Origin of the sequence: Huijunlia imazamoxiresistens (genome assembly GCF_037132455.1) — a bacterium.
In the GTDB taxonomy this organism is placed as follows: domain Bacteria; phylum Bacteroidota; class Bacteroidia; order Chitinophagales; family Chitinophagaceae; genus Flavisolibacter; species Flavisolibacter imazamoxiresistens.
On the sequence record NZ_JBBBEI010000002.1, the window covers coordinates 1 to 57671 of the forward strand.

General features: G+C 59.6%; 32 protein-coding genes (1 of these 32 running past the window's edge). 23 read left to right on the plus strand and 9 right to left on the minus strand.

The window, feature by feature from the left end; translation table 11 throughout:
- The 12 genes from V9K67_RS01955 to V9K67_RS02010 form a co-directional block, all read left to right on the plus strand.
- A partial coding sequence (locus V9K67_RS01955; protein ID WP_336719695.1) for a sodium:solute symporter family transporter occupies positions 1-1137 on the plus strand: 1137 nt, incomplete at its 5' end.
- A gap of 351 nt (positions 1138-1488) precedes the next feature.
- Positions 1489-4761: a SusC/RagA family TonB-linked outer membrane protein gene (locus V9K67_RS01960; RefSeq protein ID WP_336719697.1), complete on the plus strand. Its 3273-nt coding sequence runs from the start codon at positions 1489-1491 to the stop codon at positions 4759-4761.
- A gap of 18 nt (positions 4762-4779) precedes the next feature.
- Entirely contained in the window at positions 4780-6666 is a 1887-nt protein-coding gene (locus V9K67_RS01965) for a RagB/SusD family nutrient uptake outer membrane protein (RefSeq protein ID WP_336719699.1), read from the plus strand.
- A gap of 43 nt (positions 6667-6709) precedes the next feature.
- Complete coding sequence (locus tag V9K67_RS01970) at positions 6710-8392, plus strand: DUF4957 domain-containing protein (RefSeq protein ID WP_336719700.1); 1683 nt, start codon at positions 6710-6712, stop codon at positions 8390-8392.
- A 434-nt stretch (positions 8393-8826) separates the two neighbouring features.
- Positions 8827-9645, plus strand: coding sequence for an alpha/beta hydrolase (locus V9K67_RS01975; protein ID WP_336719701.1), 819 nt, complete (start codon positions 8827-8829; stop codon positions 9643-9645).
- Positions 9646-9691: 46 nt separating this feature from the next.
- On the plus strand, positions 9692-12208 hold the full coding sequence (locus V9K67_RS01980; protein WP_336719702.1) for a glycoside hydrolase family 95 protein: 2517 nt from the start codon (positions 9692-9694) through the stop codon (positions 12206-12208).
- A gap of 15 nt (positions 12209-12223) precedes the next feature.
- Positions 12224-13873, plus strand: a complete 1650-nt coding sequence (locus V9K67_RS01985; protein WP_336719703.1) for a glycoside hydrolase family 28 protein — start codon at positions 12224-12226, stop codon at positions 13871-13873.
- Positions 13874-13892: 19 nt separating this feature from the next.
- On the plus strand, positions 13893-14657 hold the full coding sequence (locus tag V9K67_RS01990) for a rhamnogalacturonan acetylesterase (RefSeq protein WP_336719705.1): 765 nt from the start codon (positions 13893-13895) through the stop codon (positions 14655-14657).
- An 11-nt stretch (positions 14658-14668) separates the two neighbouring features.
- Positions 14669-15433, plus strand: coding sequence for a rhamnogalacturonan acetylesterase (locus V9K67_RS01995; protein ID WP_336719706.1), 765 nt, complete (start codon positions 14669-14671; stop codon positions 15431-15433).
- Positions 15434-15471: 38 nt separating this feature from the next.
- Positions 15472-16485: a pectinesterase family protein gene (locus tag V9K67_RS02000; RefSeq protein WP_336719707.1), complete on the plus strand. Its 1014-nt coding sequence runs from the start codon at positions 15472-15474 to the stop codon at positions 16483-16485.
- Between the two features lie 24 nt (positions 16486-16509).
- Entirely contained in the window at positions 16510-17472 is a 963-nt protein-coding gene (locus tag V9K67_RS02005) for an alpha/beta hydrolase fold domain-containing protein (protein WP_336719709.1), read from the plus strand.
- A gap of 220 nt (positions 17473-17692) precedes the next feature.
- Complete coding sequence (locus V9K67_RS02010; RefSeq protein ID WP_336719711.1) at positions 17693-18718, plus strand: FecR family protein; 1026 nt, start codon at positions 17693-17695, stop codon at positions 18716-18718.
- 38 nt (positions 18719-18756) lie between these two features.
- On the opposite strand, the gene V9K67_RS02015 is transcribed toward V9K67_RS02010, so the two are convergent.
- On the minus strand, positions 18757-19929 hold the full coding sequence (locus V9K67_RS02015) for a M20 metallopeptidase family protein (protein ID WP_336719712.1): 1173 nt from the start codon (positions 19927-19929) through the stop codon (positions 18757-18759).
- Between the two features lie 53 nt (positions 19930-19982).
- Here V9K67_RS02015 and V9K67_RS02020 point away from each other — a divergent pair, with 53 nt between their 5' ends.
- The 5 genes from V9K67_RS02020 to V9K67_RS02040 all read left to right on the plus strand — a co-directional run bounded on the left by V9K67_RS02020 (position 19983) and on the right by V9K67_RS02040 (position 26619).
- Positions 19983-20492 (plus strand): GNAT family N-acetyltransferase, encoded by a 510-nt coding sequence (locus V9K67_RS02020; protein WP_336719714.1) that lies wholly within the window; start codon positions 19983-19985, stop codon positions 20490-20492.
- Between the two features lie 286 nt (positions 20493-20778).
- The gene (locus V9K67_RS02025) at positions 20779-21288 is read left to right on the plus strand and encodes a response regulator (RefSeq protein WP_336719716.1); all 510 of its coding nucleotides are present in this window, start codon (positions 20779-20781) and stop codon (positions 21286-21288) included.
- Between the two features lie 229 nt (positions 21289-21517).
- Complete coding sequence (locus V9K67_RS02030; protein ID WP_336719718.1) at positions 21518-22288, plus strand: RNA polymerase sigma-70 factor; 771 nt, start codon at positions 21518-21520, stop codon at positions 22286-22288.
- On the plus strand, positions 22285-23316 hold the full coding sequence (locus V9K67_RS02035; protein ID WP_336719720.1) for a FecR family protein: 1032 nt from the start codon (positions 22285-22287) through the stop codon (positions 23314-23316). Before V9K67_RS02030 ends, V9K67_RS02035 begins: the two co-directional genes overlap by 4 nt.
- Before the next feature lie 159 nt (positions 23317-23475).
- Positions 23476-26619, plus strand: a complete 3144-nt coding sequence (locus V9K67_RS02040) for a TonB-dependent receptor (protein ID WP_336719722.1) — start codon at positions 23476-23478, stop codon at positions 26617-26619.
- 4 nt (positions 26620-26623) lie between these two features.
- Here the strand turns inward: V9K67_RS02040 and V9K67_RS02045 are convergent, their stop codons facing one another.
- Positions 26624-26944, minus strand: coding sequence for a DUF6122 family protein (locus V9K67_RS02045; protein WP_336719724.1), 321 nt, complete (start codon positions 26942-26944; stop codon positions 26624-26626).
- 200 nt (positions 26945-27144) lie between these two features.
- Here V9K67_RS02045 and V9K67_RS02050 point away from each other — a divergent pair, with 200 nt between their 5' ends.
- The 3 genes from V9K67_RS02050 (at position 27145) to V9K67_RS02060 (ending at position 32183) form a co-directional block, all read left to right on the plus strand.
- The gene (locus tag V9K67_RS02050; RefSeq protein WP_336719726.1) at positions 27145-28803 is read left to right on the plus strand and encodes an NADP-dependent glyceraldehyde-3-phosphate dehydrogenase; all 1659 of its coding nucleotides are present in this window, start codon (positions 27145-27147) and stop codon (positions 28801-28803) included.
- Between the two features lie 87 nt (positions 28804-28890).
- Complete coding sequence (locus V9K67_RS02055; protein WP_336719727.1) at positions 28891-29727, plus strand: MBL fold metallo-hydrolase; 837 nt, start codon at positions 28891-28893, stop codon at positions 29725-29727.
- Between the two features lie 89 nt (positions 29728-29816).
- Positions 29817-32183, plus strand: coding sequence for a beta-L-arabinofuranosidase domain-containing protein (locus V9K67_RS02060; protein WP_336719728.1), 2367 nt, complete (start codon positions 29817-29819; stop codon positions 32181-32183).
- An 83-nt stretch (positions 32184-32266) separates the two neighbouring features.
- Here V9K67_RS02060 and V9K67_RS02065 read toward each other — a convergent pair whose 3' ends face one another.
- On the minus strand, positions 32267-36136 hold the full coding sequence (locus V9K67_RS02065) for a heparin lyase I family protein (RefSeq protein WP_336719729.1): 3870 nt from the start codon (positions 36134-36136) through the stop codon (positions 32267-32269).
- 1374 nt (positions 36137-37510) lie between these two features.
- Between V9K67_RS02065 and V9K67_RS02070 the strand changes: the two genes are divergently transcribed.
- Complete coding sequence (locus V9K67_RS02070; protein WP_336719730.1) at positions 37511-43516, plus strand: T9SS type A sorting domain-containing protein; 6006 nt, start codon at positions 37511-37513, stop codon at positions 43514-43516.
- Between the two features lie 146 nt (positions 43517-43662).
- On the opposite strand, the gene V9K67_RS02075 is transcribed toward V9K67_RS02070, so the two are convergent.
- Positions 43663-45831, minus strand: a complete 2169-nt coding sequence (locus tag V9K67_RS02075; RefSeq protein ID WP_336719732.1) for a RagB/SusD family nutrient uptake outer membrane protein — start codon at positions 45829-45831, stop codon at positions 43663-43665.
- A gap of 34 nt (positions 45832-45865) precedes the next feature.
- A complete protein-coding gene (locus tag V9K67_RS02080) occupies positions 45866-49138 on the minus strand; it encodes a SusC/RagA family TonB-linked outer membrane protein (RefSeq protein WP_336719733.1) in 3273 nt (1090 codons plus the stop codon).
- A 443-nt stretch (positions 49139-49581) separates the two neighbouring features.
- On the opposite strand from V9K67_RS02080, the gene V9K67_RS02085 reads away from it, so the two are divergent.
- Both V9K67_RS02085 and V9K67_RS02090 read left to right on the plus strand, forming a co-directional pair.
- Positions 49582-52500, plus strand: coding sequence for an SBBP repeat-containing protein (locus tag V9K67_RS02085; protein WP_336719734.1), 2919 nt, complete (start codon positions 49582-49584; stop codon positions 52498-52500).
- A gap of 68 nt (positions 52501-52568) precedes the next feature.
- Positions 52569-52841, plus strand: a complete 273-nt coding sequence (locus V9K67_RS02090; RefSeq protein WP_336719735.1) for a hypothetical protein — start codon at positions 52569-52571, stop codon at positions 52839-52841.
- A 26-nt stretch (positions 52842-52867) separates the two neighbouring features.
- On the opposite strand, the gene V9K67_RS02095 is transcribed toward V9K67_RS02090, so the two are convergent.
- From V9K67_RS02095 to V9K67_RS02110, 4 genes are all read right to left on the minus strand, one after another.
- Complete coding sequence (locus V9K67_RS02095) at positions 52868-54865, minus strand: PAS domain-containing sensor histidine kinase (protein WP_336719737.1); 1998 nt, start codon at positions 54863-54865, stop codon at positions 52868-52870.
- Positions 54866-54975: 110 nt separating this feature from the next.
- Positions 54976-56430, minus strand: coding sequence for a M48 family metalloprotease (locus V9K67_RS02100; RefSeq protein WP_336719738.1), 1455 nt, complete (start codon positions 56428-56430; stop codon positions 54976-54978).
- A gap of 52 nt (positions 56431-56482) precedes the next feature.
- Positions 56483-56950 (minus strand): hypothetical protein, encoded by a 468-nt coding sequence (locus V9K67_RS02105; RefSeq protein ID WP_336719739.1) that lies wholly within the window; start codon positions 56948-56950, stop codon positions 56483-56485.
- Positions 56951-57067: 117 nt separating this feature from the next.
- Positions 57068-57671: the final stretch of a PAS domain S-box protein gene (locus V9K67_RS02110; protein WP_336719740.1), read on the minus strand. It continues 2099 nt past the right edge of the window; only the last 604 of its 2703 coding nucleotides appear in the window; the start codon falls outside the window, past its right edge — the gene reads right to left on this strand; it ends in the stop codon at positions 57068-57070.

Consider the following 57671-nt stretch of genomic DNA (forward strand, 5'->3'; position numbering starts at 1 on the left):
GTAATTGGCTATACGGATGTGATCCAGGTGTTCTTCCTGATCCTGGGAGGTTTGGCTACTACGTATTTAGCCCTCAACCTGGTGGCCGAGCACAATGGGCAGAGCGGTGTGCTGGCCGGCTTTAACCTGCTGCAGGAAAAAGCCGACGACCATTTTCATATGATCCTTTCCCCTTCCAATGAAAATTACATGGACCTGCCCGGCCTGACGGTTTTATTGGGTGGCATGTGGATCGTGAACCTGAACTACTGGGGCTGTAACCAATACATCACCCAGCGGGCTTTGGGCGCCGACCTGAAAACGGCCCGCGGCGGTTTGCTCTTTGCCGCTTTTTTGAAACTGCTGATGCCTGTCATTGTGGTGCTGCCCGGCATTGCCGCTTACGTATTATTCAAGCAGGATGTTTTTTCTACGCAGATGATGCAGGAAGGGGAAATTAATCCCGACAGGGCATATCCCGTGTTGCTGAACCTGCTGCCTGCCGGACTGAAAGGCCTGGCCTTCGCCGCCCTCACTGCCGCCGTAGTGGCGTCGCTGGCCGGCAAGTGCAACTCCATCTCTACCATCTTTACCCTGGATATTTATAAAAAGAAATTAAATCCCGAAGCCGATGATCAAAAGCTGGTATGGATCGGCAGGGCTACCGTGGTGGTGGCGATGGTCCTTGCCCTTATTGTGGCGCCCTTTATGGGCATCGATAAAAAGGGAGGCTTTCAGTACATCCAGGAATACACCGGCTTTGTATCACCGGGCATCTTCGCCATGTTTCTCCTGGGCTTTTTCTGGAAGCGGACCACTTCCAACGCGGCCCTCTTTGCCACGATTGGAGGCTTCCTGCTGTCGCTGGCGCTGAAATTCCTGCCCAAGTTCATGGACCTGTCGGGACTGTACTCCTCGGGCTATTCGATGCCGAATGCCGAAGGCGTTTACGAGATTCCCTTCCTGGACCGCATGGGCATTGTCTTCGTGCTCTGCCTGGGGGGCATGGTGGTCATCAGCCTGGTGGAAGAGCTGAAGGGGCACCAGCCCAAAGGCCTGGAGGTGGACCGCCGCCTGTTCCGGCCCTCGTCCTCCTTTGCCGCCGGCGCGCTGATCATCGGCGGTATCCTGGCCGCCCTGTATACCGTTTACTGGTAACCGAAAAAAATGGAATTAAAAGTTTCTCATCAATAACAAGCAAGCAACAGTCCTCCTGTTTCCACAGGGGGACTTTTTTTAGCCCCCACCCCCGGCCCCTCTCCAGATGGAGAGGGGCCGGGGGTGAGGTGTCAAAAAATTGTTTGCCTCCTAAATTTTGAACCTTTTCGGCTAAAAATCCGACCCTCTTCCTGCGCTTCCCGTCTAGGTTTGCGCTACAGACATCGGATCATGCAAGGCGCGGCCGCCCTTGCTGTTACCAGCCATCCGATGCTTCCGATCATCCATTTATTCACAAAAGCGGTATAGCCTCAGGCTATATTCAGGACTCCACGTCAAAACGATTGACATATGAGAAAAGCTTTCCTTCAGCTATCGCTGATGCTGTTCGTTTCCGCAGCAGCATGGGCGCAATCCCGCACCCTCACCGGCAGGGTGGTGGGCAAAGACGGCGAACCCCTGGCCGGGGCCTCCATTATGGTCAAAGGCTCCACCAAAGGCGTCGTCTCCGACCAGAGCGGCAATTTTAAGATCGACGTCGCCGGTAACAATAAAGTAGTCTTAACGGTAAAGTCACTGGGACATAAGGAGCAGGAGGTGCCTGTGGCCCCTACGGCGCAGATGGTCAGCGTAGAGCTGGAGCAATCCGGTGCCGCCCAGCTCGACGAAGTGGTGGTGAACATCGGTTATACCTCGGTGTCCAAAAAAGAAGTGGCCGCCGCCGTTTCCTCCGTTACCGCCAAAGACCTCCAGGACTTCCCCGTGAGCACCGCCGCCGAGGCCCTGGCCGGTAAGCTGGCGGGGGTAAGTGTAAAAGCCGCCGAGGGCTCCCCGGGCGCCGACATCCAGATCCTGGTGCGCGGCGGTACCTCGCTGACCCAGGACAACGCCCCGCTCTATATCGTGGACGGCGTGCCCCTGAACAACGCCTTATCGATTATTTCCCCCACCGAAATCCAGTCCATCGATGTGCTGAAGGACCTGGCCTCCACCGCCATCTACGGGGCCCGCGGCGCCAACGGCGTGGTGCTCATCACCACCAAGAGCGGGAAGAAAGGCCGCACGATCGTTTCCTTTGACGCCTACGGCGGCGCCCGTACCATCACCAATGAGCTGGACGTGCTGAAGCCGTACGACTTTGTAAAATACCAATATGAGCTGAACCGCCTGCACTACAACGGCTTCGTCGTTACCGACACCGCCGCCATCAACGGCTTTACCGGTAAATACGGGCCCTACCCGGATTTCGAGATCTACAAAAGTTTCCCAATGTACGACTGGCAGGACGTGGTGTTCGGACGTAACGCCGTTTCCCAAACCCAGGTGCTGACGGTTAATGGAGGAACCGAAACCACTACGTATAACTTCAGCATGAACAACACCAGGGAGGAGGGCATCATGCTGAATTCCGACCTGAAACGGACCCTCGCCACCTTCCGCTTCGACCATAAAATTTCCAACAAGCTGAAGCTGGGCCTCAACATGCGCTACAGCCGCCAGGTGGTGAACGGTGCGGGCACGGCCGGTACCGGCTCGGGCTCCAACAGCCGCCTGAAATACTCGGTGCGCTTCCAGCCCTACATCGGCCTGGTGAATTTTGAAGAGTACGACCCCAACGCTATTTTTGACAATACCATCAACCTGAGCAACCCGTTGACCTCGGCCCTGCAGGACAAGCGCCTGGCGTATTCCAACAACCTCATTACCAGCGCTCAGCTGCAGTACAACGTGGTGAAGGGCCTGACCGTGAGAAGCGTACTGGGCTACAACGTGGGCGACAACCGCACCGACAACTTCTCGGGTGCCGCCAACTTCCAGGTGTCCGGCCGCAACTCCTCCAGCCAGTACGCCAGCCAGCCCTATATTTCGCTGTCCACCAACAAGAACATCAGCATCAACAACAGCAACACCCTGGAGTGGGCGCCTAACCTGGGCAAGAGCCACCGGCTGAACCTGCTGGCAGGGCAAGAGATCAACAGCAGCAACGGCGACGCATACAACCAAACGATCAAGTACTTCCCGGCAGCCGTAACGGCCGAGCAGGCCTTTGCCAACGTGCAGCAGGCCAACCCGCCCAGCGGCGCTATCCAGCCGACCCCCACCACCGATGTGACCGGCGAACGCCTGTTCTCCTTCTTCGGCCGGGCCATGTATTCCTATAAAAACCGCTACAGCCTCAACCTGATGATGCGCCGTGACGGCTCCTCGAAGTTCGCCACCACCAACCGCTGGGGCACCTTCCCCTCGGCCCAGTTCGCCTGGCGCCTGACCGAAGAGAAATTTTTAAAGGAAAACGCCCCCGACTGGCTGACGAATTTAAAGCTTCGTGCTTCCTACGGCACCGCCGGCAACAACCGTGTGAGCAACGACCGCCTGTACCAGACCATCTTTACCACCAGCGCCACCGACGCCGGCTACGCTGCCTCCGACAACGCACAGACCTCGGGCCTTTATTCGGCCAACCTGGCCAACCCCGACCTGAAGTGGGAAACCACCATCTCCCGCAACCTGGGCCTGGACGTGGACCTGTTCAACAACCGCCTGACCCTGTCGCTCGACGGCTATATCAACCGCACCAACGACCTGCTGCTGCAGACCAACGTGCCCCAGCAAACCGGCTACGTGTCGCAGTTCCAGAACATCGGCTCCACCCAGAACAAGGGCGTCGAGCTGCAGTTGAGCGGCACCATCGCCAGGACACGGAACTTTACCTACAACAGCTCCTTCAACATTTCTTCCAACCGCAATTCCATCGTGGCCCTGCAGGGCGGCGTCACCAGCTACATGGTCTCCTCGGGCTGGGGACAGAACGGCGAAGACTTTCTGGTGGAAGTGGGCAAGCCCGTGGGCCAGTACTACGGCTATGTGTCGGACGGCTATTATACACTGGATGATTTCGACAAGGACCTGTCCAACCCCGCCGCCTACAAATGGGTGCTGAAGCCGGGCGTGGCCAACTCCTCGGTGATCAACGGCACTACCCAGGTTTATCCCGGCATGATGAAATTGAGAAAGCTGGGCGATAGGAAGGATTCCGTGGTTCGCACCACCGACCGCCAGGTGCTGGGCAACGTGCAGCCCAAGTTCTTCGGCGGCTGGAACCACCAGCTGGCTTTTAAGAACTTCGACATGAGCCTGTTCTTCAACTACTCGTACGGCAACAAAACCTACAACGCCAACAAGATCGAGTTCTCCTCGGTATACCAGGCCACCGGCAACAACCTGCTCTCCAGCATGAAGGACCGCTGGCAGACCTTTGACGAGCAGGGCAACTTTATGAGCGATTGGGACCAGATCGCCAAGGCCAACCAGGACGCAAAGACCTACATGCCCACCCGCGGCCTGCCGGTACTGCGCTCGGACGCCATCGAAGACGGCTCCTTCCTGCGCATCACCAACGTCACCATCGGCTATTCGCTGCCGCGCCAGCTGCTGCTGCGCACGCACCTGCTGACCAAGGTAAGGGTGTACGCCACCGTCAACAACCTGTACACCTTTACGAAGTACACCGGCTACGACCCCGAGGCCAGCACCCGCCGCAGCAACCCTTTGACCCCCGGCGTGGACCATGCCGCCTACCCCCGCAGCCGCTATATCCTGGGCGGGATCAACGTAGTGTTTTAATCCTTAAAACAGAAAATCATGAACTTTCGCAAATCCGCATATCTCCTGGCACTGGGCGTTTCCCTGATGGCACTGCCCTCCTGTAAAAAATACCTCGACTACCAGTCGCCTTCGAAGCTCAATACCGAGCAAACTTTTGAAGATGTCAACTACACCAACAGCGCCGTGATCGGCATTTACACCCGGCTTTGCGGCAGCAATGCCTACGGCAACCAGTTGTCGGTTTACTTCCACCTGGGCACCGACGAATTCGTGTACCGCGGCAGCACCTCCTTCGACGGGGGCGCCGACTACGCCATTCCCAACTACGGCGCCATCCCCACGCATTCCGGCATGTACAACGCCTTCGTGCAGCTGTATTCGGGCATCGAGCGGGCCAACATCGCCTGCAAGTTTATCCCCTCCTCGAACCTGTATAAAAACGGTACGGCCGACCAGCAAAAGCAGATGCGCCGCTATTACGGCGAAGCCCTCTCGCTGCGCGCCCAGTTTTATTACGAACTGATCCGCAACTGGGGCGACGTGCCCGCCACCTTCGTGCCTGCCGCCGACCTGTCCTCGCAGTTCCTGGCCCACAGCAACCGCGACAGCACCTACGACCGCATCCTCGACGACCTCAAAATGGCTGCCGAGCTGCTGCCCTGGCGCGACGAGCAATCCGACTACGGCTCCTACCGCTGGACCAAGGCTGCCGCCAAAGCCCTCCGGGCCCGCATCGCCCTGGCCCGCGGCGGCTATTCGCTGCGCACCGATACCAAGCTGATGGAGCGCCGCGCCGATTATCAGAAGTATTACCAGATCGCTTTCGAGGAGTGCAACGACATCATCAAATCCAAAAAGCACGGCCTCAACCCCGTGTACGAGAATATCTTCAAGTCGCTGCATTCGGGTACCGCCCGTTTTGACAATACCTACGAGCTGCTGTTCGAGGTGGCCATGTGGGGGCAGATCAACGATTCCAACGTGGGCAGCGCCAACGGCCTTACCTTTTCCAGCTCCCCCTCCTGGGGTGGGGCAGGGGGCCGCAGCACCGCCGTGCCGACGTATTTTTATGAATTCGAGAACGGCAAGGACGTGCGCCGCGACGTAACCCTGGCCACCTACAAGGTGCAGGCCGACCCTACCGGCGCCATCAACCAGAAGATCCTGGTGAGCTCCATCAATTTCAACATCAATAAATTCAGAAAATCCTGGACCGCCTTCGACGGCAAGGTGACGGGTACCTACGGCGTCAACTGGCCCATCATCCGCTACGCCGACGTGCTGCTGATGTATGCCGAAGCGGCCAACGAGCTGGGCACCGCCGGCGAGATCAGTGCCCTGGACGCCCTGCAGCAGGTGCAGAAGCGGGCCTACGGCGCCAATGCCCTGCCGGCCACGCCTACGGACAAGGACGGTTTCTTCAAGGCCATCGTCAAAGAGCGCCTGCTGGAGTTTGGGGGAGAAGGGGTACGCAAATACGACCTGATCCGCTGGAACCTTCTTGCGGAAAAGATTGCGGAGACAAAAACCAAAATGGGCCTGTTCGCTACCGGCGCGCCGGCGGACAACAACCCCTACGCCAACCTGCCGCAATATATCTATGCCACGGCCAACAATTTTTTGAATACCGACCTGAAAACCGAAGCGGCCGGCCTGAGCGTGTACGGCGGTGTTCCCGACTCGGTCTTCTTCAAGCCCATGACCGTGACCACCAACCCCTCGGGCTATCCCAGCCGCCTGTGGTGGCGCCAGGAAACCGGCACCTGGACCAACGGGGTGCTGACCTCTTCCTTCATCAACGATCCCAACAACGGCTATGTGTCCAAGTTCGTCGCCAACAAAAAGGAATTGCTTCCTTACCCCGAAAGAGTCATTATCGAAAACCGGGGCGGCATCGTGCAGAACTTCGGGTACACCAACTAAAACCGCCCACCCTTTATTCCTGAACTTTTCAACAGATTGCTACATGAACCTTCAAACGATATTTTGCAATAAATTTTCCCTGTTGGCCCTGGGGCTGGGGCTCCTGGCCGCCGGCTGCAAGAAAAGCCTGACCGGCGAGATCGAGGACGACAGCGTCAACCGCTCGTTCACGCCCGCCAACTTCAGCGTCAGCACGGTAAAGGATTCCGCCAAGTTCCGGTGGAACGCGCCCCTCTACACGGGATCGGATGCCACCTATGCGCTGGAAATTTCCACCGACTCGCTGTTCGCCACCGTCGACTACACCACTACGGCCGATACCACGGCGGCGGTGGTGCTCGACAGCCACCTGAAGCTCAATACGCCTTATTTCGCCCGGGTACGGGTGGCCGAATACAAGGGCAAGCAGCCTTCCAGTTATATAGCGGCGGCCCGCAGTTTCCGGCTGAACGGCCAACAGTTCTTCAAGGTGCTCCGCGACTTCGAGGTGACGCCCACCTCGGCGCTGCTGCACTGGGCTACCGGCGCCCCGACGGCGGGGCTGACCCATATGGTGCTGATCAACGGCAAGGACTCGGTTAAGACCGCCCTGGGTGGAGCCGAGGTAAGTGCGGGTCAGAAAGCCCTGGCCGGCCTGCTGCCCGATACCCGCTATACCGTGCAGCTGCTGGCCGGCAGCAAAAGCAAGGGCCTGCTCACCTTTACCACGCCGGCTACGGTGAGCTTTACCACCGTGCTGTCGCCTTCCGACAACCTGGCCACCGCCATCACCAACGCGGCTAACGGCGACGTGATCGGCCTCAACCCGGGCACCTACAACCTGAGCGGCATTACCTACGTGGTCCAGAAACGGATTGCCCTGCGCTCGGTTTCGGGCAACCCTGCCGATACCAAAGTGCTCACCCGCGAGATCAACCTGCAGGGCGACAGCGCCGGCATTACCCTGGCGGGCATCGAGTTCAACGGCAACTATTCCGGCACCTCCTACGGCGCCCAGTTCCTGCAGCTGGTCGGCAAGGATTCCGCTAAACAGGTAACGGCCTTCAACAACATCCTGATCGACAACTGCATCATCCATGATTTTTCCCGTTGCGTGATCCGCGGCAATAACGGGGGCGTGGCCAACGACCACAAGATCGGCAGCATTACCATCAACAACGCGCAGCTGTACAATATTGACCAGGCCAATACGGCGGGCTATTACAACTTCTCGCTGGAAAAGCTGCAGCTGGCGGCCTTTTCGCTGACAAAGTCCACCCTCTATAAGCTGGGGCAGGGGCTGATCAACATGAGCACCAACCTGAGCACTACCACAGGCATCGTGCCGGCGGTCACCATCGACTACTGCACCTTCAACAGCTTTGGCGGCGGCAGCGGCAAGTACGCCTTTATCGACGCCAACGCCAACAAGGTCGTGTTCCATTTCAACAACAGCATCGTGGCCAATACGCCGATCTCCGGCAGCCTGCAGGCGGCGGCTTTCCGGGCGTCCAATACCGGCAACGTCCTGAGTTTTTCCAACAACAATTATTTCAAGCTGCAGGTAGCCCCGGGCGGGGCGGCGCTGAACCTCACCGGCCTGGCCCAGGCCAACGACATCAGCGTGGACCTGGGATGGACGGCCGCCACCACCGGTTTCGGCCTGGCCACCCTGCCCGCCGACCACCCGGTTTTTGCCGCCAGCATGGCCGGTGGCGCCGTGGGCGACCCGCGCTGGGCGTATTAAGCACCCAAGATTTTTATTATAACAAGCAAGCAATGGTCCGCCTGTTTCTACAGGTGGACTTTTTTGTATCTTTCTTTCGGCAGGTGAAAGTTGTTGATTTTCAATGGCTGTTTTTTGGTGGGGACAGAATTTGAACCAATTTGGCCAGAAATCAAACCTCCTTTTTTCCCTATTGGGATAGGTTTGCGCCTGTGCTTTCGGCCTACAGGCACTTGTTCCCGTTTGAAATTGATTCCTTTATTGTTCTTTTCCCTGCCGCACCTCTTGGTTCGGCTATCTTCGTCCTTATGCGCCATATATTAAAAAAACTTTTGTTTGCAGCGACGTTCTTTGGAGGTTTGGCGGCCACGGCCCAGGAATCCCGGACAACGCCCGAAAAATTTCCCGAGTTCATTCCCTTGTACCCGAAAGGGAAGATGCCCAACAGCAAGGGCATGAACCTGCAAGACAGCATTGCGGGCGAACGTATTTTCCGCGTAGGCACCCCGGGCATGTACGCCTTTTATCCCGGCAATGCCGAAAACAAGGGCAGCGCCGTGGTCATCTGCCCCGGCGGCGGCTACGAGCGGCTGGCTTACGTCATCAGCGGCCTGCAGCTGGCCAAGTGGTTCAATACCCTGGGCATGACCGCCTTCGTGCTCAACTACCGCCTGCCCAATTCGCCCGACCTGAAACAGCGCGAGCTGGGGCCGCTGCAGGATGCCCAGCGGGCCATCCGCCTCATCCGGGCCAATGCCGCCTTATGGGGCATCAACCCTTCAAAGATCGGCGTACAGGGATCCTCCGCCGGCGGCCACCTGGCCACCCTGGTGGCTACCCATACCAAGGACGTGTCGGCCCTCCGCGACGCGCTGGACACCGTGGCCTTCCGCCCCGACTTCATGATCCTGGTATCGCCGGTGATCGATCTGGGCACTAAGCTGGCCCATATGGGCAGCCGCAAAAACCTGCTGGGCGAGAACCCTTCGCCCGAGCTGGTGAAGCAATATTCCACCCAGAACAGCGTCACCGAAGCCACGCCCCCGGCCTTTATTGTAGGCGCCATCAACGACAAGGCCGTGCCTCCCATGAACAGCCTGCTGTTTTACCAGGCGCTGCTGGAGCATAAAGTGTCCGCCTCCTACCACGTATTCCCCCAGGGCGCCCACGCCATCGCCCTGCGCAACAACCCCGGCTCCACTAACCTGTGGACGGAGCTGTGCGAGCAATGGCTGGAGGAAGCCGGCTTCCTGCCGCCCCTGCCGGGCAAATAACCCGAAACCATAACCGAACGTTTTAATCAATAATCACCTAATTACCGTGAAAAAAAGCTTTTTGTATTGTTCGCTGGCCCTGCTGCTGGGGCCGGGTGCGGCGCTGGCGCAGTCCGGCAAGGCGCGCGCCCCGAAGCCGGCCGTAACCGCCACCAAACCCGCCGCCCCCCTGCAACTCTGGTACCCCGCCGCCGCCGCCAACTGGAACGAAGCCCTTCCCATTGGCAACGGCAGCCTGGCCGCTATGGTGTTCGGCGACGTGCGCAACGAACGCCTCCAGCTCAATGAAGAAACCATCTGGGCGGGCGAACCCGGCAACAACATTATTCCGAACGTGTACGAGCCCCTCCAGCAGATCCGCAAGCTGCTGTTTGAAGGCAAGTACAAAGAGGCCCAGGACCTGTCGAATGCCACCTTTCCCCGCCAGGCCCCGGCCGGCGGCAACTATGGCATGCAATACCAGACCGCCGGCAACCTAATGCTGCGCTTCGACGGTCCGGAATCCATAACCGACTACCGCCGCGACCTGGACATCAGCAACGCCCTGGCCTCCGTTTCGTACCGCTCGGGTGGCGTTACGTACAAGCGCGAATACCTGGCCCCGCTGACCGACAAGGTGCTGGTGGTGCGGCTCACGGCCGACAAGCCGGGCAGCATTTCCTGCGAGCTGGGTATGAATACGCCTTTTCCCCAATTCAGCAAACAAATCCGGCAGGGCCGGTTGCTGTTGTCGGGACTGACCTCCTCCGTGGACGGCAAGCAGGGCAAGCTGCGCTACCAGGTGCAGGTGCTGCCCCAGGCCGAAGGCGGGGCCGTTTCGGCCACCGATACGAGCCTCCGGATTTCGAAGGCCAATGCCCTGACGATCGTGATCGCCATCGGCACCAACTATAAAAATTACCAGGACATCAGCGGCGACGAAGCCCAGCAAGCCACCAGCCGCCTGGAGGCCGCCGCCAAAAAGAGCTACGCCGCCCTGAAGGCCGCCCATACCGCCGCCTACAAAAAGTATTTCGACCGGGTGACTCTCGACCTGGGCACTTCGGAGGCCGCCAAAAAGCCCACCAACGTACGGGTAGCCGAATTCGCCCAGGGCAAGGACCCTTCCCTCACGGCTCTCTACTTCCAGTTCGGCCGCTACCTGCTGATCTCCAGCTCCATGCCCGGCACCCATCCCGCCAACCTGCAGGGCAAGTGGAACGAAAAGCTGTCGCCGCCCTGGGACAGTAAGTACACCATCAACATCAACACCGAAATGAACTACTGGCCGGCGGAAGTGACGGGCCTGACCGAGATGCACCAGCCGCTGATGGAAATGCTCAAGGACCTGGCGGTGACCGGCCAGCAGAGCGCATCGCAAATGTATCATGCCCGCGGCTGGAACGTGCACCACAATACCGACCTCTGGCGTATCACCGGGCCGGTGGACGGCGGCTTTTACGGCATGTGGCCCATGGGTGGCGCCTGGCTGAGCCAGCACATCTGGCAGCACTACCTCTACACCGGCGACCAAAAGTTTTTACAGGAAATGTATCCCGTGCTGAAGGGCGCTGCCCTGTTCTTCGTGGATGCCCTGCAGGAGGAGCCTTCGCACAAATGGCTGGTGGTGGCGCCTTCGATGTCGCCCGAGAATACCTACCTGCCCAGCGTAGGCATTTCCGCCGGCACCACCATGGACAACCAGCTGGTGTTCGACGTATTTTCCAACGCCCTGCGCTCGGCTTCCATCCTCGGCGCCGACCAGGCCTTTGCCGACACCCTGCAAACGCTCCTCCAGCGCCTGCCGCCCATGCAGGTAGGCCAGCACGGCCAACTGCAGGAGTGGCTGCAGGATTGGGACAAGCCCACCGACCGGCACCGCCACGTATCGCACCTCTACGGCCTGTTCCCCTCGGCCCAGGTATCGCCCTTCCGCCACCCGCAGTTGTTTGAAGCCGCCCGCAATTCGTTGGTGTACCGCGGCGACAAATCCACCGGCTGGTCCATGGGCTGGAAGGTGAACCTCTGGGCCCGCCTGCTCGACGGCAACCGTGCCTACAAGCTCATTGCCGACCAGCTTTCCCCGGCCCCCGTGGAACAGTCGGGGCAGAACGGCGGCACCTACCCGAACCTCTTCGACGCCCACCCGCCCTTCCAGATCGACGGCAACTTCGGCTGCACCTCCGGCATCGCCGAAATGCTGCTGCAGTCGCACGACGGTGCGGTGCACCTGCTGCCGGCCCTGCCCGACCAGTGGCAGAAAGGCAGCGTCAAAGGCCTGGTGGCCCGCGGCGGCTTCGTCATCGACATGGACTGGAAAGAAGGAAAAATCACGTATTTGAAAGTGCAGTCGCGCCTGGGCGGCAACTGCCGCCTGCGGCTCCAAAGCGCCCTTTCTCCCAAAGGTGCATTTTCGCTGAAAACCGCTTCCGGCGCCAATCTTAATCCTTTCTATGCGGTAGCGGATATCAAAACGCCCCTGGTGTCCGAGAAAGCAATCCTGAAGGGGCTGTCCATAGCGCCGGGTACGCTGCATGACTTTGCCACCGAAGCGGGCAAGGTGTACGAGTTCGTTCAAAAATAATCTTCAACAACCGTTATGATCCGTTTTAAAAAATGGGGACTGCTGGCAGCCATGTGGCTGCCGGTGCAGCTCCTGCAGGCGCAGCCGGCCCCCAAAAAATACTCGTGGGACCACCTGCCCCAGGCCGTGGTGCCCACCTTCAAAAAAGATACGTTCAACATTGTCCGCTACGGGGCGAAGCCCGATGGCGCTACCCTCAACACCGAAAGCATCAACAAGGCCATCAAAGCCTGCAGCCAAAAGGGCGGGGGCGTGGTGTACGTGCCCGGCGGCGTCTGGCTTACGGGGCCGGTAGTGCTGCAAAACAACGTGAACCTGCACCTTGGCCGCTCGGCCATCCTGCTGTTCACGGCCGACTTCAACCAGTACCCCCTGGTGGAGGGCAACTACGAAGGCAAGCCCTCCATGCGCAACCAGTCGCCCGTATCGGGCAAGGGCCTGCACAACGTGGCCATCACCGGCAGCGGCGTCATCGACGGCAACGGCGACCACTGGCGCATGGTGACCAAAGACGCCCTGACCGAACGGCAATGGAAAGCCAAGGTAGCCTCCGGGGGGCTGGTGAGCGAGGACGGCCGTGTATGGTACCCTTCGGAAAAAACAAAGCTGGCGTCTAAAATGAAAGAGCCCGGCGCTATCCTTCCCGGAAAGACGACCAAGGATTATGAAGCGGTCAAAGACTTCCTGCGGCCCACGCTGCTCAACCTCACCGCCTGCAGGAACGTGCTGCTCGAAGGCGTGACGTTTCAGAACTCGCCCTCCTGGTGCCTGCACCTGCTGCTGTGCCAGGACCTGACCCTCAAAAACGTGTCGGCCAAGAACCCGGCCTATGCCCAGAACGGCGACGGCCTCGACCTGGAGTCGTGCAAAAACGTGCTGGTGGACGGCTGCACCTTCGACGTAGGCGACGACGGCATCTGCATCAAGTCGGGCAAGGACGAGGAAGGCCGCAAAAGAGGCGTGCCCACCGAGAACGTCGTCATCCGCAACAGCTTTGTGTACAAAGGCCATGGGGGCTTTGTCATCGGCAGCGAAATGAGCGGCGGCGCCCGCAACATCTTTATCTCCGACTGCAGCTTCATGGGCACCGACAAGGGCCTGCGCTTCAAGACGGCCCGCGGCAGGGGAGGAGTGGTGGAAGACATTTTTGTGAAGAACATCTTCATGAAGGACATCGTTGACGAAGCCATCTATTTTGACATGTATTACTTCACCAAGGCGCCCGCCGCGGGTGAGCAGGTGGAGGTGCCCGCCGTAACCGAGGCCACGCCGCAGTTCCGCAACTTCCACATCAGCAACGTGGTCTGCCAGGGTGCGAAGAAAGGCATCTTTATCCGCGGCCTGCCCGAGATGAGCGTCAAAAATATCGCCATCGCCAACACCGTGCTGAAAGCCGACAAGGGCGCCGAGATCATCGAGGCCGAAGGCATTTCCCTGAAAGGCGTGGAGCTGATCGCCGCACCGGCCTATCCCGTGGTGTATGTCGAGAACAGCCAGTCCGTAAGGGTGGACAGCCTGTCGTATAACCCCGGCGCCGGCCTGCTGGTAAAAGTGAACGGCGAGCGGACCAAAGACATCCGCCTCTCCAACACCATTGCCGGCGATGCCAAAAGCAAAGTGGCCGCGGAGAACGGGGCCGATGTCAAAACCGTACAATTGAACTAATTCCTACAGCGATCAACTCATGAAGAACATTCGAAACTATTCATTGCTGCTGCTGGCGGCGGCGGGCGCCGCCTTTACGGCCCCGCCCCGCAAGATGCGGGTGTTCCTGGTGGGCGATTCCACCATGTCCGAGAAACAACGGAAAGCCTATCCCGAAATGGGGTGGGGCATGATGTTTACCAAATTCGTGGACACCGCCACCACCGTGGTGTACAATACGGCCCAGAACGGGCGCAGCACCCGCACCTTTTTGGAAGAAAAACGATGGGCGCCGATCCTGGACAGCCTGCAGGAAGGCGACGTGGTGCTGATCCAGTTCGGCCACAACGACGAGGTGCCGACCAAGCCCCAGGCAACCACCGAAAAGGAGTTCCAGAAAAACCTGGCCCGCTACGTGGATGAGGCCCGGGCGAAGAAGGCCGTGCCGGTGCTGATCACCCCCGCCGCCCGGCGCAGCTTCGATGCCGCCGGCAAGGTGCAGGATACCCATAAGGTGTATGCCGAGCTGGTACGCAAGGTCGCCCGCAAAAAAAAGGTGCCCCTGGTGGAGCTGGACCGCAAGAGCCAGGCCCTGCTGCAGTCCTACGGTCCCGGGGCGTCCAAATACCTGTTCAACCACCTGAAGCCGGGAGAGCATCCCAACTACCCCGCCGGCAAGACCGACGACACCCACTTCAGCGAGCTGGGCGCCCGCAAAATGGCGGAGATCGTTTACGCCGAGCTGAAAGCGCTGAACCCGGCCGGCCTGGCAGATCATTTTTTTAAACCTGCACCTAAAAAGTAAGTATCGCCTTTATGCGCATCCTGAATAAAATTGCTGCCCTGTCCCTGGTCCTGTTCCTCTGTTCTTTTATGTACAGGGCCGATAAGATCACCATTTACCTGATCGGCGATTCCACCGTTTGCACACAGCCCGTATCGCAGGCGCCGGTGACCGGCTGGGGCACGCCCTTCGCCGTTTTTTTCGATGAGACGGTAACGGTAGAGAACCATGCCCGCGGCGGCCGCAGCACCCGCACCTTTATCAGCGAGAACCGCTGGCAGCCCGTGGCCGATGCCCTTAAACCGGGCGACTACGTATTCATGCAGTTCGGCCATAACGACGAAGCCAAAGAAGAGCGGTATAAAGACCGCTACACCGCGCCGGAAGACTACCGCGCCAACCTGCTGCGGTTCATTGCCGAAACGAGGGCCAAAGGGGCGAAGCCCGTGCTGGTAACCCCCGTGTCGCGGCGCCGCTTCAGCAAAGAGGGCAAGACGGAAGAAACCCATATCGAATACTCCAAAGTGATGGCGGAGGTCGCCGCCGCGCAACAGGTGCCCCTGGTGGACCTCGACACCCGCAGCCGCCAATTGTATGATGCCTTCGGGGTAGAGCATTCGAAGCTCCTGTTCAACATATCCGAGCCGGGTACGAACCCGCAATTCCCCGACGGCGTCAACGACAACACGCATTTTAGCGAGTACGGCGCCCGCCTGCTGGCGGAGCTGGTGCTCGACGAAATGAAAAAATTGCACCTCGACCTGCTGGAACGGGTGGTGCAACCGGCAGTCAAATAATTTACCTTCGGCCAAACCTTTATTAGCTTAATTATTTTATGTTCAGATCATTCCTCGCTACACTGTTGCTTGTATGCAGTTTCGTGCAGGGCGCTTTTGCCCAGCAAACCTATCCCGCTACGCTGACCGTTGCCCAGGATGGCAGTGGAAATTACCGCACCATCCAGGAGGCGGTCAATTCCGTTCGCGACCTGGGCCAGCAGCGGGTCCGCATCTTTATCAAAAAAGGTATTTATAAGGAAAAGCTGGTGATCCCTTCCTGGAAAACGGCTATTTCCCTCATCGGTGAGAGCGCCGAATCCACCATCATCACCGGGGGCGATTTTTCCGGCAGGCCGGTGCCCGCGGGCAAGGACGGCTTCGGGCTGGAGAAGTTTTCCACCTACACTTCCTACACCGTGCTGGTACAGGGCAATGACGTGGTGCTCGAGAACCTGACCATCGAAAATACCGCCGGCCGCGTGGGCCAGGCCGTAGCCCTGCATGTGGAAGGCGACCGCTTCCAGGCCCGCAACTGCCGCATCCTCGGCAACCAGGATACCCTGTACACCGCCAAGGAGGAAAGCCGCCAGTTGTACGACAGCTGCTACGTGGAGGGCACCACCGATTTTATCTTCGGCGAAGCCACCTGCGTGTTTCGCAACTGCACCATCAAGAGCCTGACGAACTCCTACATCACCGCTTCCGCCCAACGGCAGGCACAAAAATTCGGCTACGTATTCTTCGACTGTAAGCTGGTGGCCGCTCCCGAAGCACAGAAGGTGTTCCTGGGAAGACCCTGGCGTTCCTACGCCAAAACGGTGTTCATCCGTACCGACATGGGCGCGCACATCGTGCCCGAGGGCTGGCATCCCTGGCCCGGCGACAAGATGTTCCCCAACAAGGAAAAGACCGCTTATTATGCCGAGTACGACAGCCGCGGCGCCGGCGGCGACCGTTCCAGGCGCGTAGCCTGGTCGAAGCAGCTGTCCAAAAAACAGGTGAAAAAATACACCCTCGAAAACATCTTTGCCGGCCCCGACCAATGGGATGGTACCGCAGTGAACCAGTAACCGTTGACGTAAAGTAACCGCTACATGAAATTCCTATTTGCCTTACTAATGGCGCTGCCGATAATGGTTAGCGCACAGGAGATTCCCCGGGATACGTCCTTTACGGTCTGGGGCACCTTCCAGAAGGAGCGCAAGGCCCGCCCCTATATTCAAATAGCGCAGCCGGCAAAATTGAAAGGCGTGAAAAGCCGCGAGAACGTGGTGTACAGCACGTTGGGCAACCGCAAGCTGCTGGCCGATGTGTATTATCCCAGGAAGAAATCGAAGAAAGGTTATCCCGGCGTGGTGATGATCTTCGGCGGCGGCTGGCGCTCCGGCGATAAATCGCAGAACGTGCCCCTGGCGCAACAGCTGGCGGCGAAGGGCTACGTGGCCGTGACCATCGAATACCGCCTGTCGCTGGAGGCGCCTTATCCCGCCGCGGTGCAGGATATCAAAACGGCCATCCGCTGGCTGCGGGCCCATGCCCGGGACTACGGGCTGGATACGACGAAGATCGCCACCCTGGGCATGTCGGCCGGCGGGCAGCTGGCTACCCTGGCAGGCACCACCAACGGTTTCGAAAAGTACGAGGGCGTGGGCGGCTATCCCGAACGTTCCAGCGATGTGCAGGCGATCGTAAATATCGATGGCACACTTTCGTTTCACCATTCCGAATCGGTGGAAGGCAAGGCTTCCATGGATTTCCTGGGCGGCACCTACGAGCAGAAGCGCGAAGTATGGGAGGAAGCTTCCCCCCTGGACCATGCCGGCAAAAACACGCCGCCCATCATCTTCATCAACAGTTCCCTTCCCCGCTTCCATGCGGGCCGCGACGATATGATCAAGATCCTGGACCAGCACGGCATCTACCACGAACAACATACCCTGCCCGACACGCCGCATCCCTTCTGGTTCTTCCATCCCTGGTTCGAGCCTTTGGTGAATTATACCGTGGGTTTTTTGGATAAGGTATTCGACCAGACTAAAGGTAATTCCCACAAATAAGAAGAATTATGTGGGCCTAAACAGAAACGCCTTTTCCATACCGGGAAAGGCGTTTCTGTTGTAGGTGTTTAGTATTAGTAGCCAGTAGGGTAAGTTGCTGGTTTGGGCACCCCTCTCCATGTGGAGAGGGGCCGGGGGTGAGGCCCGGGGGTGAGGTTTTTTTCCCCTCTTTTTAGGGGTATAGGCCGGTTTTGCGTCTACATTGTATAAACATGACACAATGAGCCTGCACGAATTTGATCAACTGCTCCGGAAATATCTTTTAGGCCAGTGTACTGCCCCCGAAGAACAGGAAGTTCAGGAGTGGTACGGGAAACTGGCGGCGGAGAGCGCCCTGGAGCTGTCTGACCAGGAACGGTACCATCTGGAGGAAAGGATGTGGCCGCTGATCCTGGCCGGGATCGGGGAAGCGCCCCGGCAGGTCTCCGGCGGGCAGGCAGCGCCCTTCGGCTCCGTCCGCTTCATTCGTATGGCAGTGGCCGCCTGCCTGGTGGTGCTGGTCAGCCTCGGCCTGTATTTCCTGCTGCCCTTCATCCGCCTCGACCAGTCGCTGTCCCAGCTGGGCGTGCCGGAAGGCTACCGCCGCTTTGCCAATGAAGGAAAAGCCGCCCGGGCCGTCCACCTGTCCGACGGGTCCGTGGTGACCCTGGATCCCAAGGCCTCCCTTTACTTCCCCGACGCTTTCCGGGAAAAATCCCGCGACGTGTACCTGGCCGGCAATGCGTTCTTCCAGGTATCGCCCCGCCCCGGCAACCGCTTTGTCGTGCATGCCGACGAAGGACTGCTGGCCGAAGTGCTGGGAACTTCTTTCTATATGCACCAGGACCGCCCCTCCAAACAGGTAGAGATTTCGGTGGTGAGCGGCAAGGTATGGGTGCATGAAGGTCCTAAACCCGCCACCCTGCCCGTGCGGCAGGTAGTGCTGGCCCCCAACCAGAAAGTGGTGTATGCCGCCGGCCGTAAAGAACTGGTGGCCGCCCTGGCCGACGAGCCGAAGCTGTTGCCGGGTGTGGACCACCGCTTTGATTTCGAAGAAACGCTGCTGGGCAACGTGCTGCAATCCCTGAGCAAGGCCTACGGCATCGTCATCTCCACAGCGGACAAGAACCTGGCCGGCTGCCATTTTACCGGCGACCTTACCCGCCAGGGACTGTACGACAAACTCCGCATCATCTGCCTCTCCACCGGCTCCAGCTTCCAGGTGATCGGCACTTCCATCGTGCTGACAGGCGCCGGTTGCCCCTAAGCGCCCACGCCCGGAAAAGTTCTTATTCTTCCCCTGCTTTAATCTGTCCGCCCGTTCATCAGGGTAAGGGCCGCTTCCGAAAGAAATTGAGCGCCCTGCCGGATGCAGCCTTCATGAACGATCATCTTCGGGTGGTGCAGGAAATAACATTCATCGGCCTCGTTGCGGGCACCCAGCCAGTAAAACATGGAAGGCACCTTCCGCGAATAAAAGGCGAAATCCTCGCCTGCCAGCAACGCTTCCGTTTCCAGCACGTTCTCTTTACCGAACACCCCTTGCAACGCCGGTTCCAGTTGCCGGTGCAGCTCTTTGTCATTGAGCAGGCTCGGGTAGTCGAGCAGGTACTCCAGTTCCACCAAGGCGCCAAAGGTGGCGGCGATGCCTTCGGTGACGGTCTTCAGCCGCTTCTTTATCTGCTCGTAGGTGGCGAGGTCCAGCGCCCGGATCGTGCCTTCCAGCACCACTTTGTCCGCGACGATATTCGGTGCCACGCCGCCGTTGATCATCGTAAAGGAAAGCACCGCCGGCTCCACGGGGTTGGTAAACCGCGAAACGATCGCCTGCGCCCCCTGTACCAGGCTGCTGGCAATATAAATGGCATCCACTGCCAGGTGAGGAGCGGCGCCCGCATGCCCCGCTTTCCCGTGAATGGTTATCCGGAAAAAGTTGGCGCAGGCCAGGGCTTGTCCCAGCTTGCAGGCGATCTGACCTACCGGCAGCAGCGTGTGTACATGCAGGCCCAGGGCAAAGTGGACGCCTTCCAGCTCGCCCGCCTCCACCATCCGCTGCCCGCCCGATTTTCCTTCGGGGTCGTTGTTGTTGCCTTCTTCCGATGGCTGGAAAATGAATTTCACCGTGCCGTTGAATTCCTGCCGCTGCAGCAGGTGGGCGGCGCCGAGCAGCATGGTGGTGTGCACGTCATGGCCGCAGGCATGCATCTTTCCCGCGATGCGGGAGTGAAATTCCAGTCCCGTTTCTTCCTGTATGGGCAGGGCGTCCATGTCGGCCCGCAGCGCGATGCAAGGGCCGCTGCCTTTGGTCAGCGTGGCGATCACGCCCGTCTTTGCGATGCCCGGGCGGTAGGGGATGCCCAGTGCTTCCAGTTCTTTACATACGAGGCCCGCGGTATGGTGTTCTTCATATCCCAGTTCGGGGTGCTGGTGGAGGTTTCTCCTGATTGAGAGGAGGCGTTGATAGAGTTCCTGTTCCATTTCGGCTAAAATTATGTTTTTTGCAGCTTGTAAAACCAACGGGGAATTTCAATATGAATACAGCCATCAGCCTTCAGGATATTCGCCTGCGCACCGGGTTGCAGCCCGGCGACATCGGGTACATCGCTTATTTGCATGCCCGCCTCTATGCCGCCGAATGCGGCTACGGTCTCAACTTCGAACACTATGTATTAAAAGGACTGCTGGAGTTTTCCGGTCGGTACGATCCCGCAAAGGACCGGGTGTGGATCTGCGAGCATGGCGAGCGCATCATAGGCTGCCTGGCAGCGATGCACCGGGGCGGCGACCAGGTACAGTTCCGGTATTTTATTTTTTTACCCGAATACCGCGGCATTGGCCTGGGCAAAAAGCTGATGCAGGAATTCCTGGCGTATATGCACGAGCGGCATTACCGCAGGGCCTATTTATGGACCACAAATGAACAGGAGGCGGCCATTGCCTTATACACCCGCTTTGGCTTTGTGCTGACCGAAGAAAAGCCGTCTGATGCGTTCGATAAACCCCTGGTGGAAAGAAGATATGACCTTTTTATTGCCGGGTAAAAATCGCTGAAATAGGCCATGGTAGGGCATTTTCGGGGGTGGGGGACGGTCCCCGGGAGGCCTTGTGAAATTTTTTTTATTTTTTTTTAGGGGTCGGGGGATTTTGATACGTCTATATCTTAAAGACGACGATTATGAACGGGCAGCCATATGAACCTCCATTCCCATCGCCTTCCGCCCGAGCGGGACCTTGAAGAAAAGCGGCAGTACGATAAGTTCGCGGACAGAACAAGCGCCGGTTCTATCCAGGTTGCAACCATTTAATGAACACAGAAATAATGTGATCATGAAACAGAATACTCACCATATCCCCACTATTCTGATTATCGACCGCGATGAGGATGATTGCCTATTCTTCAAAGAAGCCATAACAGAAGTTTCTCCTGGTACCAAAGTCGTTTTCTGGAAAGGAAAAGAATGCATTTGGGAATTGATCAAGCTGGTTTGTCCTACCCTGATTTTCATTGAATGTAAACTGCCGGGAGAAAACGGGATCGACCGTTTGCGGCAGCTCAAGGAACACCCCGATTTTCGGGCCATACCGGTGGTAGCCTGGAGCACCGGAAGGCTGGGCCCGGTAGTGACCGAAGCCTACGCGGCCGGGGCGCAGTTGTACCTGGAAAAACCCTGGGAAATAAAAGTGTGGGTCAATAAGGTGCGGATGATCGTACACCAGTTCCATAAAGGAAAGCCGGTTTTTTTACAACCGGCCAGAAATGCTTATGCACCCGAGTTGCCGAAAGCTACTGTACCTATGCAGGACGAAGATTCCATACCTGCCGTTCAGATCGCCTGAACCTAGAAATTGCTAACGTATGACAAACACCCGCCCCGGTCCCGCTTTAAGCGAGACCGGGGCATTTTTATTTAGGACCTGGGGGTCTTCTTTTGCCGCATTAGGGATTTCAAAAGGATATAATCCCCCACCGGTCAATGATTCTGCATCCGCATGCGGAAAATGATTGGGAATTGCTTTATCTTGTTTCCACGGTGCTTTTCATTCAGAACCGGCTATACTCTTCCATATGTCGTACGCTTTACTGGGTGATGATAACTTGTTGTATGCCTTCAAGCAGGGCGAGGTAGGTGCCTTCGAGGAGATCTACAAGCGCTACTGTTTCAAGCTGTACTGCATCGCTTACAAGCAGACCTCGTCGCAGCACGAGTCCGAGGAGATCGTCCAGAACCTGTTCGTCAAGATCTGGAACAACCGCGAGACCTCCGTCATCAAGGACCTGGGGCCGTACCTGGTGATCTCCCTGCGCAATATGATCATTGATTATATCCGCAAAAAAGTCAGCGAGCGGAAGCTCAAGGCCTCGATCGACATTTCGGAGGCGACCAATTCCACCGAAGACGAGCTGAACCGGGCCCAGCTGCTCAATACCATCGAGAACGTGCTGGAAGAGCTGCCCGAAAAGACCCGGGAGGTGTTTAAGCTGAGCCGCTACGAGCACAAATCCGTCCGGGAAATTGCCGGCCTGCTCGACCTGACCGAAAAGGCGGTGGAATATCATATCACCAAGTCCATCAAGCTGTTGCGCCAGTACCTGAAAACCTACCTGGGGGCCCTGGTGCTGCTGTTGCAGTTGCCGGCCGGGCTCGCCGGAAAGGCGGAAAACAGGGCGCCGGAAAACGCAATCTGCAGAACTGAGGCAATTCGCTTATATTCGTGTAAGGTTCTTCCCGGGAAAAAACTGGCAAAATTGCCAATTATTTTTTCCGGAGCTTTAGGGGATGAGGCTCTTTCAGCGTCTATAATATATAGGCGTCACTCTTTAAAGTTTACCACATGAGCCAAAAAGAATTTGATCACCTGCTACAGCAATATCTTGCGGGCAAAACCAGCCCGGAAGAGGAAGAAAAAGTGCTGGAGTGGTACGAGCAACTGCTGGGGGCCAGCCACCCGGATCTGTCCGGAGTGCAGGAACAGCAACAACACATCGAGGAAAAGATCTGGCCGGGCATCCTGGCCAACCTGGAACAACCCGCTGTGCCTGCCCCGGGCAAGGTGGTTCGCTTGAAGCGGTTCTCCGTTCTTCGGCTAGCCGTTGCCGCCTGTCTCATCCTGCTGGCCGGTATTGGCCTGTATTTCTTCACTTTCCTGCGCGATTCGGATCGCTCCGGCCTGGGTGTGCCGCAGGGTTACCTCGGTTACTCCAACAAGGACCAGCAGGCTAAAGTCGTTCGACTGGCCGACGGGTCTTCCGTTACGCTGCAGCCGCAGGCCACCCTGTATTACCCCGAAGATTTTGCCGGAAAGACCAGGGACGTTTACCTGAAGGGCGATGCCTTCTTTTCCGTTCACCGCAACCCCGCACAGCACTTCATCGTGCATTCCGGCGAGGACCTGCTGACCGAAGTACTGGGCACCAGTTTCCATGTACGGCAGCAGCCAAAGGCCGGCCGCATCGAAGTGGCGGTGGTGACCGGTAAAGTATGGGTGCGCCGCGACAGCAAAAACGAACCGTCGACCAAGGCAGCGGCCGGTGTGGTGCTCACGCCCAACCAAAAGGCTGTGTATTCCGCCGCCCGTACCGAACTGGTAGCCTTGCTGGCCGATGAGCCGGGCTTGCTGCCGGGTACGGACAATGCCTTCGTGTTCGCCGACGCACCCCTTACAACGGTGCTGGAAACCCTGCAACAGGCGTACGGGATCGACATTACGGCGGAAAACAACGCCCTGAAGAAATGCCACTTTACCGGTGACCTTACCCGGCAGGGATTGTACGATAAACTCCGCATCATCTGCGAGTCTACCGGTACATCTTACCAGGTGCAGGGAACGGCTATCGTAGTAAAAGGAAAAGGCTGCCTCCGGTAATAGAGGCAGCACCCACAAGGAGCGATTGGCGACTGCAGTCAGAAAGCAGCCGTGCAACGGAAAGGCCCCGGAAGAACTCTTGAAACGATAACGACCCCATGGCCGGAAACGGCTTCAGGTCGGCACATTCAATAATGAGTACGGTCCTAAACTGTTGCAATGAGCGAAAAAAACTTTCTGCCTGCGCTTCCGCCAGCGCTCCTTTTCTTTTTTTTCCTGCTGGCCTTCTGCTGCAAAGCAGTAGGGCAGGACCTCCTGCAGCAACCCATTACGGTGGCTGCGGAAAATACCGAGCTCAGAAAAGTGCTGGACCTGGTGCAGGACCAGACCAACATAAAATTTACCTACAGCAGCGATTTTATCGGCGCGGGCAAGAAGGTCAGCTGCAACCTGCGCCATCAAAAGCTTGCCGTGTTCTTTGACGAAGTGCTGCTGCCCCTGGGCATCCGCTACCGGGTGATCGATAGCCGACAGGTGCTGCTGTTCCGGCCGCAGGTAGCGTCGCAGGGAGACGGCCTGTCCGTTCACCCGGCAGAAAAACCGGCCAAAAGGGTGGTGGCCATCGAAGTGAAAAGCCATGCCGGCCTGCCCCTGCCGGGCGTCAGCGTGGTGGAACGGGGCAGCGGCAACGGCATGCTGACGGATGCCAACGGCCGGTGCCGGATCACGGTAAAGCCCTCGGCCACCCTGCAATTCAGCCTGGTCGGCTACGTGAGCCGCGAAGTGCCGGTGGACAATAGCTCCGCCATTTCCCTTACCCTGGGCGAAGAGATCCGCTCCATCGATGAAGTCATTATCACGGGCGTGTTCGACCAGAGCCGCCGCATGGAGTCGGCGGTGGCCATCACTACCCTGAACGAATCCCTTCTCAGCAAGCAGGTTCCCGTCAGCACGGCGGATATCCTGCACAACGTGCCGGGCGTGTTTGTCAACTCCTCGCTGGGCGAGATCCGTAACATCGTTTATTCCCGGGGCGTGTCGGCCAATTCCACCGAGGCTGCTTTCGGCTACTACTATGTTTCCTTCCAGGAAGACGGCCTGCCCGTCACCAATGTTACCTTCAGCAATTTCGGTCCCGATTATTTCTGCCGGCCCGATGCCACCCTCAAACGGGTGGAAGCGGTACGGGCAGGTACTTCCTCCATCCTGGGGTCCAATGCCCCGGGCGGCATCTTCAACTATATTTCCAAAACGGGGGGCAAGGAGTTTGCCGGCCTGGCCCGGGCCCGGTACGGGATCGAGGGCGACGGCAACAGTTATTACCGCGCAGAGGTCAATATAGGCGGGCCGGTGAACCAGAACGGATGGTTTTATAATGCCGGCGGTTTTTACCGCTACAACCAGGGCGCCCGCTACGCCGGCTACCCGCTCAACAGGGGCGGGCAGTTCAAGGGCAACCTGGTCAAGGAATACAAAGGCGGGTCGCTGAAGTTTTTTGTAAAATACCTGAACGACCGTAACGGCTGGTTTGAAGTATTGCATGCCAAGGACTTTCACCATCCCCGCCGGGCACCCGGCGTCAAACAAACCGATACCTACCTGCTGCCGGACGCAGTGGCCACCTACCCGTTTTTAGAGCCGGGCAATACCCGGACCTTCGACCCCACCACCCTCACCCATTCGCGCGAGCTGGCCCTTGGCCTGCAGGCCCAGCATATGCTGGGGAAAGGCTGGAAGTTGATCAATAGCCTGAAGTTTTCCGATAAAAAGCAAAACTGGCAATCCAGCTCGCTGATCTACCCCCTGCCCGTAGACAGTCCGAACCTCTACAACCTACTGGGCACCCTGGGCCGGGCAGGCACCTACAGCTTCCGTGACCGGGCCACCGGCGCCGTGCTGGGACAGGCCTATTCGCCCGACGGGTATACGTTTTCCAAGGGGGCCTCCAACCTTCCCGGCGCGGGGGTCATACCCGGAGGGGTGTTGACCCAACTGGGCTATATCAACCAACCCAGGATCAAGGAGGTGATCGACCAGTTATTGATTTCCAAAAAGATCCGGAAAATGAACTTTACCGCCGGCGCATTCTTTGCCCATTCCTCCATCAGGCACATGCATACCCTGCCTGCCCTGGGTATCGGTACCATACAACACCGGCCGCACCTGCTCGACGTGACCCTGACCACCCCGGCCGGGCGGCAACTGCAGGTGACCAACGACCAGGGTTATGCCAACCTGGGCGGCATCCTGGAGCTCTACGAATACCGGGCAGTGCAGCACGACCAGGCGCTGTTTTTCGAGCACAGCTGGCAACTGCACCAGAAGCTAAAGCTGAACTGGGCCTTCCGCTTCGAGCAGATCCGGGTAGAGGGCAACAACCACATCGCCGACCCCAACCCCCGGGCTAATGATCCTGCCTATGGCGGAGCTGACGGCAACCCCGCCACCCTCTACGATAACCGGTTTTTTGTTCGAGGCGCTACCTATGCGTACGACAGGCGGGTCACTACCTTTTCGTATTCCTCGGGCCTGAACTACAAGATCAGCGACCATTTTGCGGTCTATGCCCGCTATTCGAAGGGGCAGAAAGCGCCCGACCTGAGCTATTATTTTTCCTATGACTCCCGCTTCAAGCTGGAGAACGACCGGCCCCGGCCCCAGCATACCGTTCAGGCAGAGGTGGGCCTGGTGGCCAAGCGCAACCGGAGCAGTTTGTTCGTGACGCCATTTTTCAGCCTGCTGCGCAATGTCGTGTTCAGCTATGCGCCTTTCGAAGATGGGGACCGCAGCCTGTACTTCCCCTTGCCCTTATACAACAGCATGCGCACCATCGGCGTCGAATGGGAAATGGACTGGCGGATTTTTACGCCCCTGCAGGTGCGGGCCATTGCCACCTTCCAGACGGCGAAAACCCTGAGCTGGAAAAACTGGGTGGCCAACGGTCCGGGCCGGCAGGACGACCAGATAAAGGACTATTCCGGCACCCGTGCCGACAACAATCCGAGGGTCATGCTGAACCTGACGCCCGCGTATACCACCGAAAAATACTATGGCCAGCTGTCCTGGAAGTTTATGGGCAACCGGCCGGGCAACATCCCGCAGACCGTCATGCTGCCGCAGTTCAGCCAGTTCGACCTGGGCGCCGGCTGGAACATTACTAAAAGATATGCCCTGGCCCTGAACATCAATAACCTGTTCAATTCGGAAGGGGTGATGAGCTGGGCGCCGCCAGGCGGTTATCCCACTGCCCTGGACCGGCAGGGTTTTACCCGCGACAAGCTGGAGGCCAACCTGAATGCGCCCTTCGGCATCATCTGCATCCAGCCCCGCTCGTACTTCCTGACGTTTTCATGTACGTTTTAACGCCTCACCCGCAATGGGCACGGTTCCACAGGCAGTCGAGGCCGTCGGTAAGCATGTGCAGGCAGAGGCCGATAGCGGGCAGGCGTAACCGTGGGAAAAACAGGCAAATGACGTAAACGGTGCAGGCTGCATAGCTGTGCAGGGGGTGAAAGCCCACACTGCACCGGCAGGGGTCGAAGATGGGAACGGCCAGCAGGTGGTCCAGGTCTACCAGCATGGTGGCCAGCAGCACCCCATACGCCTGCTTCCAGCGGTCCCTGTAGAAGGCATAGGCCACGAAGGCCGGGAAAATGAAATGCAGGAAATAATGTACGACGGTTTGCATGGCGTTGCGTGCAAAGAGACGAAAAAATCCTTTTTCTTTTGGAAGGGGTACCGTGGGTTGTTATAATCTGTACGCATATCCGATAACTAATAAGAATGACGCGGTGACCCCACCGGCCCGTACTTTCGGGTGGCAAATCACAGCCAGGCTAGTAAGCCGGGCTGGTTACCAGAAGCACAAAAACAAAAACGAATCCTCACATGATTCAGGCAAATGTTATCCCCCAAGCCGCCAGCGCGTTTACCGCACAACTGGAAAAAATATTTGTGACCGAGGAGCAGGTACCCGAAGCCTACGCGCTGCCGGGTGAGATCCACCAGCGCGAATACCTCTCCGATGGCGAGATGAAGCCCTGGAACGGCCCGGTACACGAAGTGTATTCCCCCATCTGCATCCGCACCGAAGAGGGCCTCAAACGCAAGCTCATCGGTACTTACCCCATCTGCACCCAGGAGGAGGCCACCCAAGCCCTCAACGCCGCCGTTCAGGCCTACAACAACGGCCGCGGCCAGTGGCCCACCATGAGCGTGGCCGAACGCATCAAATGCGTCGAGCAGTTCACCCACAAGATGATCCTCAAAAAGGACATCGTCGTCAAACTCATCATGTGGGAGATCGGCAAATCCTGGGCCGACTCCGTAAAAGAATTCGACCGCACCGTCGAGTACATCTATGCCACCATCGATGCGCTCAAGGACGTCGACCGCCAGAGCTCGCGCTTCCAGGTGGAGCAGGGCATCGTGGCCCAGATCCGCCGCTCGCCGCTGGGCGTGGTGCTGTGCATGGGACCGTTCAACTACCCGCTGAACGAAACCTTCACCACCCTCATCCCCGCCATCATCATGGGCAATACCGTGCTGTTCAAGCCGCCCAAGCACGGCACCCTGCTGCACTATCCTTTGCTGGAAGCGTTTAAGGAAGCGTTCCCCAAAGGCGTGGTCAACACCATCTACGGCCGGGGCCATGCCATCGTGCCGCAGCTGATGCAGTCGGGCAAGGTGGACGTGCTCACCCTGATCGGTTCTTCCAAGGTGGCCAACGAGCTCAAAAAGCTGCACCCCAAGGTGAACCGCCTGCGGGCTATTCTGGGCCTGGACGCCAAGAACGCGGCCATCATCACCCAAAATGCCGACCTGAAGCTGGCGGTTCAGGAAACCGTTACCGGTGCGTTGACCTTCAACGGCCAGCGCTGCACGGCTTTAAAGATTATCTACGTGCACCAGCGCATCGCCCAAGAGTTTCTGGAACTGCTGAAGGAAGCGGTAGGCAAGCTTCAATACGGCATGCCGTGGGAGAAGGGCGTCAGCCTGACGCCGCTGCCGGAGCCGGGCAAGCCCGCCTACCTGCAGGAGCTGATCGATGATGCCATCATCAACGGTGGACAGGTGGTGAACGAGAACGGGGGCGACAGCGTGGCTTCGTTCGTGTACCCGGCGATCGTGTACCCGGTCAATGACCGAATGAAGCTGTACCGCGAGGAGCAGTTCGGTCCGATCATCCCGGTGATCCCCTTCGAGGACCTCGAAGAGCCGATCCAGTACCTGATCGATTCGACGCACGGCCAGCAGGTGAGCATATTTTCCAACGATACCGAAGAAGTGGCCTCGATTATCGACCCGGTAGTGAACCAGGTGAGCCGGGTGAACATCAACTGCCAGTGCCAGCGGGGTCCGGACGTGTTTCCGTTTACGGGGCGCAAGGACAGTGCGGAAGGGACGTTGTCGGTGGTGGATGCGCTGCGGTCGTTTTCGATCCGTTCGCTGGTGGCCACGAAGCTGACCGAGCAGAACAAGCAGCTGATCAATGACATTGTGCACAGCGAAAGCTCGAACTTTTTGAGCACCCGTTATATTTTTTAAAATACTTCCCATCATCTTTTCAACGCCACCAGCCGAAAGCTGGTGGCGTTTTTGTTTTTATCTTACCTCACTCATTAACCCATAGGCATGAACCTGCACATAGAAAATCCCTCACGGCGCCATATATGCGCTACCTGTGGCACCCGTTATGCAGAAGACCGCTTCGACCCGGACCATTGCCTCGTATGCCTCGATGACCGACAGTACATCGGCGAGGGCGGACAAAGCTGGACCAGCCACGACGAGCTGGCAAAGACCCGCACCATCCGGTTCGCACGGTTGCAGGAGGGCTTGCTGGACCTGCGGATAGCACCCGCCTTTGCCATCGGCCAGCGGGCGCACCTGGTGCTGTCGCCTGCGGGCAATATTTTATGGGATTGCCTGCCTTTTCTGGATGCTCCCACGGTGGCCTACCTCCACTCCCTGGGCGGCCTCCGGGCCGTGACGATCTCGCATCCCCACTACTATGGCCTGATGACGGAATGGGCCCGGGCTTTCGACTGCCCGGTTTACCTGCACCAAAACGATGCGCAGTGGGTTATGGATCCCGACCCGCGGATCACCTTCTGGGAAGGAAAGGGAAAGACGCTTTGGGACGGCATCCGCATGGTGCATACCGCCGGCCATTTCCCCGGCAGCACCGTGCTGCATTTGCCCCATCATGGCCCAAGAGGCACCCTGCTGACCGGCGACAGCATTTTCGTGTCCCGCGACCGCAAACAGGTAGGCGCTATGTACAGCTATCCCAATTATATTCCCCTGGGCGCTGCCGCCATCAAGTACCTGGCGGAACAGGTGCGGCCCCTGGCCTTCGACAGCCTGCATGGCGCCTTTGACGGCCAGGATCTTCCCTCCGGGGCTTATGACATCTTTGCCCGCTCCATGGATAAGTATCTTCAAATTGTGAGCGATCCCCTTAAGTAAACGAAACTCCCAACTCAGGAATCCAGGAACTCTGGAACTAAACTCTGGACCTTTGGAACTCTGGAACTTACGTTCTACCTTCCCGCCTTATGAAACAGCTTGTATATGGCCTTATTGCCTGCTGCCTGCTCGCCAAAAGCGGCTACAGCCAGGAAGGCTCTTTAACGACTTCTGCCTTGCAACCTTTTCCGCTGACTTCCGTCCGACTGGCGGAAAGCCCGTTTAAGCAGGCCCAGCAAACCGATCTGCAGTATATTCTTTCCCTGGATCCCGACCGCCTGCTGGCGCCCTACCTGCGGGAAGCCGGCCTGGCGCCAAAGGCCAAGAGCTATCCCAACTGGGAGAATACCGGCCTTGACGGCCATATCGGCGGCCACTACCTCTCCGCCCTTTCCAACATGTGGGCCGCCACCAGCAGCCCCGCCGTGAAAAAGCGCCTCGACTACATGATCTCCGAGCTGGAGCGCTGCCAGAAAGCGGCCGGCAACGGCTATATCGGCGGCGTGCCCGGCGGAAAGGCGATGTGGGAGGAGGTGGCGGCCGGCAGGATCGATGCCGGCTCCTTTTCGCTGAACAAAAAATGGGTGCCCTGGTACAATATCCACAAGATCTATGCGGGCCTGGTGGACGCTTATAAAATAGGCGGCAACGCCAAAGCCAAAGAGCTGCTGGTACAGCTTTCCGACTGGTGCCTCGGGCTGACGAAAAACCTGTCCGACGAGCAGGTACAAACGATGCTGCGCTCCGAGCATGGCGGTATGAACGAAGTGTTTGCCGACGTGGCCGATATTACCGGCGATAAAAAATATTTGACGCTGGCACAGCGCTTCTCGCACCGCACCATCCTGAACCCGCTGCTGGAGCACAGGGACGCCCTCAACGGCATCCACGCCAATACCCAGATCCCCAAGGTCATCGGCTTTATCCGCGTGGCCGAAGCGGGCGGAGAGAAGTCCTGGGCCGATGCGGCGGACTATTTCTGGCAAACGGTGGTGGACCACCGCACCGTGTCCATCGGCGGCAACAGTGTGCGGGAACACTTCCACCCGGCCAACAATTTTTCCTCGATGGTGGAGTCGCCCGAAGGACCGGAAACCTGCAACTCCTACAACATGCTGAAGCTGACCAAGCACCTGTTCCTCGACCAGCCTTCGGTTCGCTACATGGATTACTATGAGCGCACGGTGTACAATCATATTCTTTCCTCGCAGCATCCCAGGGGCGGCTTCGTGTATTTTACGCCTATGCGGCCCCGTCATTACCGGGTGTACTCGCAGCCCGACCAGGGCATGTGGTGCTGCGTGGGCTCGGGCCTGGAAAACCACGGCAAGTACGGTGAGCTGATCTACGCCCACAAGGGCAGCGACCTGTATGTGAACCTGTTCATTCCTTCCACGCTGGTATGGAAGGAGGGAGGGCTGGCCCTGGTGCAAAGCACCCGCTTCCCGCAGGAAGAAGGCTCGACGCTGAAGCTGACGCTGAAAAAGCCCACTGCCTTTGCCCTGCACCTGCGCCGGCCCTCCTGGGTGAAAGGAGCGATGAAGGTGCTGGTGAACGGACAGGCCGTGCCCGTTTCCGCCGATAAAGAAGGGTATGTGTCGGTGCAGCGGCAGTGGAAAACCGGCGATGTGGTGCGCCTGTCCCTGCCCATGCAAACCAAAGCCGAAAAGCTGCCCGACGGCTCCAACTGGGTGTCGTTCGTGCACGGGCCGATCGTGCTTGCGGCCGTGACCGACAGCACGGACCTGAAGGGCCTGCGGGCCGACAGCAGCCGCATGGGCCATATCGCCGGCGGCCCGCTCTACCCGGTGCAGGACGCGCCGGTGCTGGTGACTTCGGGTACCGACTATGAAAAATACCTGCAGCCGGTTGCCGGCAAGCCCCTGACCTTCACGCTCTCGGGCCTGCAATCCAATCCATACAAAAACCTGAAGCTGGTGCCCTTTTACGGCATTCACGATGCCCGCTATATGGTGTACTGGCCGGTGTCCACGCCCGAAGAACTCCAAAAGCGGCAAGCCGCGATCCGCGAACAGGAAGCGGCCCGCCTGGCACTGGAAGCCCGCACGGCAGACCAGGTGGCGCCCGGCGAGCAGCAGCCCGAATCGGACCATTTTATCAAGGGCGAGAAAAGCGAGGCCGGCGTTTACCGCGACCGCCACTTCCGCCACGCCCCGGCCCCGGGCTGGTTCAGCTACGACCTCAAAAATGCGAACAGGGATGCCCGGATCCTTCGGGTCACTTATTTTGGTGGGGATAAGGGCCGCAGCTTCGATATTTCGGTGAACGGCACGGTGCTGAAAACCGAGCGGCTGGAAGACAAGGGCAATGCCTTTTACGACCTGGATTACGAACTGCCGGAGGCAGTGCGCAACAGCCCGGTGCTGACGGTGAAATTTGCCGCCCAGCCGGGCTCGGTGGCCGGCGGCATTTATTACGTACGCCTGCTGAAGTAAACGGTTGATTTCCTGATAAAAAAGCCCCGGTCTCGGATAAACGAAACCGGGGCTTTTTTTATAGAGGGGCGATCCGGATTCCCTTAATCCGTAATGAGGAATTTTTGACGATGCGACCTCTTGCCGTTATAGAGCGTGAGGAAATAAAGGCCGGGGGCCAGGTGGCCCGTTTCGATCGTGGCGGTGCCGGTAAACTGCAGGGTGGACAGCGGCCGTCCCGAGGCGTCCGTCAGCAGCGCCCGGGTAGTGCCCTGCCGGTTGGTTTTGATGGTAAGGGGCGTTCCTTTTTGCACCAGGGTGGGGTACACTTCCGGTGAGGGTTCGGCGGCCGTTGCCTGTTGTTCCTGCGCCGCCGGCCGGGGGGCGGCCGTGGCGGCCGGGGAAGCTATGCCCGTGCGGCTGGGCTGCATGCCGGCGTAGGTGGCGCCCGGCAGGCCGAATTTCACCTCGTCGATATACCATACCCGCAGGTCGGTGCCGGTGGTCCTGCCCTTGTTCCAGTCGCTTTTATAAATGCCGATCTTCCAGCGCCCATAAGGACCGCGGTACATGGTGGGTCCCTTGTAGTCGAGCTTCAGTTCACCGTTGATCCATACCTGGAAGATGCCGCTGGTCAGGTGCTGCTTAATGTGGATCACGAACGATACCCACTGGTCGTGCGGGATCGGCATCAGGTCGTAGTTGGTGGTGGCGATGCCGTCCGATCCGCGGCGGCGTACCCGGAAGAAGCCCTGCTCGGTGCGCAGCGTCAGCATGGGCGAGCCGAACTCGCCGCCCTGGTGCCACTGGTTGATGGTCTCGTCGTCGTCCTCCTCGGCATATTCCGAGGCAGGGAAATAGCCGGCGAAGGAATGCCAGGATTCGGCTACCCGGAAGTCTTCAGGAAACAGCACTTCGGCCCGGGCGCCGTCGCTGGCCATCGGGTCGGAATTGCGCAGCTCCCAGCGGCCTACCTTCCGGCCGGCAAAGGCCAGGCTGTCGGTGATGGTAAAGCCGTAGGGCGTGGAGGTCTGCCGCTCCATGCCGTCAAAGCCGCCCCGGTATTCAAAGCTTTCCCAGTACTGCACCCCCGGCCGCTCGTAGGCGGGCGGCACCTGGTAGGCTTCCCCGCCTATAAAATCGGTGTTGAGCTCATTGCCGGCGCTGTCGGTGATGAGGGTGTTGCGGCTGTTCACCACCAGTCCCAGGGTGCCGCTGCCCGAAAAGCCGTTCACCGTCACGTCGTAGGTGTTGCCCCCGCCGCTTACCGCGGCCACGGTGCCGCCGGCCGTGGTGGCCCGCACGGTGAAGTCGCTGTCGTTCACCCCGAACACCGGCTCGGAGAACTGGGTGCGGAACACCACTTTTCCTTCCGGGGCGCTGGCGGTGGTGGGCGCGTACCGCCACAGCCGCGTAACGGCCGGGGGCGTTTTGTCAAAAAACACCCGGCTGCCGTTGGTGGTGGCGGTGACCGCCTTGCCGCCCGTGCCTGTCTTGCTGGCATAGGTGATCCGGAAGCTGACCTTACCCTCTACGTCCGCATCGGTCATTTTATCCGTTACGGTATACGTGGTGGCGGAAAGGGCTACCGCTTTGGCCGTATGCTTGCCGATGGCGACGATGTCGGGGATGACGGGCTCCGAAGCGGTAAAGTTGATGGTGACCCCATCGCCGGGCCGGGCCAGGGCAGGGTAGGGGTTGGCCGATACAATGCTGACCGCGGTGAGGAAGGGGCGCCGGTCGTAGGGCTGCCCGCCGGTAAAGGCGGCCGGGGCATTGCCCCCGACGTCGCGGATGCCCGAGGGTTTGGTCAGGTCCAGGTACACGCTGCCGCTGCCGGCCGTAATGGTGGCACGCACTTGGTACACGCTGCCGCTGCCCGTAACCGAGTGGAGGGTAACGGCCGCCGTGCCCGTTTTTCGCAGGGTGAAGCCGCCGGCCGCCAGGCCGGTCACCGCTTCGGTAAAGGTCACCCGCCAGTTCAGCTGGGTGGTATCGGTGGGGTTGAGCACCGGCAGCAGCCGGTTGATGCTCACTACCCTGGGCGCCGTCATGTCCAGCGTATAGTGTTCCCCGGAAGTAAAGCCGCCGCTGAGGGCATAGCCTACGATGTCGGTGATGCCGGTCCCGGAGCTTTTGACGTTCAGGCGCAACTGCCCGTCGCCGGAAAGCCCGCTTACCCGTACATTATAAGTTGTGCCATCCGTGCCCACCGGGGTAACGGCTCCGGTGGCCAGCACGCCTTTGACCGTACCGCTGAGGGTGGCCAGGGAAAAATCGGCCGAGTCCACCCCGCTGACCCCTTCGGTAAAGGCCACGCGGAAGACCACCCAGGTGGCATTGGTAACGGTATCCACAGGAGCATAGCGGGCCACCGACAGCACTTTGGGCGCCGTTTTATCGATGCGGTATGCCTGGCCGGCCGTATAGCCGCCGCAGGGGTTTTTCAGCGCGTCCACGATGCCGGTGCCTTCGGCTTTCAGGTCGAGGCGCAATTGGCCGGTACCGCTGATGGAGGTCACCTTTACGTCGTAGGTAGTGCCGTCGGTGCCCACGGGGTCCACATCACCGGAGACGATGGTGCCTTTAACGGTTCCGGACAGCGCCGTTGCGCTGAAATCCGAAGGGCCCACGGAGCTTACCTTTTCAGAAAAGACCACGCGGAAGTTGACGGTGGAGGCTTTGGTGGTTTCTGCCAGGGGCGACAAGCGGCTGATGCTGCTGACAAAGGGAGGCGTGCCGTCCACCTGGTAGGTTTGCCCGGCGGTAAAGCCGCCCGCCAGGGCATTGGTGGCGATGTCGGCAATGCCGGTGCCGGTGCTTTTGAGGTCGAGGCGCAGGCTGCCGGAGCCGGTGGTGGCCACCTGCACATCGAAGAGGGCGCCCGAGGAACCCGAGGGGGTAACCGAGGTGACCTTGCCGGTAACGGTGCCGTCCAGCCGCAGGGGCACGAAGTCCGCCGCGTCCACGCCCGTCACTGCTTCGGAAAAGCTGAGGCGAAAGGTTAGCCCCGTGCCGCCGGTGAGCGCGGCGGTGGGGACCTGCCGGTTGCTGCTCAGCAGGGTGGGAGCGGTGCGGTCGATGGTGTAGGCCTGCCCCGAAGAAAATCCTTCCACCAGTTGGTTGCCCACCGCATCGGCGATACCCGTGCCCGAGCTTTTCAGGTTCAGCTTCAGGGCGCCGCTGCCCGTAATGCCGCTGACGGTGACGTCGTAGGCCGTGCCCTCGGTGCCTGCGGGCGCAAGGGCCGTGACGGCGCCGCCCGGTGTGCCGCTGGTGGCTTTAGGGGTAAAGTCGGCGGCATCCACGCCGCTCACTTTTTCGGAAAATACCGCCCGGAAGGTGACCGTAGCGGCTTTGGTGGTGGCGGTGGCGGGCAGGAGCCGGTCGATACGGGCCGCTGTGGGGGCGGTTTCATCGGGGTTGCCCGCCAGCTTCAGGTCGAAGGCCAGGTCGGCATTGCCCAGGGAGGCCTGGTGCACTTCCACGGCCAGCACGTTGGTGCCCGCAACAAAGCTTCCTTTCGGGATCGTAAAGCTTTTGGTGGTATTGGTAGAGGAAGACGCCAGGGTGGTGTAGGTGAGGGTGCCGGAAGGCAGGTTGTTCCGGAACACTTCGGTGCCGTTCACATACACCGCCACGCCGTCGTCGAAACTGACGCTGCCGGTAAAATCGCCATAGACCGAGGGGTCGGGCAGGGAAATGCTTTTGCGGAAATAAGTCGTAACATATTTGGAGGAAGCGGAAGGACCGTAGCTGACGGTGGTGGCAATGCCGTCGCCGCCGTATCCGAATTTACCCTTGCCGCTGCTCCAGGCATCGTCGTTATAGGTGGTGCTGCGCCAGGCGGTTCCCGGATCGGAGCCATTGTCGAGGTATTTCCAGGCATCTTTATAGGGCACCAGGGTCACCTGGCCGTTCCCGGACAGGTGCAGTCCTAAAAAACACAGGAAACAGAGGATACAACTTTTCATTTTGTCATGGTTTTGCAGGATTAGGAAGTAAAGGCAGGATAGGAGGGGGTAGTTCCTTAAGGCGGGAGGATTGCAAAAAGGCAAAATGGAAGCACAGGCGGGTCACGGAACCGTTTCGTGCGGGCAACAGGGGGCCGGCCCCGGGTCCGGGGAGGTGGCAGCGGCAGGCTGCCTGCTCAGGAAAATCAGCCGTACGTCAGAGGGTGCTCCAGGGACCCTGTTTTCGCTTCGGGAAAGGGTTGGTGCCCCGGATAGCCTGGGGTGCGGGCAGGGTTGCGCCGCCAAAAAAGCCGGGTAAAAAAAGCGGGAGGAGCAGCGGCAGGGGGCGCCTGGCGGAAAGGACGCAAGGAAGGGGTGGAGTGGTTTTTTTCATACATTAATTGGATTGATAATGGGTTTTACTTAAGGCAGTTTTCATATAGTCGTTGCCATAGGAGATTTTCCCGGGTAAGGTAATCTATCATTGATGCAACTATTGTGCTGTGTTTCAGTAGCTTGAAGGCGGCAGCGGGGCGCTGGCCCGGAATACGGGCGGCATTTTTTTTTATGCCCGGGCTCCTTTGGGTTTCAAAAGGATATGCATGCATGCTGTTGTGCATGAGCGCTCCCGGTGAAGGACAGGGGAAAATAGGAAAGATAATGCCAGCGCTTCAATGGGGCGGTTCTTCCCCGGTTTTCGGACCAGCAGGTTTTTTTCACCGGTGCTGTTCTCCCGCCGCCTCCCCGCAAGGGGAAATGGAACTTCTTCCGACAATAGTACGCCAACGCAGAATTTCACTACATTTTTTCTGTGTAAAAAAAATATTATTAATTATTTTTAAGCTCTGGGAATGGAAGAGTTCTCTAAACTGATGAGTTACTGTACGTTACAGCCTCTTTTAATGCAGAGCTTTTACTGTCCACCGCCCACTTTGGAAATATAGCGGCTTTTCTGCAGGTGGCCCTTTGAAGCTGAAGGGCGAATTAGCCCGAAATTTGTACTCATGAGTTTGCATTCCTACTCTTGAAAGAACGCTTCATCTACTATTATTTTCTTCTGACTTAGTGATCCCGGTTGGTGTGGGTATGCCTTGGAACTACCTGGTAATCTGCTCTCTTTCTGCTGGATACTTTCCTTGTGGTTCCCCGGGCCTGCAACGCCTTTCCGTCCGCATGTTCTGCTGTATGCAGGAACAGCCGAAAATTCTACTGTCGGTCCGCACCCCCTGTTTGTCGGCAGCTCCCGGGGAGCCTGCTCCAACCTGCCCCTTACGATCAGGTCCCTGCTGCTGTTGTCTGGTAATCCTGCCCCTTCTGAATCCCTTCCTTCTGTCTGTTTCCCTGTGCCACCATGTCTCTTTATAAAGTTTAATTCCTATTAAAACCGCTAACAGTATGAAAAGACGAACGCTCTTTTTTTTGTACGCGCTTATGCTTACCCTTTCCTCCTTTGCCCAGGTTTCCCTTTTTCCCTACAAAAGTTCCTGGAAGTACATTTATAATGGTGCAGACCAGGGTGCAGGCTGGAAAGATCCTTCCTTCAACGATGCCGACTGGAACAGCAGCAACGGGATGTTCGGTTACGGGATGGACGGCATTTCCACCCTTATCGGCCCGGTGCCGGGCAACGGGTCTGTAACCGCTTATTTCCGCAAAGCCCTGACCCTGACCAATGCGGAAGCCTTCAGCTATGTTACCGGCAGCGTAAAGTTCAACGACGGCATAGTGGTTTATGTCAACGGCGCCGAAGTATATCGGAAGTACCTGCCCACAGGGGTCGTTACCTCCGGCACCTTCGCCACCCAGTCCGGCACCACCTCCAAATCCTTTACCATCCCCAGCGACGCCTTCGTTTCCGGCGTTAACGTCATTGCCGTGGAAGTGCACCAGAGCGCACTGTCCACTTCCGACATGAGCTTTGACCTGAAGCTGACGGGCGTGGAGGGCGAACCCGCTCCCCGCGAAACGGTGGCCCTGGTAGTGGCGCCCACTGCCTTTATACCTTATAAGGATACCTGGAAATACCTGGATAACGGCACCGACCAGGGCATCGCCTGGCGCACCGCCGCCTTCAGCGATGCCGCCTGGAAGAGCGGTCCCGCCAAGTTCGGCTACGGCATCACCGATGCGGCCACCCTCCTTAGTTTCGGTCCCGACCCCTCCCTGAAATACACCACCACCTACTTCCGGAAAGCATTTTTACTGACCAGTCCCAATGCCTGGGACTCCATCAACGGCAGCATCACCTTTAATGACGGGGTGGTGGTATACCTGAACGGTACGGAAGTGTACCGCAAGTATGTGCCCACCGGGGCGGTGGTGTACACCACCCCCGCTAACTATTCGGGCACCTCCAAAAAAAGCTTTACCGTTCCTAAAGGCATTGCCGTGGCCGGCACCAACCTGCTGGCCGTGGAAGTGCACCAGAATACGCCTGCCGGCGCCGACCTGGCCTTTGACCTGCGGCTGGAGGGCGTTCCCCTGGCCGGCGCCCCCAGCGTGCTGAGCTGCAACCGGCTGACCCCCGCCACCGCTACGACCAATAGCTCCTGGGTTACCTTCCAGGTGCTCTTTTCGGAAGCCGTAACCGGGGTGGACGCTTCCGACTTTACGGTGGTGCCGGTCAGCGGTACGCCGGGCGGCGCCGTCAGCGCCGTAACGCCCGTGGGCACCGGGGGCGCCACCTACAACGTTACCGTTAGCGGCCTCACCGGCTCCGGCCTGCTGAAGCTCGACACCAAAGCCACCGGCACCGGTATAACCGACGCCCAGGGCCTGCCCCTGGTGTCCGGCTTTACCGAGGGCCAGATCTATACGGTGGACCGGGTGGCCCCCACCGTCCTGAGCATCCTGCGGCAGGCGCCTGCCACCGCCCTGACCAGTGCGGCCTCGCTCCTGTTCCGGATTACTTTTTCCGAAGCGGTTTTGGGCCTGGATGCGGCCGACTTTGCCGTCCCGGCTCTTTCCGGGCAGGTGTCCGGCAGGGTAGAGTCCGTAACGCCTTCGGGTACCACCGGCACGGTCTATGACGTAAAGGTGGCCGTGACCGGCTCCGGCACCCTGCGCCTCGACCTCATAAGCACCGGCACCGGCATCACCGACGCCGCCGCTAATGCCCTGGCGGGCGGCTTTACCGCCGGCCAAACCTACCAGGTGGACGGCGGCGCTCCCTACGTGAGCAGCATCACCCGCCTGTCGCCCCTGGACGTTACCACCAGGGCCTCTATCGTCTACTACCGCGTGCTCTTTTCCGAGAAGGTGACCGCCGTGGGGCCTTCGGACTTCAGCGTGGTGACCCTGTCGGGAACGGTCAAGGGAAAGATCTCTTCCACGGGTGTGGTGGCCGTAGACACCGGGGGCACTACCTATGACGTACAGGTAAGCGGCATTACCGGCTCCGGGCTGCTGCGCCTCGACCTGAAAGATACCAGCACCGGCATCGTGGATGCCGCCAAAAATCCCTGTGGCGGTTATACTTCCGGCCAGGCGTTCACGATTGATAAGACCATACCCACCGTGCTGAGCATTAAACGGCTGACGCAGGATGCCAGCTCGCTGGTGTACCGGGCAGAATTCAGTGAACCGGTTACCGGTGTGGATGCGGCCGACTTTTCCCTGACCACGCTCAGCGGAACGGTGAAGGGCGTGATTGCTGCCGATGCGGTAACACCGGCAGGTACCGGGGGCGCCACCTACGATGTGGTCGTGACCGGGCTTACCGGCTTCGGTAGCCTGCGCCTGAACGTAAAAAGCACCGCCACGGCCGCCGACCTGGCCGGCAACCTGCTGAATGGCGGCTTTACGGGAGGCGAAGCGTTCCTGTTCGATACCACGCCGCCGGAGGTACGCACCCTCAACCGGCAGGTGCCCCTGGACGAGGCTACACGGGCCACTACCCTTACCTGGCGGATAACCTTTACCGAAAGTGTCACCGGCGTGAATGCCGCCGACTTTGAGCTGACGACGCTGAGCGGCACCCTGACCGGCAGCCTGGCGGCGACGGCGGTACGGGCGGCAGATGCCCGGGGCACCACCTACGATGTCACGGCCACTTCGGTGCGCGGCACCGGCAGGCTGCGCCTGGACCTGAAAGCCAGCGGTACCGGCATTGCCGACAGCGCCGCCAACGCCCTGCCGGAAGGCGGCTTTAGCACCGGGCAGCCCTTTACCGTGGACCAGGCGCCGCCCACCGTACGCAGCATCCTGCGCCAGTCGCTGAAGCAAGATGATACTACCAGCGTTTCCGCCGTCACCTGGCGGGTGACCTTTTCGGAAAAAGTGGTGGGCGTGGATTCGGCGGATTTCAAAGTGGTGACCCTCAGCGGCAACCCCAGCGGAACGCTGGCCGAAGGAGCCGTGGTACCGGTAGGGACTGCAGGCACTACCTATGATGTTACGGTGAGCTGGGTGACCACCCTGACCACCCTGCGCCTGGATATCCGGACGACGGCTACCATAGCCGATGCCGTGGGCAATGTCCTGGTGGGCGGTTATACCCTGGGTGAGCCGTTCAATGTCGATCCGCCCCCGATGGTGGTCAGCGTCAACCGCCAATTCCCTGCCGCCGAGCGGACGGGCGATTCGGTAGTAACCTGGCGGGTGACCTTCTCCGAGGGCGTAACGGGCGTGGATGCCACCGATTTCGAGCTGATCACCCTGAGCGGCGATCCCGGCGGGGAGTTGGCCCCGGATGCGGTGGTGCCCGTGGACACCAGCGGCGTCCAATACGATGTGCGGGCACAGGGCTTATTGGCTTCCGCCGTGGTGCGCCTGGATATCAGGGCCGAAGGCACCGGCATTGCCGACTCTTATGGCAGTCCCATCAGCGGGGCGCCTTCCAGCGACGGTTTTGCCTTCAAGGGCTACCAGCAAAGCCAGACCTATACTATTGATAAAGTCAGGCCCACCGTGGTTTCCATCAACCGCCAGGCGCCTGTGGCACAGCTGACCAATGCCACCACGGTGACCTGGAGGGTTACCTTCTCGGAAGGCGTGACCGGGGTGGACCGGAGCGATTTCGGGCTGACCTCACTGACCGGTACGACCAGCGGCCAGCTGGTGCCGGGTGCGGTAATACCGGTGGGTACCGACGGGGCTACTTACGATGTAACGGCCACCTCGGTTGCGGGCGCCGGCCCGCTGCGCCTGGACCTGCTTACCCCCGGCATTATCGATATGGCCGGCAATAGCATGGAGAGCGGCTTTAAGACCGGCCAGGGCTACACCTTCGAATTTACGCCGCCCCAGGTGGTGAGCATCACCCGCCTGAAACCCCTGCCCGAGGCGGTGCATGCCGCTTCGGTGACCTACCGCGTGGAATTCAATGAGGCGGTGACCGGCGTGGATCCTTCCGATTTCCGCCTGACCTTCCTGGGCGACAGCAGTTCCGGCCAACTGGAGCCGAACGCGGTGGTGCCGGCAGGCGGGGGCGGAACCCTTTACCAGGTTACCGTCAGCGATATCTCCCATTACGTGCTGCTGCGCTTGGACGTTCCCGGTCCCGGTATTACCGATATTGCCGGCAATACCCTGGGCAGTGCCTTCATCAACGGCGAAACCTATAACATCGATCCCACGCCCGTGGTGGAAAGCATTACCCGGCTGTCGCCTTTAGGCGAGCTGACCAGTCTTTCGGACGTCACTTTCCGCGTCGTGTTTTCCGAAAGGGTCACCAACGTAGATCCCTCCGATTTTTACACGGTGACGGTCAGCGGCGATGTCCGGGGCACCCTGGCAGCGCTGGGCGCGGTGCCCATTGTGTCGAGGGCCCAGCCGGTGGTAGCAGCTGTGGGCACCCTGGGTACCACCTTTAACGTGACCGTGCATGCCATTGCCGGCAACGGCGAGCTGCGGCTGGACCTGAAGGATGCCAAAACGGACATCCGGGATATCGACGGGGTGGCCATTGCCGCCGGCTTCAGCGGCGGCGAAACCTATACTTTCGAGCAAAGCGCCGCCCAACGCTTTGTGTCGGTCACCGACCTGTCGACGCCGGAAATTGCCAAGAACACCGGCGAAAAGCCGCAGGGCAAGGTGTGGATGTATGCCGGCAAATGGTGGAGCGCGCTGGCCACCAAGGACAGCACCCGCATCTTCCGCCTGGACGGCACCACCTGGACACCCGTACTGGCCATATCCGAAGTGGAGGAAGTGCATGCCGACTGCCGCGTGGTGGGCAACCTGGTACATATCCTGCTGTTCCGGTCCAACCTGACCTCCGTGCTGGTCACCGTGGAATACGATGCCGCCCGGAACACGTATAAAAAGTGGAACGGCCGGACCTCCAACGTGGAGCTGCTGCTGGGCGCCGGTTCGGAAACCGCCACCCTGGCGGTGGACGGCACGGGCCGGATGTGGGTGGCCACCGCCGGCGTCACCGACGTGAACCTGCGCTGGAGCGATGCGCCCTACACCAACTGGAGCGATACCATCCATATCGCGGAAGGCATCCTGGATGATGACATCTGCGCCATCACGTCCCTGCCCGGCAAGATCGGCGTGCTCTGGTCCAACCAGGTCACCAAGCGCTTCGGCTTCAAGACCCACCTCGACGGCGCCGATCCCCGCAGCTGGTCGGCCGACGAGCAGCCTGCCGCCGCCTCGGCCCTGAACAGGGGTAAGGGCTTTGCCGACGACCACCTGAACCTGCTGGCCGCCAGCAACGGCACCCTGTACTGCGCGGTCAAGACCTCCTATGATTACCCGGGATATCCGAAGATCTGCCTGCTGGTGCGGCGCACCGACGGCACCTGGGAGTTTTATCCCGTTTCCTCCGTGGAAGGTACCCGGGGCATCGTGGTGCTGAATGAAAGCGCCTCCCGGCTCAAAGTGGTGTATTGCACCCTGGAAACCGGCGGGGACATTATTTACCGCGAAACACCCTTGTCGCATATTGCTTTTGGCCCGGTCAAAACGCTCATCTCCGGTAAGTACCTGTACAGCGAGCCCACCAGCACCCACCAGCCCACCAACGGTGAAGTGGTGGTACTGGCCACCGACCAGGAGGCCGAGCCGAAGAAGGCCATCGGCGTGCTGGCCCGCGACGAAGGCTTTTCCGGTCTCCCCATTGCCCTGCAGGCCCCGGCAGCACAGGAGGTATCGCTGCAGCCTGCGGCAATCGCGGTCCGGGATAACGGTTGGAAGGGTGCGCTTTCCGCATCTCCCAACCCCGTTGCCGGCGTCGCCACCCTGAGCTTCAATGTTCCGCAGGCGGGCAATTACCGCCTGGTGCTGTACGACAGCCGCGGCATCCTGGTGACAGAGGTGAAAAGGGGATGGGCCGAAAAAGGCCAAACCCAAACGGCTACCCTGGACGGCAACCGGCTGGCCGGCGGCATCTACCTGCTGCAATTGCAGACCGCCTCCGGCAGCAAAACGGTGCAACTGGTAATCGAAAAATGATTGAAGTAGGGCCTCATAAAAGCAGAACAGCCTTTTCCAAATGGAAAAGGCTGTTCTGCTGAAAACGACCATCTATTATTCAAACCAGTAAGATTTGTTTCTGATTGGGGCACCCCTCTCCAGATGGAGAGGGGCCGGGGGTGAGGTTAATACCCCGGGTTTTGATACGCTTTCCGGGCCTCGGCGCTGAGGAGCTGTCCCTTTTCGTCGGTCAGCTGCACCAGGTAGGCGTTGGGCCAGGGGCGGAAGGTGTAATGCTTTTGGTATTGTCCTTTGCCGTTACCATCCTGGCCGTTGCCGGCAGCGGTATTGGCAGCCACCGGCCACCGGCCGGTCAGGGGCGAAGCCGTCTGGTTCAGGTTCACCACCCGGTCGTACAGGAGGCCGGCATTGTGCAGGTCTTCCCAGAGCAGGCCTTCGGATAAAAATTCCCGTTCCTTTTCGTTGTAGATGAAGTGAATGAATTGTTGCTCCATGGTGGTGGCGGAGGGAATATAGCCTTCGGCCAGCGCCTGGGGCGAACCCGGGGTAAAAGAAGCTTCCGTCACCGCGATGGCGTTGTAGCTGTTGGAGGCGGTGTAAGGAGCGATCCGCTCGCCTGCCGGCAGGGTGCTGGCTTTGGGTTCCCATTGTACCAGCACGGCGGGCCGGGATTCGCCGGTTTTGTAGGCGGCGCGCTGGCGCAGCACGTTGATGTCGGCCACCGCCAGGGCGTACTGCCCTTTTCTTCCGTAGGCTTCCGCCCGGATAAGGAAGGTTTCGGCCAGCCGCATCAGGATGGCGTCGCGGGTACCCGACTCGCTGTTGAAATTGGCTTCATCGGCGCTGCCGCCCCGCAACGGGTCCACGTATTTTTTGGACGACAGGTAAGGCGCCTGGCGGCTGTTGGCCAGGCCCATGTCGGTCTGGTCGATAAATTTCCGGTAGTAATACCTGCCGGTAGCGGCCGAGCGGATCCAGCGTACGATAAACTGGTAGGGCTGGCTCATGACCAGGGCGGAATCCAGGGCTTCGTCCCGCTGGTTTTCCAGGTAAATGAGCGCCCGCTGGCCCGGGAGGATCCGTTTGTCGCCCGATTTCACGGTGGCTTCGGTGGCCGGTTTGTTGGCATTCCACCAGGAGGCGGCGGCCGCGCTCCAGGTGAACGAAGTGCTGCTGGTCAGGCTGGCGGCATTGCTGACATACTCGTACTGGAAGGTTTTGTAATAGCGCGAGTCGTTCACCTTGTCGCGAAACACGTCGTAGCCCCAGTCGGTGGGCTTGAAGGTGCCGAAGGGCCGGCCGTAGGCCATGGAGCGGATCACGCCGGTCTGGTTGGTATAATCGCCGATATGGTAGTTGACCGAGCGGTTGTTGAAGCGCCCGTTCAGCGAGGTGTTGATGTCAAACTGGGCCGACCACAGGATCTCCTTGTGAGGGTTGGTTTCCGACTTCGGGTCGAACAGGGTCCAGTAGTCGGGGGCAAGGCCAGAGGCGCCGCCCATGGCGTTGATGACCTCGGTGGCGAAGAAGATGCTGGAATCCAGGTCGGTGGCTACTGTCCCTTTATACAGCATTTTGAGGTGTTGCTCGGCGCTGTTCTGGAAGGGCGCGGCCTGGGCCCGGTTGAGGTACAGCTTGGCCAGGAAATGGCCGGCGGCCCACTTGGTCGCCCGTCCCCTGTCGGACTGGGTGGCGGGCAGGTTGTCGTACGCCCAGCGCGTGTCGGAGAGGATCTGTTTGTAGATGTCTTCCAGTTTTGCTTTCGGGTAGTTGTACACGCCTATGTCTTCCCGCCGGGGGGTCAGCAGCAGGGGCACGTCGCCCAGCTGGTTGGAGATGAGGTAGTAGGCCCAGGAGCGCAGGAACAGCACTTCGGCCCGCCGCTGGTTCCGGAAGGTGGCGTCCGAGCCGAACTTGCCCGGGGCGGTGTTGTCGAGCACGTCCAGGGCGATGTTGCAGTTGTTGATGTGGGGGTAGGCGCCCATGGGGGCGAAGCTGGAGTTGGCAGCGCCGAGGTAGTTATTCACGTTGCCGGCAATGAGGCTCAGTTCGCCGCCGTAGGCCGTAGCCGTCGCCCGGGCATAGTCCAGGTTGGTGCTTTGGTAGGCGTCGGATTCCGGCTCAATGAGGCGGGCGCCGTTGGCATCCCACTCGTGCTTTACCCGGGCATATACATACAGCCCGTTGATCAGCGAATTCAGGCCGCTTTCGTTGTTGTAATAATTCTGCGTCAGGTTGGACACCTGTTCTTCTTCCAGGAACTTCTTGCACGACGCCAGGGAAGCCAGGGCCGCCACGGCAAGAAGCATGGGGATCACTATATGTTTTTTCATGTTTGCTTTCGTTGTTGGTAAACGGTAGAAAGGTTTAGAAGCCGGCTCTCAGGCTGAAGACAAAGCTCTGGGGCAGGATGGTGTTGTTGTTGCTGCCGCCGATGGGGCTGGTGTTGCCGGAGGAGCCGGAAACAGTGGTCCAGTTGGTATCGTCTTCGGGGTTGAGGCCCATTTTGACCACGCCGGGACCGAACATAAAGGGGTTCAGCACCTGGGCGTTCAGCGTCAGGTTGCTGAGGCCCGTGCGGCCGAGCATGTTTTTGGGAAAGCTGTAGGAAAGCGAAATATTCCGCACGACCCCGAAAGAGCCTTTGTCGTACTGCATGGTGCCGGTGTAATTGGTGACGCCTGCCGACATGGGCATCGGCCAGCGGCCGCCCTGGTTGGTCCACGACCAGACGTCGTTTTCCACCCGGCCGTTGGGATTGGAGCCGCCAAAACTGTTGGGGAAAGCCCCGAAATAGGTCTGGCCCCAGCGGAAATACACAAAGGAAATGAAGGTCCAGTCCTTATAGCGCAGGGTGTTGGTCACGCCGCCGGTCCATTTGGGCCGGTTGGTACCCACGATCCTCAGGTCCTGGCCGTCGAGGTTGTAGTCCCCGTTCTGGTCCACCACCTTGATGGTGCCGGGGTAAAAGTTCACGCCTTTCGCCCGCCATTTGGCCATTTCTTCCTGCTCTTTGGCGGAGGTGCCCCAGATCCCTGCATTTTGCCACTGGTAAAATACCTGTGCGGGGTAACCGATAAAGAGGTTGTTGGCCACCATATCCTGTTTGCCGTTCATCAGTTCCACCACCTCTTCGCGGTTCCGGCTCCAGTTGAGGTCCGTGTTCCAGGAGAAGTTGCCCTTTTGGATGTTGACGGTGCTCAGGGTAATTTCCACGCCCCGGTTGCGGGTGGCGCCCACGTTTTCGATTTTTTGCACATAGCCGGAAACCGCCGGCAGGGTACGGGTGAGGAGCAGGTCGGTGGTATTGTGCTCGTACACTTCTACCGAGCCCGACAGGCGGCTGTTCAGCATCCGGAAGTCGACGCCGGCGTTGAGGGAGGCGGTTTTTTCCCAGCCCAGGTTGGGGTTTTGCACCAGCTGGGGCAGGTAACCGATACCCGGGGTGGAGGCGAACACGTAGTTGTTGCGGCTGAGCGGTCCCGAAGTGGTGTAGGGGTTCACCGACGAGTTGCCCACCACGCCGTAGCCGAGGCGGGGCTTCAGTTCGTTGATGAATTTCAGGTCCCGCATAAAGGGTTCCTCGTGCAGCTTCCAGGCCAGGGCGGCCGAGGGGAAGAAGGTCCATTTATGTCCGGGAGCCAGCACCGAGGAGCCGTCGTAGCGGCCCGAGGCCGTCAGCAGGTAACGGTCCATCAGGGTATAGTTTACCCGGGCCATAAAGGAGCTCAGGCTGTTTTCGGTAAAGCCGGTGCCGTAGCCGGGGTTGCCGGAGGTGTTGGAGGCCAGGTCGTACCAGAGCGACAGGGGGTTGATGACGCCCGTTACGCTGGTGTTGATGCTTTCCTTGCGCGAGCTCTGGGAGGATTGCAGCAGGGTGAGGCCGAAGGCGTGATCGCCGAAGGTCTTATCCGCGTACAGCAGGTTTTCCGCCACCCACGAAAAGTTCTCGTCGGTGCTGTAGCCGGCGGTATTGGCCCGGTTGGTGAGGTAAGGGGTCGCCTGGGGGCCGGTCCACGAGCCGCTGCGGAAGTGCCGGTACTGCACGCCGAAGTTCAGCCGGTAGCGGAGCCAGGAGGTGAACTTGATGTCGGTGAACAGGTTGGTCATCACCGCCGAGGTGCGCCGTTCGTTCTTTACCTGTTCCAGGTCGATCAGGGGGTTCCAGATGTTGATGTTGGGACCCGGGTTGGTGATCCAGTTGCCGGCCGAGTCCTTGGGCTGGGCAAAGGGAAACTGGTTGGCGGCACGACCGAAGAGGTCCTTGCTGCCCGTATTGGAGTTGTTGGAGGGCACGATGCCGTAGTTCTGCAGCGAGAAGGAGCCCAGGATGGAGGTGCCCAGCGTCAGCCATTTAAGCGGCGTGATATCGCCGTTGATGCTGGCGTTGTAGCGCTTGAAGTCCTGGTCGCGCTGCACGCCTTTCTGGCCGAAATAGCCCAGCGACAGGGCCAGCTTGGAGTTGGCCGTGCCGGCGGTGAGCGACAGCTGGTGGCTGTTGGTCATGCCAGTGCGGGTGGCGGCGTCGATCCAGTCGTAGTTGCGGATGTTGGCGGGGTTGTACACCGGTACCTGGTCGGGCCAGCCCATGGCCTTTTCCTCGGCGGTGGTGGCCCGCGTTTTTACGGTGCCGCCGATGCGGTCCGCCCATTCATAACCCATCAGCACAGATTGCAGGGCGATCGGGTCCGGGGTCAGGGCCATGGCCTTGATATCGAGGGCCGGGTCGGGGTACCAGCTGACCGGGGCCTTGGTCAGGTCGCCGTTGTTGGGAATATCGGTTTTGTACTGGCGGGCGTTGATCAGGGATTCGCGCCAGCGGTCGACGTACTGGCCTCCGTCCATCCAGTCGGTCAGGGATTTGTACCAGTCGGCGGTAACAGTGGCGTTGTAGTTCACCGTTACCCTTCCTTTCGCTCCTTTTTTGGTGGTAACCAGGATCACGCCGTTGGCGCCGCGGGAACCATAGATGGCCGTGGCGGAAGCGTCTTTGAGGATCTCGATGGAGGCGATGTCGTTGGGGTTGATGTCGTTGATGGTGAACGAGGTCACGCCCAGGGCATTGACGATGGGGATGCCGTCCACTACGTAGAGCGGCTCGTTGGAGGCGGTCAGCGAGCGGTTGCCCCGGATGCGGATGTTGGGGGTTTCACCGGGCCTGAGGTTGGAGGTGATGTCCACGCCGCTGGCCTTGCCCTGCATGCCCTGGAGGGCATTCTGCACCGGCCGTTCCTGCAGGGTTTTGGCGCTGACGCTGGTGACCGACCCGGTCACGTCGCTTCTCTTGGCCGTGCCGTAGCCCACCACCACCACCTCGCTCATGTTGGCGGTCATGTTGTGCAGCACGGTGTTCACTTCGGTTCTGCCGGCAAGGGTCACGTTCTGCTGCTCGTAGCCCACGTTGCTGAAGCGCAGCGTGGAGGCGCCGGCCGGCACGCTGAGCACGTACTGGCCCGAATCGTTGGTGCTGGTGCCCGCAGTGGTGCCCGGCGCCGATACGGTCACGCCCGGGAGCGGCAGGCCGGCCTCATTGGTGACCGTGCCTCTTACTGTTTTCGTTTGTGCATAGCTGTGAAAGCTGAAGATCAGGAGAAGCAAAACAACAAAGATGTTTCGCCACAGGGGGGTAGATGTACTCATATTACTGCTATTAAGAAATTCATCCGGACAATCAGGCAATTCCCCTCGAAGCAGTCGTCTGGTCGTTTTCTTAAGCAGCTAATCTTTGATCCCCAGGACGTTTGTCCCGGCATAATCGTTAGCATAGCAAATTAAGTGCATTTTTTAAATCTAAGCTTTGCCGTAGAATGAAAATGATGCGGAGGCTGTTCCGGGGAAAGAAAGGCAGCCGGCAAATTGTCCTGCACCTCCAGGGAAGGCCGGCTGATTTATTTCGGCATCGGCCCGGCGTTTTAATCCTGTTTTTCTGCACGAACGTGAGCTGATCGGTTGCTCCCTTTTACGTGAATACGTATTTTTACGTACGGATAAAAGTAATTTCCTGCTGGTCTGCCTCCCTTTGAATGGGTTTTTCCATAACCTGTGGCTACTGTATGCTGTCAGCACTTCTAAAACTTTTGGTTATGACGAAAATTTCCCTCCTCCGGAGGCTCCTGCTTCCCTGCCTGCTTTTCCTGCTTCCCCTGCTTGGTTTTTCCCAGTTGACCCGCGACTGGATCAAGCGGTACAATGGTACCGGCCACGTGGCGCGGGACGAGGCCCGGGCGGTGGCGGTGGACGGATCGGGTAACGTGTATGTGGCCGGTATCAGCGAGGACAACTTTACCACGATCAAATACGGTTCGGACGGCAGCCAGAAATGGGTCAAAAAATACAGCAGGGCGGCCGGCGCCCGGGGCGTGGCCCTGGCGATAAAAGTGGATGGCGCGGGCGGCATCAATGTGGCCGGCTGGACCACCAGCGGGCCCACAGCCCCAAGCGATTTTACCACGATCAAATACGGTTCGGACGGCAGCCAGAAATGGGTGCGGCACTACAACGGCCCCGGCAATGGCGTCGACCAGGTAACGACCCTTGCGGCCGATGGTTCCGGCAACGTGTATGTGACCGGCTACAGTATGGGCACCAGCACGGATAAGGACTATGCCACCCTCAAGTACGATAATTCGGGCAACCTCAAATGGGCGGCCCGGTACGACCATGGCGGCGAAGACCAGCCTCATGCCCTGGCCGTGGACGGCGGGGGCAATGTGTATGTGACAGGTGCCAGTAAAGAAGGGGGGACGACTTGGCGGGCGAACGACTTTGCCACCGTAAAGTACACTTCCGGTGGCGTCGAGCAATGGGTCAAACGCTACGATGGCACCCTGCACGGCAGCGACCAGGCCAAGGCCCTGGCGGTGGACGGCGCCGGTAATGTGTATGTTGCCGGCAACACTACCGTGTACCTGGACGAGGACGGTGAGGACTGGGAGGACTTTGCCACACTGAAGTACAATGCTACCGGCGGGCTGGTTTGGGAAAGAATCCTGAACCGCCGGACGCTGGATAGCCCCAAGGCATTGGTGGTGGACGGCTCCGGCAACGTGCTGGTGGCCGGCAGCAGCGGCGACCACGAGGAAAGCACCGAAGTGTTTACCACCTTTAAATACAATGCGGCCGGTGCGCTGCAGTGGGTATCCACCCTGGACGGGACGGTGGACGAAAGCGACTGGGTGCATGCCCTGAACGTCGACGGCTCGGGCAATGTGTATGTCACCGGGGAGACCCGGGCTTCGCAGACCAGCGACGATTACCTTACCGTCAAATACAACAGCCTGGGCGCGCAGCTGTGGGTGGCCCGCTACAACGGCTTTGGCGCCGGCCGGGACCATGCCCTGGCCGCCACCCTGGACGGCTCCGGCAATCTTTATGTGACCGGTGCGAGTGCTGGCAGCTGTACCGAGGAAGATTTCGCGACCCTGAAGTACAACGCGTCGGGAAACATCAGCTGGGTCAGGAGGTTCAATGCGCCGGGTACCCTTTCCAATGATGCGGCCCTGGCCATCGGCTACGACGCTTCCGGCAACGTGTACCTGACGGGCCGCAGTACGGGCGAGGGCACCGGCTCGGATTACGTCACCAGCAAATTCGGTCCCGACGGTACCCGCCTGTGGGTGCTCCGGTACAATGGTCCCGGCAATGGCGATGACGAGGCCCGGGCCATGGCCGTGGACGCTTCGGGCAACGTGCACGTAACCGGGCCCAGCCGCGGTGCCGGCTTCAACGAAGACCTGGCCACGATCAAATACGATAAAGCCGGGGCGGTCAAATGGACGAAGCGCTACGACGGCCCCGATAAAGGCGATGACTATGCAACGGCCGTTTGCCTGGATGCAGGGGGCAACGTGTACGTCACCGGCTACAGCACCGGGGCCGCCACCGGCAGGGATTATATCACCCTGAAGTATTCGAAGGACGGTGCACAGTTGTGGGCGGCCCGCTACAACGGGCCGGCCAATGGCAAGGATGAAGCGGCCGCCATCGCCGTGGATGCCGGCGGCAACGTGTACGTCACCGGTGAAAGCCAGGGCGATTATACCACCGTCAAGTACAATGCTTCGGGAGCGCAGCAATGGGTGACCCGCGTCACCACCCCCAGCCTCTTCCCGGACCGGGCCACCGCCATCGCCCTGGACGCCGGCGGGAATGTGTACATTACCGGCTACAACAACTATTACAGCAACAACAACGATTACCTTACCATCAAGTACAATTCCGCCGGTGTGCAGCAATGGCAGGCCCGGTACCACGTGCTGGAGGATTTTGCCTGGGACCTGGCCGTGGATGGGTCCGGCAATGTGTACGTTACAGGAGGCAGCAACGGGAATTATGCCACCCTTAAATACAATGCGGCCGGCAGCACCCAATGGGTAAGCACCTATAACGGGGACGGCGATCAGTGGGGGGATGCGGCTACGGCCCTGGCCCTGGATGGAGGGGGCAACGTGTACGTAACCGGCAAAAGCTCCGGCAGCGGGTCGGGATATGATTACGCCACCCTCAAATACAACGCCGCCGGCGTGCAGCAGTGGGTCGACCGGTTCAACGGCACGGGCAACGGCGATGATGCCGCCACGGCCCTGGCCGTCAGCAGCGATGGCCATGTGTATGTGGCCGGGGTGAGCATCGGCTCGGGTACCGGCAACGACTACCTGCCGATCCAGTATGCGCAGGCGTCGGCCCGGGCCATTACAGGCCGGGAAGAGACCGTGCCCGGTGAGCTGTCCGCGGCCTTCCGCCTGTCCCATTTCCCCAACCCGGTGGCGGCCACGGCCCGCATCCGCTATGAACTTCCCGTGGAAGGACAGGTATCCCTGAAACTCTATGACCTGCTGGGAAGAGAAGTAAGGACACTGGTCAACGCATCGGCAAAGGCGGGCGTTTATACCGCCGAAGTGGATGCCTCTCCTCTGCGCGAAGGCGTTTATTACTACACCCTCCGGCTGGAAAGCGGTACCGGGGTGTGGGTGACCACGAATAAAATGATCCGTTCGCGGTAGGCGGTCAATTGAGTGAAATACTGCGGGTTTCAATACTTTCGCGTTTCACTACAGTTGTCACCGCTTCTATGTCGTTTATCCGCATTTACCCGTTCCGGGCCGAAATCCCCAAACCTGCCTTGCTGGAGTTCATTGCCCGGACGCCGCCGGACTGCTTTTGTTTCCTGGTAGCCTCCGGCCCCTGGGTGTACGGGCTGTTCCTGTCGGAGGAGGTGGTGGAATATTTTACCAATGAATTTCCCTGCCACCGCTTCGAGATCGTGGCGCCCGAAGAGGTGCGCAAGGCGCGCTTCGGGCACGGCTGCAAGGTGTGGGGCAACGCAGAGCTGCTGACCCTGTAAGGGCGGGGCCGTCCTGGCCGGCGCACTTAGGGTGCGGGCAAAAATACCTTGAACGCCGTGCCCACGCCGGGTTCGCTTTCCGCCAGGATATAGCCTTTATGGTTTTCCACCACCTTGCGGGCAATGGACAGGCCGATGCCGGTGCCCCGGTAAGAGACGTTGCTGTGCAGGCGGGTGAATACATGGAAGATGCGCTCGGCGTCCTTTTGTTCGAAGCCGATGCCGTTGTCGGCCACCTGCAGCACGTAATAAGGTTTTTGCAGGTCGCCCGGCGCCAGGGGCAGGCCGGTTTCGCGGCCGTTGATCCTGCGGCAGCTGATCCGGACTTCCGGGGGTACGCCGGGCTTGCTGTATTTTAACGCGTTGCCGGCCAGGTTCAGGAACAGTTGCTGCAACTGCCGCTTGTGGCCCTGGATGCGGGGCAGCCCATCCACCTGGATGCGGGCCTGTTTTTCTTCTATTTCCAGGTCCAGGTCCTGCAGCACCAGCTGCACCACTTCATCCAGGCCCACTTCGTCGGCCTGGGTAATGCCGCGGTTCACCTGGTAAAAGGTGAGCAGGTCGTCGATGAGGGCGCCCATGCGCTGGGAGGTCAGCCGCATCCGTTCGAACAGCCGCTGGTCCTCCTGGTCGAGCTTGCCGTCGAGGCGCTGCTGCAGGCGGTCGGCAAAGAAATGGATCTTGCGCACCGGCTCCTTCATGTCGTGGGAGGCGGCATAGGCAAACTCTTCCAGGTTGGCATTGGTGCGCTCCAGTTCCCGGTTTTTATTCGCCAGGGCAATGGTGCGCTCCTCCACCATTTGCTGGAGGTTGGCTTCGCTCTCCCGCACTTTTTGCCGCGCCAGCACCTGTTCGGTGACGTCGATGGCCATGTTGAGGATGCCGTAGATCCGGCCGTCGGCATCCCGCAGGGCTTTATAGGAAAAGTTGAAATAAAAAGTCTGCAGCTGGCCGTCCACTTCGATCTCGCCCTTGTCTTCCTTGCCCCAATAGGTTTCGCCGGTGGTGTAGACGTGTTCCAGCAACTGGTGGAACGGCTGTCCTTCCAGCTCGGGCAGGGCTTCCCGGACGGTCTTGTCGATGACCGAAGGGTTTTTGCCCCACAGCCGGATCATGGCGTCATTGGCATACTGGATCCTCATGTCGGGGCCGGTGTACACGGCGGTGGCCACGGCAGCTTCGGAGATGAGGTTGCGGAGGCGTTGCTCGCTTTCCTCCACTTTTTTTCGGGCCACCACCTGCTCGGTGACCTCGCTGGCCACCGCCAGCACGCCTACCGGTTCGGACTGGCCTTCCTCGTAATAAGGCTGGTACACAAAGTTGAAGTACACTTTTTCTTCCCGGCCGTTGCGGATAAACCAGGCGTGGCTTTCCTGGGCGTAGTGGGGCCGGCCTTCCCGGCGGACGCGGTGCAGCAGGTCGGGAAAAACGGTATCGCGGAGCTCGGGCATCGCTTCCAGCACGGTTTTTCCGATAACGGAGCGGTCGCGGCGCCAGATCTCGAGCACGGAATCGTTGGCCAGCTCGATCACCTGTTCGGGCCCCCGGATGATGCAGATGGCCACGGGGGCCTGCATGAACAGGTTGTAGGACTGTTCGGCCAGCCTGATCCGGCCGATCCTTTTTTCGGCCCGCACCTGGTCCGAAACGTCCACGGCGGAATAAATGATGTATTGAACGGCGCCGGTGGCGTCCAGCACCGGTTTAAGGAGGACGGTCCAGTGTTTTTCGGTCAGGCGGCCGTCTTCTTCCACGCGGTCATGGCGGAGCACGGGCAATTGGCACTTGTCTTTCTGGAGCAGCACCTGGTGAATGGCGGCGCGCAGCTTTTCTTCGGGAGGCAGGGAGTAGAGGTCGGGAACGGCGGGAAAGGTTTCGAAAAACTCCTTACCCACCAGGTTTTCGCGGCCCTGGCCGGTAACCTGCACGTAGTCGTCGGTGACGGCCAGGATGGTGAATTGAGGCGCATCGGGCCGGAGAAGGGCGCTGATGCCGGGCATGGCTTCAAAAACTCTGCGTTCCATAGAATAAGGGGTTAGTAACCCCTTGGCAGGGGCGCTGCAAAATTAGGCAGAACCATCCTGTTATTGTTCAGTGTTGCAACATTCATAACAAAGCTTTTTAAAATATATTTTTATTGGCCCACTACCTTGATCAGCGTGCCCTGGGCGAGGCGGTCGGTCAGCGCCATGCCGTTGAGGATGGCGTGTTCTTCCAGCCGCTTGTCCGAAATGCCGTATTGCCGCAGCACCTGCTCCAGGGTGGCCGAAGCGGAAACGGTTTTGATGCGGATGCGTTCGGGCTTACGGTTGATCTTCGCCGCATCGGTCAGCTGCCGGAAGTTTTGCATCGTACTGGTGAACTGGGGCTGGTAGGCGGGGAAGTCGGCCAGGGTGGAAACGCCCAGCAGGTGGTAGATGACCCCGCCATACTGGATGAGGTAGGACAAAGTCCGGAGGGCCGGCTGTTGTTGCTGCTGCTGCTGTTGCTGCGCCTGCTGATCGGCGACCAGCACCAGGGCCGGCAGCCCGTTGACGGTGGTTTCCCTGGATTCCACGGCCTGCAGGCTGTTTTGCTGCAGCAGGGCCGTGGCGGCTTCCTGCAGGCTCTTGCCCTGGGCCAGCGTCAGGTACAACAGGGCCTTGCCGTCCGCAGGCGCCATCTGTACCCGTTGCGGGGTATTCTGGAGGGCCCAGCCGGAGGGCGTGGGAAACTGGAATTTGAGGGTAGGGTGGTAAAAGACGCCGGCTTCCACGAAACCTTCCCGCGGGTCCTCGCCGTATACCAGTCCTTCGATCCGCTTCAGGTAGGCGTCCCGGGCTACTTTGGGCGCGGCCAGTTGGGCCTTTTGCTGCCATTCGGTGGCCAGCTGGTCCACCGTCTGGTTGCGTTCGCCGGGGTCGGGGTGGGTAGAGAGGAAGGGCGGCAGTTCTTCGGAGCCGCTTTGCGCACTCTGGCGTTTCAGGGTGTTGAAGAAGTGGGCCATCTGGTGGGCGTCGTAGCCTATTTTGGTGGAGTATTCCACGCCCAGGCGGTCGGACTCCCGCTCGTCGTCGCGGCCGAACTTCAGCAACAGCAGTCCCAGTCCCTGGGAAGCGCTTTCGGCAAACTGGGCGAGGTTGGGGGCCACGATCACCCCGGCGATGATGCCCAGCTGCCCCAGCAGGGCATTGCGCTGCTGGGCCACGGAATGACGGGCCGCCACGTGGCCGATCTCGTGGCCGAGTACGCCGGCGAATTCGGCTTCGTTGTTGAAATGCGCCATGATGCCCCGGGTAAAGTACACATAGCCGCCCGGCAGGGCAAAGGCGTTCAGCACGTCGGAGTTGACGATCCTGAATTGGTAGTCCAGGTTCGGGCGGTGCGAGACGGCCGCCATGGCCTTGCCTTTCTGGGTGATGAAATCCTGCAGCGCCTGGTCTTCGTACAGGCCGAACTGCGCCACGATCTGCGGGTCGGCTTCCTTGCCCATGGCGAGTTCCTGGGCTTCCGACATCAGCACCACTTCGCGCTTGCCCGTCACCGGGTTGCGGGCACAATCAGAAAAAAGAAACAGGACAGCTATGCCGGTAAGAACCATGCTTTTCATGCGGAAAGATTTGAAGGTAAAGGGTCAATAACTATTATCTATTGTCCATTGTCTATTGACTGTTCGCCCCGGCGCATTCCACCGGCTCGAGCAGGCGGCTTTCGGAGAAGGTCAGGGCGGCGTGGTTGGCAAACACCGTTTTGCCCATACGGTTTTCGGTGGCGCCGGAGCCTTCCAGCAGCCCGGTGCCTTTGCGCAGGAAGGCCACCTCCCGTACGCCGGCCTGGCCGCCGGCCTTAAAGGTGTATTCGGCGAACAGGGTGTCGCCCCGGGTTTCGCCGGTAAAAAAGCCGCCCTGGCTTTCCCGGGCAGGATGGTCGTACAGCAGGGTGCCCTTGATGCCGCTGTCGGCAATGAACAGTTGCATACGGATGCTGTCGCCGCCGCTGGCGAAGCGGTAGCAGGTGGCATACTTGGTTTCCTTGTTTTTCCCGTTGGGGGCCGTTCCGGCCACGGGGCGGTTGCCGCAGGCGGCCAGCGCCGCCGTCAGCAGGAGGGTGCCGATGCATTTATGTACCATAGCTTTCGGTGTTGTGCCCGGCCAGGGTGCCGGGCTTTATCATCGAAAAGGGAATACCGGGCCAGATTTGCCGGCAGGCGAAAAAAAAGAGGGGCGGCGCTCCGCCGCGCGGGGGGATTATCCTTCCTGGGCTTTGGGGACGTGGTCCTCCTGGGTGGAAGCGGCCAGCCGCACGATCACACCTCCCTCGCAGGGCGTAATGTGGAAGCGGTGCCACCGGTGCAGCCAGGGGGAGAAGTAGTCCGCCTGGTGCACGCTTTCCTGGGTGGCCAGGGCGTGGTGGATGCCAAAGTAAAGGGGCGTATCGACGATTTGCGGCACGGCCTCCCACAGGCTTTTTCCCGCCAGTTCGGCGAGGGTGCCGTTCAGGATGGCTTCGGCCTGCTGGTTCAGGAAGGTGACGACCGCCTGCTCGTTGAGCTGGATGCAGGCCTCCTCGATGGTGTCGAGGATCTTCAGCGCCATTTTCTGTTCTTCGCGCACCTTGAATTCACTGGTAAAGTCGTGGGTGATCCAGAGCACGGCGCTGACCTCCTCCTTTTCGTTTTTCACCGGCACCAGCCAGGTTTCAAAGCAGCAGCCATCCTGTTGGGCCTGCTCTGCCGATACATGGACGGTTTCGCCCCGCAGCGCCCGCCGGAATTCGGTGTACGAGGGGTCGGACAGCAGCTGGGGAAACACCTCCAGGATATTTTTGCCGATCACCTGTTCTTTTTTCAGG

Coding starts and splice junctions, on each gene's coding strand:
- V9K67_RS02060 (WP_336719728.1), top strand. CDS start 29,817: ATGAAACAGCTTGTATATGGCCTTATTGCCTGCTGCCTGCTCGCCAAA.
- V9K67_RS02045 (WP_336719724.1), bottom strand. CDS start 26,944: ATGCAAACCGTCGTACATTATTTCCTGCATTTCATTTTCCCGGCCTTC.
- V9K67_RS02035 (WP_336719720.1), top strand. CDS start 22,285: ATGAGCCAAAAAGAATTTGATCACCTGCTACAGCAATATCTTGCGGGC.
- V9K67_RS02080 (WP_336719733.1), bottom strand. CDS start 49,138: ATGAGTACATCTACCCCCCTGTGGCGAAACATCTTTGTTGTTTTGCTT.
- V9K67_RS02095 (WP_336719737.1), bottom strand. CDS start 54,865: ATGGAACGCAGAGTTTTTGAAGCCATGCCCGGCATCAGCGCCCTTCTC.
- V9K67_RS01985 (WP_336719703.1), top strand. CDS start 12,224: ATGATCCGTTTTAAAAAATGGGGACTGCTGGCAGCCATGTGGCTGCCG.
- V9K67_RS02030 (WP_336719718.1), top strand. CDS start 21,518: ATGTCGTACGCTTTACTGGGTGATGATAACTTGTTGTATGCCTTCAAG.
- V9K67_RS02010 (WP_336719711.1), top strand. CDS start 17,693: ATGAGCCTGCACGAATTTGATCAACTGCTCCGGAAATATCTTTTAGGC.
- V9K67_RS02050 (WP_336719726.1), top strand. CDS start 27,145: ATGATTCAGGCAAATGTTATCCCCCAAGCCGCCAGCGCGTTTACCGCA.
- V9K67_RS02105 (WP_336719739.1), bottom strand. CDS start 56,950: ATGGTACATAAATGCATCGGCACCCTCCTGCTGACGGCGGCGCTGGCC.
- V9K67_RS02015 (WP_336719712.1), bottom strand. CDS start 19,929: ATGGAACAGGAACTCTATCAACGCCTCCTCTCAATCAGGAGAAACCTC.
- V9K67_RS02075 (WP_336719732.1), bottom strand. CDS start 45,831: ATGAAAAAACATATAGTGATCCCCATGCTTCTTGCCGTGGCGGCCCTG.
- V9K67_RS01995 (WP_336719706.1), top strand. CDS start 14,669: ATGCGCATCCTGAATAAAATTGCTGCCCTGTCCCTGGTCCTGTTCCTC.
- V9K67_RS02020 (WP_336719714.1), top strand. CDS start 19,983: ATGAATACAGCCATCAGCCTTCAGGATATTCGCCTGCGCACCGGGTTG.
- V9K67_RS02000 (WP_336719707.1), top strand. CDS start 15,472: ATGTTCAGATCATTCCTCGCTACACTGTTGCTTGTATGCAGTTTCGTG.
- V9K67_RS02070 (WP_336719730.1), top strand. CDS start 37,511: ATGAAAAGACGAACGCTCTTTTTTTTGTACGCGCTTATGCTTACCCTT.
- V9K67_RS02005 (WP_336719709.1), top strand. CDS start 16,510: ATGAAATTCCTATTTGCCTTACTAATGGCGCTGCCGATAATGGTTAGC.
- V9K67_RS02040 (WP_336719722.1), top strand. CDS start 23,476: ATGAGCGAAAAAAACTTTCTGCCTGCGCTTCCGCCAGCGCTCCTTTTC.
- V9K67_RS02085 (WP_336719734.1), top strand. CDS start 49,582: ATGACGAAAATTTCCCTCCTCCGGAGGCTCCTGCTTCCCTGCCTGCTT.
- V9K67_RS01965 (WP_336719699.1), top strand. CDS start 4,780: ATGAACTTTCGCAAATCCGCATATCTCCTGGCACTGGGCGTTTCCCTG.
- V9K67_RS02090 (WP_336719735.1), top strand. CDS start 52,569: ATGTCGTTTATCCGCATTTACCCGTTCCGGGCCGAAATCCCCAAACCT.
- V9K67_RS01960 (WP_336719697.1), top strand. CDS start 1,489: ATGAGAAAAGCTTTCCTTCAGCTATCGCTGATGCTGTTCGTTTCCGCA.
- V9K67_RS02100 (WP_336719738.1), bottom strand. CDS start 56,430: ATGAAAAGCATGGTTCTTACCGGCATAGCTGTCCTGTTTCTTTTTTCT.
- V9K67_RS02025 (WP_336719716.1), top strand. CDS start 20,779: ATGAAACAGAATACTCACCATATCCCCACTATTCTGATTATCGACCGC.
- V9K67_RS01975 (WP_336719701.1), top strand. CDS start 8,827: ATGAACCTGCAAGACAGCATTGCGGGCGAACGTATTTTCCGCGTAGGC.
- V9K67_RS01970 (WP_336719700.1), top strand. CDS start 6,710: ATGAACCTTCAAACGATATTTTGCAATAAATTTTCCCTGTTGGCCCTG.
- V9K67_RS02055 (WP_336719727.1), top strand. CDS start 28,891: ATGAACCTGCACATAGAAAATCCCTCACGGCGCCATATATGCGCTACC.
- V9K67_RS01990 (WP_336719705.1), top strand. CDS start 13,893: ATGAAGAACATTCGAAACTATTCATTGCTGCTGCTGGCGGCGGCGGGC.
- V9K67_RS02065 (WP_336719729.1), bottom strand. CDS start 36,136: ATGAAAAGTTGTATCCTCTGTTTCCTGTGTTTTTTAGGACTGCACCTG.